The sequence below is a fragment of the Archangium gephyra genome (assembly GCF_049060025.1).
Classification (GTDB): Bacteria; Myxococcota; Myxococcia; order Myxococcales; family Myxococcaceae; genus Archangium; species Archangium gephyra_A.
This window is the reverse complement of record NZ_JBMEQQ010000002.1, coordinates 113,619-169,799: the sequence shown is the minus strand read 5'-3', so window position 1 is coordinate 169,799 and position 56,181 is coordinate 113,619. Positions and strand designations below refer to the sequence as shown.

Here is a 56,181-nt window from a genome sequence, read left to right as displayed (position 1 = left end):
CCGCCCGCGCAGGGTGCCCATCCGCTCGCGCAGCTCCAGCACCCGGCGCTCGGCCGCCTTGCGCAGCCGCAACGACTGCGTGGCCAGCGAGTACTCCAGGTCCTGCAGCACCGGGGCGAGCCGCTCCGCCGCCGCGCTGGGCGTGGGGGCGCGCCAGTCCGCCACGAAGTCGGAGATGGAGAAGTCGATCTCATGGCCGATGGCGGACACCACCGGCACCGGCGAGGCGAAGATGGCGCGCGCCACCCGCTCCTCGTTGAACGTCCAGAGATCCTCCTTCGAGCCGCCGCCGCGCGTGACGACGATGACGTCCACGTCCGTGCGGGCCAGGCGCTCGATGCCGCGGGCCACCTCCTCGGCGGAGCCCTCACCCTGCACGCGCGCGTCGCACAGCAGCACGGACAGGCGCGGGTGGCGCGAGTGCAGCACGCGCAGGAAGTCCTGCAGCGCCGCGCCGGTGCGGCTCGTCACCACGCCGATGCGCCGGGGCAGGAAGGGCAGCTCCCGGGGCGGGCGGATGCGGTTGTCGCCGATGAGGCCCTCGGCCGCGAGCCGTGCCTTGAGCTGCTCGAAGGCGAGCGCCAGCGCGCCCTCTCCTTCCGGCTCCAGCTTCTGGGCGATGAGGCTGTAGCGGCCGGCGGGCGCGTAGACGTCCACGCTGCCCTCGGCCACCACGGCCAGCCCGTCGCGCAGGGCGAAGCGCAGCCGCGCCGCCTGCGAGGCCCACATCTTCACCTCGAGCGAGGCCTCGGCGTCCTTGAGCGAGAAGTACAGGTGGCCCCGGGCGTTGGGGCCCCGGAAGCCGGACACCTCGCCGCGCACCAGCACGCGCGGGAAGCGCGATTCGATCGTCGCCTTGAGCTGCTGGGTGAGTTCGCCCACGGTGAGCACCATGCGCGCCGGGGGCGTCCGCGAGGGAGCCCCGGGCAGCGACGGCAGCGCCGCGGACACGTCCCCCAGCTCCGAGGGGAGCGGAGGCGCGGGAGGCGGCTCGGGGGGCGGCTTCGGGGCCGCCGCCACCGGGCGCTTGGGGGGCGCACCGAACGAGCCACCGAAGAGATCCCTCTGCCCGTCGGTGGCCTCCGGCGGGGTCTCTCCGGTGCCTCGCCGTTTCTTGTTCACTTGAGCTTCTCGACCCAGGACCTGGCCTTCTGGTGGTGCTCGTCTTCCGAGGGAGTCATGGCGATGACCTCGCGGAACTTGGACACGGCCTCCTCGGTATTGCTGTCCTTGAGGGAGTAGGCGAACAGGTAGAGCTCCTTCGCCTTCTGGCGCATCTCGTCGACGATGTTCCTGGCGCCGGTATGGCCGGGGTCGGCCTGGAGGGCGCGCTGGGCATTTTCCATGGCGCGGCCGTACTGGCCGGACGCCTTCGCGGCCGAGGCGGTCTTGAAAAAGATGTTGGCCGCGCGCGTGCCCGCGTTGCGCGACAGCTTGCTGCCCTGGCCCCGGGTGATCTTCTTGTCCAGGTCCAGCAGACGCGCCAGGCCCCTGGCGTCCAGGTCCTCCAGCTTCTTGTGGAGGTTGCCGAAGTCCGTCAACTGCTTCATGAGCACCTTGCACTGCGAGTGCTTGCCGGCGCAGGCATTGGCCATGGCCATCGCGCCATTGAGGTCTCCGTCGCGGAAGCGATCCACGGCCTGGTCCCAGGGCTTGGGCACCGCCTTGGGCGTGGGGGGCGGAGGCGGCCTGTCACGGATCTCGATGGCGCGCACCGCCTGCTCGTTGACCACCTTGGCGTCGCGGTGCTCCGGATCGGCCGCGAGCACGTCGTCGGTGATGGCCTTGGCCTCGTCGAGCTGCTTCTGATCCAGCAGCGCCAGCGCATCGCGCACGCGCTTGTCGGCCTTGTCCTTCAGGCTCGTGCGAAGCTGGCGCACCGTATCGAAGAGCTGGGTGTCCTTGCCCACCTTGGCCAGCGAGGCCGCCGCGGGGCCGAGCTGATTCTTGTCCAGCGCCGCCTTGGCCGCGTCGAGCGCCTGCTGGTTGGGGATCTCCTTCTCCACGCGCGCCAGGTAGTCCGGAAGCTGCACGTACTCGGGCTCCACCTCCTGGAGCTCGAGCAGCTTCGCCTTGGCATCCGCCCACTTGCCGTCGCGGATGAGGTTCTTGGCATCCTGGAAGAGCGCGTCGATCTCCGCGCGCCGCTGCTGGGCGAGCGCTGCCTTCCGGGCCTCGACCTCGGCGTTGCGCTGCTGCTGGACCTTCATGATGGCCAGCACGCCCACCAGCATCACGAAGACGGCCGCGGTGAGGATGAGCAGGCGCTTCTTGCGCTGCTGCGCCGCCGGATCCGCGGGCGTCACCGCCGCGCGGCCACGGGTGCTGCGCACGCGGGCGTCGGGCCGGGGCGGCGGGCGGCGCGGAGCCAGGGCTCCACCCTCCTCTCCCGCATCGGCGGCGGGAGCGGCGGCCGGAGCGGAGGACCGGGTGCTGCTACGGCCCGGCCGCGGCGGGGGCGCCGACGGCATGGGCATCATCATCGTGGCGTTGGAGTTGTCGTTGAACGTCAGCTCCGTGTCGCCCAGGGTGAGGGTGTCGCTGTGAGCCAGCGGCATCTCGGTGGTGAGGGGCTCCCCGTTGAGGAGCGTGCCGTTGCCGGAGCCCAGGTCGCTCACCTCCCAGCCGCCGCCCACACGGCGGATGAGCACGTGCTTGCGGGACACCGAGGTGTCCGGGATGCAGATGGGATTGTCGTTGGCGCGGCCGATGACGTACTCACCATCCTCCAGCGCGAACTCGTTACCCGCGGCCGGGCCCGCCGAGCACACCAGCTTCGTGCCCGTCACCGGCAGCGGGGGCTCGGCGCGCACGGCGGGCGCCGCGCCGGTGGCAGTCCTGCGCACCGCGGGGCGTTGACCGGTGGCGCCTCCCGAGGGAGTGCCACCCGAGGGGGAGCCCGTCGTCGGACGACGGCGTGCGGGAGGGGAACCGTTCGACATGGGAAGTCACCACTTCGTTGGGTGCACGGTCATGGGCCTCACAGCCCATGCTCGTTGGCTTTTTCGAGCGCCAGATTGTGGCAGCGATGCGCCGGTGTAGGGAAGCGCCGGGTGATCTCATCGACCATCCGCCTGGCCCGCTTCTTGTCCTTGAACTGGAGGTGGCGCTGGAATTCCAGCATGAGCTGGCCGCACTTGTGGTCCAGCTCCACCGCCACCTGCTCCATCATGTGACGGACGTCCTGGTACAGCTCGGGCTTCTCGTCCAGGGCCTCCAGGGTGATCCACGCCGAGCGGTAGTTCTCCCAGGCCAGCGAGAGGTTCTCCGCGCCGACGTCCTTGCGCTCGTAGAAGTTGCGCCCCCGGGCCACGTAGTTGCGCGCGGCCTCCAGCAGCTCCTCCGGGCGCAGGTCCGGCACGGGGATGACCTCCAGCCGCAGGTTCCACACCCGCCAGGTGTCCCGGCCCGGGGGATTGCGGACGTTGTCGAAGACGAACTGGTTGCGCTCGTTCCGCTTGAGCGCGGAAGGCGGGATGATCTTCTGGATCTCCCGCTCGGAGGAGGTGGCCGTGTCCGGAGGCACCGAGCCCAGGCTCATCGCGTTGACGGTGAGGGAGACCTCGTCCTTGGAGATACCGCTGGCCTGGTAGCGCAGGACGGCGACGGCGCGCGTGGGCGAGACGAACTCGAAGTCGAAGAGCTTCTGGTCCGGCTGCTCCCACGTCACGCCCTCGCCCAGGCCGAACGAGTCCGGCACCACCTGGAGGCCGAGCGACGTGGGCTCCGGGCCCCGGACCACGCCCTCCAGCGCGGGCCGGAAGACGACGGCGAGCCCGCCCACCGCCCCCGCCAGTAACAGGAGCGCCACGGTGGCCAGGGCGATCTTCCCGCCGCGGGACAACTCGAGCCACCACAGGACGAGCTGGCCGCCCAGGGTCTCGCTCAGCTCGCGGCGGCGCCGGGCCTTGTCGACGGCGGAAGGGCCCGTGGCGCCGGACGAGGCCCGCGCGGTGGAGGCGGGAGCGGCGGCAGCCCGGACGGGAGCCGCCCGGGGCTCCTGCCGGGACAGCGGGGCCGTGGTGGGAGGCTCCACGGCCACCATCTCCGCCCGCGTCTCCGAGCGGTCCAGCCCCGGGCGGGCCGAAGAGGCCGGCACGGGACGCAACACGGGCGGCGCCGAGGCTCCCGGCTCGTGGCGCGGAGTGGGACGGAAGGGAGCCGGCTCGGGGACGACGGGAGACAGCCCCGACAGGGGGGCCAGCATGTCCTGGTCCACGACGGTGGAAGGCTCGGCGGGCAGCGTGAGGGAGCGGCGGATGAGCCGGGTGGACTCGTCCTCCTCCTCCACCGGCATGAAGGGCCGGGTGGCGTCGTCCTCGTGGACGACCTCCTTGAAGATGAACTCCACCGGCCCCAGGGCGATGCGGTCCCCGTTCCGCAGCTCCCGCTCACCGGAGATGGGCGCGTCGTTGACGAGGGTGCCGTTGGCGCTGCCCAGGTCCTGCACGTAGAAGCGCCCGAGCCGGTCCGAGATGCGCACGTGCTTGCGCGACACACCCGCATCCTGCAGCACCACGTCGTTCTCCGTGGTGCGGCCGATGTGGACCTTGGCCTGCTCGAAGAGGAGTTCCTTCCCCTGTTGCAGGCCCTTGACGATGGTGAGTTGGAAACTCAGGGCCCTACCCCCCGACGTCTCCGAACATGAACTGGAACACGATGGGCCCGAAGAGGACCATGAACACCGTGGGGAAGATGCACGCGATGAGCGGGAAGAGCATCTTCACCGGGGCTTCACCGGCCAGCTTCTCGGCGCGCTGCGTCCGGTCGATTCGGAGCTGGGTGGACTGGATGCGCAGCACCTTGCCGAGGCTGGTGCCCATCTTGTCCGCCTGGATGAGCGCGGTGACGAAGGTGGTGAGCGGCGGCAGGTCCACGCGGAGGATCATCGCCTTGAGGGCCTCCTCGCGCGTCTTGCCCATCTTGAGCTGCTTGAGGACGATCTGCAGCTCCTCGCGCAGCGGGCCCGCCTTGCCCTTCTCCACCACCTTGGCCAGCGCGCCGGTGAAGTCCAGACCCGCCTCCACCGACAGCGTCAGCAGGTCCAGGCTGTAGGGCAGCGCCCGGGAAATCAGCAGGTGGCGCTTCTTCACCTGATCATTCACCCAGATGAGCGGGTAGTACATGCCGAACAGGCCGACGACGAGCGCCCAGGCCAGGTTCTCGTTGACCGCGTTGAACAGCACGAGGCCCGCCAGCAGGCCCACCACGGCGCTGATCTCCTGCAGCGCCATGATGTCCTCGGGCTTGAGGGCACTGGGCTCACCGGCCTTGATGAGCTTCTTGCGCATCTTGGTCTCGTAGCCCGGCCACATCAGCCGCCGGTTGAGCGCGCCGAGCTTGCGGATGGTGACCGCGCCCAGGCCCGACATACCGCCGGCGTCATCCCGCACTTCGTCGACGAATTGCGAGAAGTAGTTCTGGTACACGCCAAAGCCGAGGAAGCCCATCGACGCCGCGAACATCAGCGCAGAGCCCCCCATCAACGTATTGGTGAGGATGTCGCTCACGGCCACTCCTTAGATGTCGATGTTGACGATGCGCCGGATGATGAGCACGCCCAGCACTTCCATGATGGCGATGATCGTCACGAGCACATAACCGAACCAGTGGTCCATCATCGGGTCCATCAGGTCCGGCCGCATGTAGTTGAGCACCATGCCGAGGATGGCCGGCATGGCGGCCACCACCCAGCCCTGCAGCTTGCCCTGGGCGGTGAGGGCGTCGATCTTGCCCTCGAGCCGGAAGCGCTCGCGGATGACGCTCGAGATGGTCTCGAACATCTCCGCCATGTTGCCACCGAGCTGGCGGGCGATGTTGGTGGCCACCACGACGAGCTCCAGGTCGTCACTGCCCACCCGGCGGCCCATGTTGATGAGGGCCTCCTCCAGCGGCACGCCCAGCTTCACTTCCTTCACGAAGAGGCCGAACTCCTGGGCCAGGGGCGGCTGGGCCTCGCGCGCCACGTGCTCGATGGCCTGCGGGAACGTGAGACCGGCCTTGAAGGCGTTGGCCATGGCCTGCAGCGCATCCACGAGCTGCACGTTGAACTTCTTGATGCGCCGCTTGCGGTAGTGCTTCACCAGGATGATCGGCAGGAAGAAGCCGAAGATCGTGGAGATGACGCACAGGATGGGGTTGAAGATGATGTACGACAGGATGCCCAACAAACACATGCTGGCGATGTTGAGCACCAGCAGCTGACGGGCATCGATGAAGAGGAACATGTCGCTCAAGTCGTTCATCGACTTGACGACGTACCGCTCCTGGTACTGCTCGTAGGCCTTCGCCAGGACGGTGAAGATCACCAGGCTGAAGAAGAAGACCGACCCGGTGACGAGGAGTAGGACGATTCCGGCCAGCATGCGCGGGGACTTCCTTCAGCTGCGGGGGGAAGGGAAACGTGCCGGGGGGGAAAAGGACTACGGCGTACCGGAAGAGCCGACCGCGCTCTTCTCGGAGGCGCCGCCCTTGATGATCTGGATGATCTCGCGACGCTTCTGCTCGAGCACGCGGGTGCGCTCGCCGGAGAGCAGCGTGGAGATGGTGGCGCGGCCGCGCTCCTCGATCATGTCCACGTCCTCCTCGTTGCGCAGCGAGAGCGTGAGCTGGCCGAGCTCGCTGGCCAGCGTGAGGATCTCCGCCTCCTCCGGGATGACCATCAGCGTGATGTTGTTGTACTCGCGCTGGTGCTCGGGGATGAGGTTGACGTTGGTGGTGCCGGTGACCTTGCCGGTGGCGAGCACGATGACGTTCTGCAGCAGCGTCACGGCGACGTTCTCGTCCGTCTGGGGGTCGCGGAAGGTGCCAATCACGTCCACGTGATCGTTGGGGCGGATCCACCCGCCCACGGACGTGGTGGGCTTGGCCTCGATGGTGATGGCGCGGACCTTCTTCTGCACCTTGGTGGACAGGCGCTCGGCGGCCTTGGTGGTCTCGAACTGGCTCCACAGGAGCGGGTCACCCTGCTGCAGCGCCACGAGGACCTTCTGGCCCACCACGTAGGTGGCCGAGTCCGGCTTCACCACCGAGGACGTGACGAACTGCTCGGGGACCGAGCGCTGGTTGATCATGTCGAAGGTGATGACGGTGCCCTCGGGGATGTCCGCCGATGCCACGACGACCGGCACCAGGTTCCAACCGCGGCGCACGTCGGATTCCTTCTTCTTGATCGCGGACCACGCGATGATGCCGGCCAGCAGGCCGAGGCCCAGCGCGATAAAGAGCGGTGTCTTACCCTTCAGCATGTCTCGGAGACCTCCAAAGCGGGGAGCGCCCGGGGGGGGCGGAACTCGTAGGTGGCGCGGCTGCTTTGCAAAGCGGGGGCCCGGGGCACCAGCGGGTGGGATGTTATCCAGCGACCATGCAAAGTGTCAAAGTCACGATCTCCCGGCTGCCGGATTGTTCCGGACCGGAGAGTCCCCGTCCCCCTGGTGGAGGGGGGGTCTTCCCTCTGAGACGCCGCCCTGACGTCACCTCCGAGTGACGGAGGCGGTGGCACGGATGTCGCTCCAGGGCGGCGTCCATGAGTGAACATCCCCGAGCAGGCAGGCAGTCGGGCCAGGCGGCGGTCGAGTCGGCGCTGGTGCTGCCGCTGATGGTCTTCCTGGGCCTGGGCCTGGTGCAGCTCACGCTGATGCAGCAGGCGAAGTTGATGACGGAGTACGCGGCGTACTGCGCGGCGCGCTCGGGCATCGTGTGGAACGGCAACACCGAGCGGATGAGGGACGCGGCCCTCGTGGCGCTGCTGCCCACGCTGGGACGCACGGACGCGCTGCCGGACCTGGCCAGGACATGGACGCGGGCCCGTCTCCAGGACGAGACGTTGCGGCGGCTGCCGTGGCCCACGCGGGACTCGGTGGTCCCGGCGGCGGTGAATGGCGCGCCCCTGTTCGGACTGGTACGCGTCGATACGGTGAACCCGTCCTGGTACTCGCCGGTGCGGAGCGTGTGGAAGCTGCGCTCGGCCACGGCGTGGCGGGAGCTGGATTTCGACGGGCCGGATGGGTACCCGCAGGTGCCGGCGCTGGAGACGAAGCTGGCCCGGTTCTTCAACCTCGCGCTGCCGGACGACGCCGAGGAGGTGTACCGCAAGGCCACCGTGCTGAGCGTGCGGGTGCGCTACTGGTACGAGCTGCGCGTGCCCTTCGCCAATTGGGTCATCTTCACCGCGTGGTGGGCGGCCAACGCGGGCGTGACGCTGGGCGGAGCCATCCATCAGCCCACGAAGGTGACGGCGCCGGTGCGCGGGCTGGAGCACCAGCGGGGCTACGCCACGCTCTACCGGCAGGAGATGGGCGTGCTGTGGGGGCTGGCCGCGGGCAGGCGCTACTTCCTGCCGCTGACGGCCACCTACAGCCTGCGGATGCAGTCGAACTTCTATTTCAAGTGGCTGATGCACCTGAACCCGGACTGGGGCCTGTGAGCCATGGTGACCCGCTCTCTCCGACACAGCTTCAAGCGGCAGGAAGGCCAGGCGCTGGTGCTCGCGTGCCTGCTGATGCTCGTGCTGAGCATCGCGCTCATCACCACGGTGAACCTCGGGCACGGCGTGCACGAGCGGATCCGCCTGCAGAACACGGCGGACGCGGCGGCCTGGTCCACGGCGGCCATGGAGGCTCGCGCCTTCAACTTCTACGCGTTCACCAACCGCACGCAGGTGTCCCACTACGTGTCGGCCATGATGTGGCAGTCGCTGGACTCGTTCGTGTTCTCCGTCCAGGCCTTCCTGACGGACCTCTACGGGTTCATGCGCACCATCGGCCCGTGCTTCCCCCGCGACAGCCGGGACGGCCTCTTCTGGCAGAGCGTTTGCACCCTGCTCGACACCCTCCCCTCCCTCCACGCCATCATGCGGGGGCTGGACCTGGTCTTCACGGCACTCCGGGGGATGTTGCTCCTCATGAAGCCGGTGATGGAGCCCCTCGACCAGGTGATTGGCCGGGTGGTGATTCCCGGGCACCGGATGCTCAACGCGGTGATGGCGGGAGCGGCCACCGCGGTGATGCTCGCCACCTCCACGTACGTGATGGGCACGTCCCACGCCGTCATCGAGGCGAACGATCCGGACGTGGATCCGCTCGTCCCCCAGACGCTGGCGGGCCTCATCAACCAGTGCCTCTACAGCCGCACGCACGACAAGGCGGCCAACGGGACGCCCTTCAGCCCCGTCAATCCCTTCGAACCGTTGGATCCCACGAGACGCAACGAGACCGACAAGACCGCCCGGGCCAAACGGGTGATGGCGGGCATCACCAACGCCACGCGCTTCGCATGCGACGCGAAGGACGGCGCCTGCCCCGAGTCCCTCGTCACCGACCGGAAACTGGGGAACCTCATGCCCATTCCCCGGTGGCTCGCGCCGCTGGAGGGCGTGCTCGATGGCATTCCCAAGTGGGGCCAGACGCGCTTCCTCACCTACCGGCTCGGCGAGGGCGGCGGCAAGAGCGCCAGGGGCGGGAACAAGATCCGCGAGTCGAAGGACCTGCCCCACCTGCCCATGGGCATGCTCGCCCAGGGTGATGTCCTCGGAGCGGACGACCCCTACTTCATCAAGTTGCCGGGACCGGCTTCCGTCAACCTCGGGGGAACCCGGCTCCTCAACCCCTTCCGCTGCCCCAAGCAGCCCGGCCCGGGTGACACGCGGACCTGGCGCGACTGCTGGGGAGACCCGCGCGAGGACAAGAACGACACGCTGAAGCCGAGTGTGTGGGCCATGAGCGGCACGGACCTGCGCGAGAACGGCATCCACTGGCGCGTGGTGTTCCCGGGAGAGGCCTCGACGCAGGAGGACCGGAACGTGGGCCTCTACGAGTCCAGGACGTGCCTCGCGAGTGTCCCGGGCGCGTGCTTCTTCGAGATGTCCGTGTACGTGGCCAACGTCCGCGTCGATCCGAAGGACCGCAACCACCCGTGGCCGGGGCTCGTGCCCTTCCCCCACTTCGAACCGGGTGACTACGCGAAGGACTGCGCGGAGAGCCTCAACGAGACGCCCGGCATCGCGGACATGGCGGGGCGCCGGGACGACTTCAACCAGCCTTCCACCTGGGTGCTCCTCAACAAGAGCGCGGACGCATTCCGCCACACTCCGGGCCAGCTCAACTCCCAGGGGAAGCTCACCTTCGCCTTCGGCACGTCTCCCGGGACGCTGGACCTGAAGAACGGCCGCACGGCGGTGGGGCCCGGAGGCTCGCCGGGGATGAGCGTCATCTCCCGGGGCCAGACGTACTACCACCGGCCCGGCAACTGGACCGAGCAACCCAACTTCTTCAACCCGTACTGGCGGCCCCGGCTGGCGGCGGTCTGGCAGGGCAAGGACTCGCTGCCGCTCGTGGGGAAGCTGGCGGACGCACTGCCCGGCGACCTGAAGGACGCGCCCGCGCGGTTCATCACCCACTGAGGCCCCGCCATGTTCCACTCCCGTGTACAGCCGAAGTCCGTCCGGCGAGGCGCCGCCACCGTCGAGCTCGCACTCGTGGTGCCACTGCTGGTGTCCCTCCTGATGTTCAGCGTCTTCCTCAGCGAGGTCATCCGGGCCCGCCTCAAGCTTCAGGAGGCCAGCCGGTATGTCGCGTGGGAGATGACCAGCTACCCCTTGAGCGACTACGCCACGGCGAACCATGACAGGGCCTTCGACCTCGCCATGAAGGCCACGGTGAAGGAGGCCGCCGAGCGTTACGCGGACCTCGACTCCATCGAGCCCGAAGGCCGGTTCGGCACGATGCTGCGCGCCTCGCCGGTACAGGTGAGCCTGCGCAACCAGGATGTGGCGGGCGTCGACCTGAGCCGCGTCCTTCCCGACAGCGCAGGCGCCAAGGGCCCCGAGGCAGCCGCCGCGAGGGGCAAGACGCTCGGCGAATTGCTCGGACATTTCCGCTTCAACACCCGGGGACAGGTGGAGGTGGAGACCACCAGCACGCTCGCCAGCTACGTGTTGCCCCGGCGCTACCTCCAGAAGGAGCAGCACGGCTTCTTCGACGTGGACAACTGGGGCGGGAGGGACTTGAGCGACCTGCGGGTGAAGGAGCGCTACACCCTCATCGCCAACGGCTGGCACCTGCCCGATGGCGGGGATGCCCTGATGAAGCCCAAGCGGGCGGGTGTGCATGACGATGGCTCCCGGCACGGCCTCCACCTGCAGGTGGACCGGATGAAGTTCCTGGGCGTGGGCAGCTACCTGGACCAGGTGGAGTTGGACCGGCTCGGCGCGGTGGCCCGCTTCCTCCTGCCGGACTTCCAGGGCCCTTTCGTGGTGTCCCACAACTACGTGCCCGGGGAGCGCGGCCGCGGCTGCAACAAGAGCAAGCACGGCGCCCCCATGGGGCTCAACAACGTGAACGCGTACCCCGGCCTGGATGACCCGGCCCAGCGCTGCTTCGACACCGCCCCCTTCCGCGACACCCAGGTCTACGACCAGTCCCTCTACCGGAAGATGTTCATGGCCCGCGGAAGCAACTTCATGGGCTGCAAGAACGCCCAGGCCGACGCGCCCCACCTGCCTGGCCTGGACCCCGGTGCCGCCCATGACCAGAACGAACGGAAGATCCCATGCGAATGAGCGCCCTCCCCCTTCTCCTGCTGCTGTGGGCCGCTCCGTCGCGGGCAGAGCAGGAGGCTCGCGGTCTACCCCGGCACCGTGCACACGCGGATCGGTGAGGATCTGCTCATCGGCGGCCAGCACCACCGCCTCGCGTACTTCACCACCCCGGACTCCCTCGTGAAGGTGGCGAGGTACTTCCACGGCTTCTGGACGAAACAGGGCTACCCCGTCGTCGTGAATGGCGACCTGCAACGCGAGGCCGTGGTGTCGGCCTTCTTCACGCGCGAGGGACTCCAACGGGCCGTGGTGCTGCGCACCCACCTGGGAAAGACGGTGGGTTTCACCGTGCTGAAGGACCTGTGGTTGTACGAGAAGCCCGCGAGCGCCGGCAGCCACTTCATCCAGGTGGAGGGCGCGCTCTTCAGCGCGGACGTGGGCTCTCGCGACGCGGCCGGAGGCTCGCTGCATCGCACGCAGGTGGTGGAGCGAGGACTGGACACCGTGCGCCAGGAACTCGCCGCCCGGTTCACCGCCGCGGGTTACGTGCCCGTCCGCGAGTCCGGGAGCAGGTTGGATGGCCAGCGCACCCTCGTCCTCGAGTACGCGCGTGGAGCCGAGCAGCTACTCACCACCCTGGTGGAGCTGGCGCCCTCGCGGGTGGCCATCTCGCAGGCCTGGGTGGGGACGGACCGGCCCGATGGCATGCCCAACGCCGACGCCGTGCGCCAGGCTCGGGAGGGAACGCCATGAGCACGCTCGTCTGTGCCCTGTCGCTGCTCCTGCTGGGTGCCGCTCCGGCAGAGGTGTCGCGCGGACTGCTCTTCGAGGCCGCTCCCGGGCGGCTGGACGCGCGCGTGGGCGAGTGGGTGACGTACCAGATGGACGGAGGCCCCCAGCCCGGCTTCTTCCGGCTGGCCGCCGTCGCCGAGCAGAAGGACGCCCAGGGCCGGGATGCCGTGTGGGTGGAGCTGGAGTTCGGCCAGCACGCGGAGCTGAAGGCCCCGCTGGCGCAGTTCCTCCTGCTGGTGGCCCGCGACACCGGGTTGCGCGCGGAGGGCGTCTCCCGGCTGTTCGTCACCCAGGGCTTCGAAAAGCTCCAGGAGGTGGACACCGCCGCCCTGCCCTTCTTCCTCGGCACGCCCGGTCCACCCCCCTCGGCGCGGCTGGCCGTGGGACAGGGTTCCACCGTGAGCCGGGGCGCCCCCACCCGCCTCATGACGTTCGCGGGCACCGTGACGGCCGAACCCCTGGAGGTCCGCTACCGCCAGCTCGTCCTCAAGCGCTACTGGGTCAGCCGGGAGCTCCCCATCCTCCACCTGGCGAAAATCGAGTTCCCCCCCATCCGCTACTCCCTGGAGGTGCGCGACTACGGCCTGGACGCCCGGCCCCGCCTCGTGCCTCCCGCCCCCAGTGACAAGAAGATCACCCTGGAACCGGCCAGCAGTCTTCCCCCCCACTTCCAACCCATGTCACACTCTGATACCGATCCGGGTCCGCAGGAGGACACCCGCCCATGAAGACCCACACGCCTCGCCCCCAACTCTGCCGCCGCCGTCACCGCCGCGGACAGGCCATGGTGGAGTACTCCTTCGTCAACTGGATCCTCGTGCTCGGCCTCATCGTGATGATGACCGTCGACATCGGGGGTGCCGGGCAGCAGAAGATGAACGTCATCGACGCCTTCCTGCGCGCGTACCAGATCTATTACGACTCGTTCTACTTCGTGCTGAACCTGCCGTTCCCGTGAAGCCGTCCCCCGCCGCGCGGCAGCCCTCCCCGCTTCCGCTCCGCATCCTCCACGGGCTCGTCTTCGGGGGATTGACCGCCATGTGCCTCGCGGCGGGCTCCCCCGAGCTGGTGCACCTCGTCCACACCCAGCTCCAGCCCTTCCACTCCGGGCCCCCGCCCCGTCTGGAGCTGCTGCTGCCCATGCTCGCGGCCCTGGTGGGCCTGACCGCCGTGCTCGTGCAGAGCGTGCGCGGACGCAGCGCCCGGCTGCATTGGTCCCTGCTCATCCTCGGAGCCCTCGTGCTCACCCTCTGGGGCCAGCGCGATGGGCTCGTCGCCGGACGGACCTCCGATTCCGCCAATCTGAAGATCCTCGAGGTGGCGAGGAAGCTCCACGAAGAGACCGTCCACTCGCTGCGGACCAAGGAGGCCGTCTCCGAGGATGTCGGCTCCTGGCAGGCGGCGCTGGAGCAGGCCTCCCAGGAAATGCCCTCGCCGGTGCGCACCCGCTCGTTCGCGCCGCTGCCCTTCCGCATCCAGAAGGTGGACTCGCCGGAGATGCCGCCCTCGGATGCGCCTCCCGGCACGCTGCTCCTCTACGTCATGGAGGGCGGCGTGGCCTATGCGCTCCACCCCGTGGGGCTGTCTCCTACGGGCGAGCCCTGGCCTCTTCGCGCTCCCGATGGAGAGGCCCTCGTGTTCCGAGGGGCCGTCAATCCGTGAGCCATTTTCACTTCTTGGCGGGGGTGGAGGACTCGAGCTCGCTCTCCAGACGGCGCTGCGCCATGCGAGCCTCGCTCGAACCCGGCGCCTCCGCCACCACGCCCTTGCAGACCTGGACGGCGATCTGCCGGCGGCCCAGCGCGAACTCCGCCTCACACAGCCGGGACATCACTTCCAATCGCTGCGAGCCCCGGACTCCGGCGGATAGCGCCGCGCGCAGGAAGGCCACCTCCTGCGCCCAGTCTCCCGAGCGGTTGGCCACCTCCGCCTGAGTCATCAGTTCCGCGGGCGAGGGAGAGAGTCTCGCGGCGGGCTTCTGCGCCGCCTCGTTCTTCATGACCTCCGCCCGCGCCACCGGTCCGGCCGCACCCGCGGCAGGCTGGTACTGCGCGGGGGCGGCAGGCGGTGGCGGCGGCGGCGAGGCAGTGGCCACCTGGGCACGCCCGGGGGCCTGCTGCGCGTACGCGTCATCCTGCGCGAAGTCCTTGCCCGCCATCGCGGCCGGACGCGAGGCCGAGCCACGGATGATCTGTTGCGGCTCGGGCGGTGCGGCCTGCGCGACCTCGAGCTCGGCGCCACGGGCATATTCGGCGGGCGCTTCCTCGGCGGGCTCGGCACTCCGCACCGGAGACACGGAGGGCAGAGCCGTCCCACCTATCGCGTCGCGCTTGCGCTTCGACTCCTTGCTGGCGAGCACATCGAGGCCACCCGCCTCTTCGTCGCTGTTCAGCGCGAGCTTCTTGTCCGGGAAACCGCCAGCACTGCCAGCTCCCAAGTTGGACCAGTCTTCCCTCAGGGAGCCGCGCATCGAGCCCTTCTTCGGGGCTGCCTTCGCCGGCATGCGCGTGGCGGGCGTCGCGGCCCGCATCTCCTCGTCCATCTCCGCCTGCACCTTGCCGATATCGGCGGGCACCGGAATGGAGGCCTCCGGGGGCATCGGAGCGGGAGCGGGTGCGGCCGCGGCGTCCGCGACCCTCTCCGCCGGCTCTTCGCGGCTTCGCGTCTTCTCCCGCGGAGACTCCTTTTGCTGGACGAGCGCGGGGCTGAGGTCCACCTCGCGATTCACCTGGATGACCACGACGCCAAAGACGCTCAGGGCCGCCAGGCTCAACACGGGCGCCAGCAGGCGGCGCCACCAGCGCGGCGCGGGCTCGGGACCCGCGGCGGCCCGGCGCGCGGACTGCTGCGCGTACGCCAGCAGCGACTCCAACCCCGCGTCCGGCGCGGACTCCAGCGGCAACCGGGACATCGTGGTGCGCACACCCCGGATTCCCGCCAGCGTCTCCGAGCAGCGTGAGCAGCCCTGCACGTGCTGCTCCACCAACCGGGCCTCGGTCGGCGGGAGCTCGTCATAGGCGAAGTCCAGCAGCCGATCCTCGTGTGCGTGGGTTCCCTGGGTCTTCATCCCGCCACCGTCCTTCCGTCCTCGACCAGGTCACCGTCTACCCCGAGCTCGGCCAGGCGCCGACGCAGGCCCTCGAGGGCATAACGCATCCGGCTCTTCACCGTATTCTCGGACACCGCCGTCACCTCGGCGATCTCCTTGAAGGGGATGCCGCTGTACTCGCGCAGGACGAACACCTCGCGCTGCTCCTCCGGGAGGCTGGCCAGCGCGCGCTCCAGCAACGGCCGCACGCGGGCGTTGTAGGCACCGCGCTCGGGGCTCGCGCCCTCGTCGGGGAGGGCCTCACCCAGGGGACGGCCCTCATCGCCCTCGGCACCCGCGGTGGGCGCCTCCAGCGAGGCCGCCTGCCGGTAGCTCTCTTTGCGCGCGCTGTCCACGCAGAGGTTCCTCGCAATCGTGTAGACCCAGGTGGTGAACTTCGCCTTCGCCTCGTACTCCGGCGCGCTGCGCACCACTTTCAGCCACGTCTCCTGAAGCACGTCTTCCGCCCGCGCACGGTGGCCGGTGAAACGGAGGATGAAGTTGAACACCGGCGTCCGGTGCCTGCGCACCAGCACCTCGAACGCACGGGCATCCCCCGCCCGGAAGGCGAGCATCAGCCGTTCGTCTGAGGTCTCCGGTCCCAACACTCCCCCGTTTCCAGGGCCCTATGCCTGTCCTCACCCCTCCCGCCCGATTAACGGGCGAAGGGGGATTCGGGTCTACCCGATTTTGGCCCTGCGTAAGTGGCGAGAATGACAGGGAGCACGGGCGCTGTCACCAGGACAGGCTCGCCCGCCCGTCCCTCCAGGAGGGCTTCGGCCGGGCTCGCCGAGGGCGAGCGGCCGAGCATGCGCAAGGTCCCACCAGGGAGCGCATGAGGGCCCGGTACAGGCGCCAGAACGGACCCTGTCCGAGGCCGGACTTCGGCGGAAACGCCCGCGTGTCCATGTCCGGCAGGAACGCCGCGCCCCGGCCGCTGGCGAACTGCCAGACGGGGATGGAGAGCAGTTCCATGGCGGAACCTCGTCGGAGTGCATGCGGGCGAACCACGTGACCGCGTCCGGAGGGAGCTCCGGCACCCGGGGGGCGACCTGGGCGATCCGCTTCCACCCGAGCGAGGCGCTCTCCTCCGCGTCCACCTGGAGCGCGCAATACTCCCGGAGCGTGAGCCGCCGGAGCCTGTGGCGCATGGGCCTCGGCACCTTGCCGCCCTGTAGCCGGAATTGTCAGCCCCGCCCGCGCCAACCGTAAAGTAGAGCCGCCATGCACTCCCAACGGAAACCCATCACGGTGGCCAATGCCTCTCGCCTCGAGCGCGTACGGCAGTTCGGCCCTCCCAGCTCCATCAGGAGCCGGGGACACCACCTCGCCTTCGACAGCCGGAGCACCCTCCTGGTGGCCCAGGCGCAGGGACAGCCGGAGAGGATCCGCTGGTGGGACGTCCGCGGTGAATCCGGCCTGCCCGTGTGCTCGCCGGAGCTTCCCCTCGGACCCATGTTCTGCGTGTTGCCCGGGAGAGAGCTCGTGGTGGCGGTGGGCGAGCCTGACGTGACGGCTCCCGCGGCTTGGAAGAAGCGGCTCGTGGCCCTGTCCACCCGGGACGGTTCGCTCCGGAACGAGGCGCCCTTTCCCCACTACCTCTCTGGAATGAGCGCCTCCGCCGACGGCTCCTTGTTGGCGATGACGGTGGATGATGGGAAGGGGCTGCTGTGGGACGTGGAGCGCTGGCGCCCTCTGCGCGAGATGGAGGCGCCGCCCAAGAACTTCTACTCCCAGGGTTGTGCCATCTCACCCGATGGGCGCTTCATCGCGGCGGCGCAGAGCCACAACAACTTCCCCGACGAAGGCTCCGGCACCCTTCAACTCTGGGATGCCACCACGGGCGCGACGCTGTGCCTGCTGAGCGGGAACGATCCCTATGTCTGGGACGTGGCGTTCCATCCCACCGAGCCGCTGCTCGCCGCGGGGACGAACGGTCATGGCATCCATGTGGTGGACCTCGAGCAGCGGCGCATCGTGCGCACGATGGATTGTCCCAGAGCCTGGCGTCTGAGCTTCAGCCCCGACGGCTCACTGCTGGCGGTGGCGCTCGATGGACCCTCCTTCAGCGTCTACCGCTTCGACACGGGAGAGCATCTCTTCAGCCATGAGGACAACAACGACGAGCAGACGAGCACCGCCTGTTTCTCACCCGATGGGACGTACGTGGCCTGGGGCCAGGGCGACTACACCCTTGGACTGTGGGCCGTAGCGGACTGAGGCCACGGCCGCGGTCCCGGGCCTACCTGTCTCCCTGCCCTCTATAGGTCATGAGCAGGACGGGAAGCGCGACCACGGCCACCAGGGCGGCCTGCCACACCAGCACCTGTGGCAGGGGCCTCTGGAAGTGGACGAACAACGAGCGGCCCAGGGCCACGCCCAGCAGCACGCCGGTGAGGGTGCGCACGGCGTTGGAGCCACCGCGCGGACGGAAGCGGCCCACCGCCCAGTCCACGAGCGCCGGCAGGGTGAGGCCGAGCACCACCGGCACGTCCCACTCCCACGACAGAGGGGCTCGCACCTTGAAGAGGCCCACCATCACGGCCAGCAGCACCGGGTACGTCCCCAGGCAGCGCGCGCACACCCGCACGCCACCGAGCACGTACGTGCGGTTGTACTCCTCCTCGTGGTGGTGACGGAGCCAGAACACCCTACCCTCCCACGTTCTGGGGCGCGCCCGCGTCCGGCCCGGCTGGAGTCGTCTTCCGCGCCTCATCCTCCACCAGGAAGCACGCGGCGGTGTGCCCGTTGTCCAGGGCGTACAGGGGCGGCGTCTCGCGCCGGCAGCGCTCCATGGCGTACGGGCAGCGCGGGTGGAACGGGCACCCGGGCGGCGGCGCGAGCGGAGACGGCACATCCCCCTGGAGGATGATGCGCGAGCGCTTGCGCTCGGGGTCCGGCACCGGCACCGCCGACAGCAGCGCCTGCGTGTACGGGTGGCGAGGCTTCCGGTAGAGGTCCGCCGCGTCCGCCAGCTCCACGATGCGGCCCAGGTACATCACCGCCACGCGCGTGGACACGTACTCGACGATCTTCAGGTCGTGCGCGATGAAGATGTACGTCAGTCCCAGCTCGCGCTGCAGGTCCACCAGCAGGTTGACGATCTGCGCCTGGATGGAGACGTCCAGCGCGCTGATGGGCTCGTCGGCGACGACCAGGTCCGGCCGCAGGGCGATGGCCCGGGCGATACCAATCCGCTGGCGCTGCCCTCCCGAGAACTCACTCGGGTAGCGGCCCAGCGCGTCGCGCGGCAGGCCCATCAAATCCAGCAGCTCGGCCACCTTCGCCTCGCGCTCACGGCCGCGCTCCAGCCCGTGGATGGCGAAGGGCTCGCCCAGGATGTCCCGCACCGTCATGCGCGGGTTGAGCGAGGCGTACGGATCCTGGAAGACGAGCTGCATCCGCCGCCGCAGGGGGCGCAGCTCGCCCTGGGAGAGGCCCGTCAGCTCCCGGCCCTCGAAGCGGATGGAGCCCGCCGTCGGTTCCACCAGCCGCAGCAGCGTGCGCCCCAGGGTGCTCTTGCCGCAGCCGCTCTCGCCCACCAGACCGAGCGTCTCGCCGCGCCGCACGTCGAAGCCCACCCCGTCCACCGCCTTCACCGTGCCCCGCACGCGCCCCAGCACTCCCCCTCGCACCGGGAAGTGCGTCTTCACGTCGCGCACCTGCAGCAGGGGCTCGGTCATGGCGCGGGCACCGGGTTGTGGCACGCGGCCTCCTGGCCCTCGCGCTTGGTTTCCAGCGCCGGCTCCACCCGCGCGCAGATGTCCTGGGCGCGCTCGCACCGGTCCCGGAAGCGGCATCCCCCGGGCAAACGGCGGAGGCTCGGCACCATGCCGGGGATCGTCTTCAACCGGGGGCGCTCCCCTGCCCCACCCGTCTCCTGGAGGGCCGGAATGGAGCGCAGCAGTCCCGCCGTGTACGGGTGCGCCGGCTGGCGGAAGAGTGCCTTCACCGGGGCCCGCTCCACCACCCGGCCCGCGTACATCACCACCACCGCGTCACAGCTCTCGGCCACCACGCCCAGGTCATGGGTGATGAGCATCACCGCCATGTGGCGCTCCGCCTGCAGCCGCTTCAGCAGCTCCAGAATCTGCGCCTGGACGGTGACATCCAGCGCCGTGGTGGGCTCGTCCGCGATGAGCAGCTCCGGCCCGCACGCGAGCGCCATGGCGATCATCACCCGCTGGCGCATGCCGCCGGAGAGCTGGTGCGGGTAGCCGTCCACGCGCTGCTCGGGAGCGGGAATGCCCACCCGGCGCAACATCTCCACCGAGTGCTCGCGCGCGGCGGCCTTCGACAGCCCCTGGTGCAGCCGCACCCCCTCGGCGATCTGCTCGCCCACCGTGTAGACGGGGTTGAGCGAGGTCATCGGCTCCTGGAACACCATGGAGAGGTGGCGCCCCCGCATGCGGCGCATCTTCTCCTCGGGGAGCGAGAGCAGGTCCTCGCCCCGGAAGCGGATCCGCCCGCCCACCACCCGGCCGGGCGGCTCGGGCACCAGGCCCATCACCGAGAGCGCGGTGAGGCTCTTGCCACAGCCGCTCTCCCCCACCACGCCCAGCGTGCCGCCAGGCGGGATGGAGAAGGACACGTCGTCCACGGCCAGCACCGGGCCCTCCTCCAGGGAGAGCTGGGTCTTCAATCCACGGACGTCGAGGAGGGGCTCGGACATGGGGCTCACGGCCGGGCCTCAACACCCGGCCCGGGGCGTCACTTCCGGGACAGCTCCTCCAGGAACTCCTCCTCGCGGATGATGCGCTTGCGGATGAGGAGCCGGATGAGGCTGGCCACCATGCGCGCGGGCTTCACCTTCTCGGTGTGCAGCGTCGCCTCGGCGCCATCCGCCATCCGCTCGAGGTCCTCGAGCACCGCCAGGTCCTCATCCGTGATGTCCGGAGGCCGGGGCGCGGGAGGCGGCTGCGGCAGGCCCTTCGCGGCCCCACCGAAGACGACCACCGGCACGCCCTTCTGGCCCGGCGCGGCGGACGGCGGCTCGGGCTCGGGCTCGCCGAGCAGCTCATCCAGCACGTCCTCGCTCTCCTGCGGGGGTGGAGGAGGCGGCGGGCTCGCGGCGGCCCTGGCCCTGGGCGAGGCCTTGGGGGTGATGAGGGTGATGTCCTCGTCCTCATCATCGAATGGCGGCGGTGCCGGGGGCGACGGCGGCTTTGGATTCAAAGCGGACCTCGGGGTGATGAGGGTGGGGCCGATGTCATCATCGTCGGGGGGCGGAGGCGGCGCGGAGGGCACATCCCAGTCGAGCAGGGCCGAGACCGCGGCGGCCGCCGACGACGGCGTCTCGCTCACGGGCTCCAACACCGGCGGTCCGGGGGCGTCGTCTTCCGGAAGCAGCAGCCCCCGGCCACTCACGAGATCGAGCGAGCGATCGATGTCGTCCTCGGCGGCCACGTGCACCCGGATGGGCTTGTTGAGCTGGAAGCTCAGCTCGCCCACCACGGTCAGGTCCGAGGGGTCATCCACCGCCACGAGCAGCCGCTCGCCGCGCGCTTCCCGCTCGAGCCCGAACAGCACGAAGCGGTGCTCGGCCTGGAAGTCGAGCGAGACGAGCTCGCGCACCTTCGGAGGAATCACCTCCGGGAGCCGGACGAAGGGCAGATCGAACTGGCGCGCCAGGGCCTGGGCCACGGCGGTGGGTTCGGTGAAGCCGAGGGCGATGATGACCGAGCCCAGGCGCTGCCCCTGGCCGTAGGTCCGCTGCTGGCCGAGCGCCTTGCGGACCTGATCCGGGTTGAGCGCGCCGGACTCGATGAGCAGCTCGCCGATCTTCTTGCGCATGGAGGAACGGGGGGGCTGGACGGCTTACCGCTTGACCTTCGCCAGGTACTCGTCGCGAGTGAAGACACCCTTCTCGATGAGCAGCTCCACCATGGCCTTGAGGGCGGCCACTTCCTTGCGCTGCACCTCTTCCACGCTGCGCAGGAGCTCCACCGGGCTGCCGTTTCCGCCGCGCACCGGGGCCATCTCGCGCGAGGGCGCGTTGGGCATGGGGGCGGGGGCCGGAGTCCTGGCGGGGGCCGGGGCCGGAGGAGCGACCGGCGCGTTCATGTTCTTGACGACCGTGCGGCCCTGGGCGTCCACCACCTTGAAGTTGGTGTCCGCGTCGGCCAGCTCGCCCTGGTCATCGTAGAAGCGCGCCATGGACCGGGCGATGGCCGTCCGTCCGGCCACGTTGGGCACGATGCGGCACTTGGTGACGGCGCGCAGCTCGTCCAGTTGCCGCACGTTGAGCGGGTCCGAGATGGCCACCACCAGCGTCTTGCCGTCGTCGCGGAGCTGCAGCGGCAACACCGCGAAGTCCCGCGCCGTCTGCAGCGGAACCTTGTTGAGCACGTGCGGGGGGATCTCCTTCACCGCGTCCAGGTTCACCGCCGGAATGGCGAGCTGCTTGGACAACGCCCGTACCAGGATGTCCTCGGACACGAGGTTCATCCGCACCAGGATCTCTCCCAGCTTCCCGCCCCACTTCGCCTGCTCCGCGAGCGCCGCCTTGAGCTGGCTCTCCTGGAGCACGTTCGCCTTGATCAGCAGTTCACCAAGCTTGATCTGTGCCATGTCGCAGTCTTGGGGAGTCCGAACGGACCCGCCGGTCCGGTCAGTGTACCTGAAGTTCCAACCATTGCCGCATTATCGACGTTGCCCGCTCAAGAACCGGGCGAGGCGGGAGGCAGGGCGACGGGAGGCAGGGACTGGCCTCCCTCGTCCACCTCGACGACGGGGATGCCCTCGGGCGCGGTGAGATCGAAGAGGGTGAGGTCCGGGGACTCGTTGAGGGTGATGCCGGTGTAGCGCAGGCCCAGGGAGGTATCGGCGGTGGGGGCCTGGAGCTTCACCTCATGGGGGAAGACGAAGTCCCCCTGCTCCTTGAAGTTCTCGTACTCGAGGCCATAGGCCTGGATGCCGCGCACCTGGCTGCGCACCACCCGGAGGTGCTTGGGGTGGATGTGGAGCACCTGGGACACGGCTCCCCTGTGGAGCGTGAGGACGTACAGCCGCTCCTTCTCATCCAGGGCGAGCGTCATGCGCTCGGCGGGGATGAAGGGCACCTTGCCGAGCATCACGGAGACCAGCTCCTCGCTCGGCAGGGCCACGGGCAGGAAGCGCGAGAGGTTCCGGGGGGTCGCCGGCCCCTGGTAGTACTTGTTCTCCTGGAACTGGAGGAGGCCGAAGCGCTGGCCGTCGGTGACGAGCACGGCGATGGGCCGGTTGAAGAAGTCGAACATCTCCACGCGCAGCAGGCCCGGCCGGGAGGCGGCCAGGAAGGCGGAGACGGTCCCGGAGCCCTGGGGCGATTCCACCCGGAGCTTCCCGTCACCCTGGAGGGTGGCCACCCGGTCCTGGGCGGCGCTCGTCAGGCGGAAGAGCTCCTCGGCCTGGGTGATGGGGCCCTGGGGACCAAAATCGATGCGCTTGGGACAACCTGAACATATGAGAGCCAGGAAGATTGCTGCGGCTGCGCGGTTCATGGCTTTAGTCTCGCGCCAGGCCGACCTTTCTGGCCACCATTCATGAGCCTTTCCGACCTCCTCCACTACCTGCGCATCGGCGGCGTCACCCTCGCCTCCCTCCTTCTCGCCTCCGTGGTGGCCATGGGTGTGGCCATCGAGCGGCTGATCGCCCTGTGGGGGGTGAGCGAGCGTTCCCGGGCCCTCGGCGACACCGTCCAGAAGCACCTGCTGCGCGGGGATCTGGCCGCCGCCCGCACCGCCACCGAGCGCTCGGATGCCGCCGTGGCCGACATCTTCCTGGCGGGTTTCGACCGTTTCGAGCGGACCCGGGGGAGCGGTGACGGGGTGGAGTCCGCCGTGGAGCGCGAGCGCGCCCAGGTGGGCCTGCGGCTGCGCCGCAACCTGTGGCTCCTGGCCACCATCGGCTCGCTGACGCCGTTCGTGGGCCTGTTCGGCACGGTGGCCGGCATCATGCGCTCCTTCAAGGACCTGGGCCTGGACGTGCAGGCGGGCGGCTCCGGCGGCAGCGCGACGGTGATGATGGGCATCTCCGAGGCGCTGGTGGCCACGGCGGTGGGCATCCTCGTGGCCGTGCAGGCCATGGCCTTCTACAACTACTTCCAGGCGCGGCTGTCGCGGGTGCTCGTGGAGCTGCGGCTCATGGGTGACGAGTTCGCCGAGCTGCTGCGCGAGCGTCCGGTGAACAGCGCCCCGGCTTCCGCCGCCTCCCCCACTGCTCCGGCCCCGGTGGACGCCCCGCGTTCCCAGCCGGAAGCCTGAGGTCCACACCTATGGCGATGGGCAAGACTCCGGGGGACTCCGAGGGCAACGGCGAGGACGTCGGCTTCGCGGAGATCAACATCACCCCGCTGACGGACATCTTCCTGGTGCTCCTCATCATCTTCATGGTGACGAGCTCGGTCATCGTGCAGCAGTCCCCGGGCGGTGCGCAGGCGGGCCTCAAGGTGAACCTGCCCAAGGGCGGCACCACGGACGTGACAGCGCGTGCCACCGACTTGTCCGTGGCGGTGCTCACGGACGGGCGCTTCGTCCTGGGCGGCAACGTGGTCAGCGAGGACGAGCTCAAGCAGGCCTTCGCCAAGGCCCAGCAGGAGAACCCGGACACCGTCGTCATCGTCCAGGCCGACGAGGGCGTCTCCCACGGCACCGTGGTGCAGGTGATGGAGCTGGCCAAGAGCGTCGGGCTGGGCCAGCTCGCCATCGGCGTGCGCGACTCGCAGTAGGGTCCGCCCGCGCGCGCTTGTCACGGGTGCGCACCGGGCTGACGGTGATTCCCTGTTTTACCCAGATGTGGTACTGGCTCGTCAGGAGCCAGTGCCGAGCACCTCGCTCGCGGCTCCAACTGGTGGAGGCACCGTGAACGTCGTCTCTCGTCGGGTTGTCGGGTTGCTGTCTCTCTCGTTGGGACTGCTGGGCACCGTGGGGTGCGGAGGAGAGGAGACGGGAGCGGAAGGGCCCGGGCTCGCCCGGCAGGAGCAGGCGCTCATCTCCGGAGCGCCCTACGTGTGCCTCGAGACGACCTGTGCCGTGCCGGGCGCGGCCTATATCAGCCATTTCAGCTGGCCCAACTGCGGCGGCAACGAGTACTACTACACGCCCTACTTCTCCGGGACGGGCAACCCCAACCCGGACGGCATCATGCGCCCCTGGGACGGCCTGGGCCTGGCGGGCACGGTGCACCACACCGTCACGGTGTACTCGTACCGGGACGCGAGCGGGACCTGCCACAACGCGTGGTCCCAGGGAAACACGCTGGCCAACTTCGTGCGCATCTACCGAAAGGCCAACAACGGCACCTTGTGCGGCGAGAAACACTGCAGCTACCCGCAGGGCCGGGATATCAGCCGGTTTTCGGGGCTCAACTGCGGCGGCAAGGAGTACCACAAGCCGGGCATCATGGGGGACGGCCTCATGCGCACATGGGACGGGCTCGGCATCGTCGGACAATCGCTCGGCTCCATGACCTTGTCCTCGTACCGGAACCCGAGCGGGGAGTGCGTCAACTACAAGTGGTCCGACACCCATTCCGGCCTGGCGAACGTCTACCGGCCCTAGCCGGAGGGAGCGCGCGGCTGGATGCCCAGGCGCTCCATCACCTGCTGGAAGACGCCGTACTCCTGCGCCCCCTGCAGGGCGAAGCGGTCACCGAGCACGAAGGTGGGCACCGCCTGGATGCCCATCTCCTGCGCCTCGCGGATGGCGTCCTCTACGACCTGGCGGTAGCGGCCCTCTTCCACCGCCCGCTGCATCGCCTCGGGCTCCAGACCGGCCTCCTGCGCCGCGCCTCGGAGCGTGTCCCACTGCCACAGGTCCTGCCCCTCGCTCCAGTAGCGCCGCAGCAGCGCCGCCTGGAAGGGCTCGAGCCTTCCCTGCTCCCGCGCGAACTCCGCCGCCTGATGCGCGCGCCGCGTCGAGGGGATGACCTCGCGCTCCACCATCTTCAACCCGGCCTCGGCGGCCCGGCGTTTGAGGGGATTGTTCGGATCCTTCATCCGCTCGCGCACGTAGGCCGGGAGGGGCAACCCCTCTGGCGGCGTCTCCGGGCGCAGGAAGAACGGACGCCAGTCCACCTGGACGTCATATTCCTTCTTCAGCTTCTCGACCTCCACGAGGCCGACGTAGCACCACGGTCAAACGAAGTCCGACCACACCCTGATCGTCACGAGCTCGCTCATGAGGCACACCTAACACCGCCCGAGGGCGCCTGCCACTCCCGCCCGTGGAGGGAGGGGCAGGCGCCGGGCCGCTCAGAGGATGCGGCGCGAGCGCGGGTAGCTGCCCAGGACGATGAGCTCGCGGCAGTGGGTCTGGGCCTGCTCGATGGCGGCGACCATGGCCGCATCTTCCCGGTGGCCGAGCGCGTCCACGAAGAACGTATAGGTCCACCGCTCGCGCCCCTGCGGCCGCTTGTCGATGTGCGAGAGGTTGATGCCGGCGGACTGGAAGACGCCGAGCACCGACACCAGCGCGCCGGGCTTGTCGTCGGTGGTGAACATGATGGACGTCTTGTCATCGCCGGTCGGCCGGGCGTTCTGCCGGGCGATGATGCCGAAGCGGGTGATGTTGTTCGGGTCGTCCTCGATGCGCGGGAAGAGGACGTTGAGCCCGTAGAGCTGTCCGGCGAGCGCCGTGCCGATGGCGGCCGATCCGGGCTCGGCGCCGATCTCCAGGGCCTTGCGGCACTCGTCGGCGGCGATCTGCGCGGCGCGCGAGCTGCTGGCCGCGGGCATGAGCTCGACGCCGGGGTACTGGGTGCTCAGCCAGTTGCGGCACTGCTGGAAAATCTCCGGCTTGGAGTGGATGCGCCGGACCTGGCTGGGCTGGCAGTTGGCGAGCAGCGCATGGTGCACGGTGATCTGCACCTCGCCGTAGATGGAGATCTGCTGGGCGTTGGCCTTGAAGGCATCGAGCGTCTCGACGATGCCGCCGCCCAGCGAGTTCTCGATGGGCACGAGCCCGTAGTTGACGTGCCCGCGGCGCACCTCGGTGAAGACGCCGCCAATCTCCCGCAGGTCCTCGTAGTCCACCGAGGAGCCGAACTGCTTCACGGCGGCGGCGTGCGAGTTGGAGCCGGGCGGGCCCAGGTATCCGATGCGCAGCGGCTGCTCGAGCGCGAACGAGCCGCTCATCAGCTCGCGGTAGACGCCCTCCACGGCCCGATCGCTCAGGGGTCCCTTGTTGGAGGACAGGACCTTGCGAAGCACCTCGGCCTCACGGTGCGGGGCATAGATGGGGGTGCCATCGGCGCGCTTGGCCTTGCCCACCTCGACGACGAGACTCGCCCGCTCATTCAGGAGCCGGACCAGGCGCTGATCCACGGCATCGATCTTCCGGCGCAGCTCCAGGAGCCGGGCCGAGTCCTTGGGCCGGGCGGGGGGAGGTGCCGCGGCGCCGGGCGCCTGGGCGGGAGGACTGCTCTTCTTTCGGGTCTTCCGGATGGCCATCGGTCTCCAGTGCGCGGTTGAGCACGGGGACGCGATTCTCTCTCAGAAAGCCCCCAAGGGCGCACAGGAAGTGATCAACCCGGGGTTCCCGATACCCTCCCCCCGACCCTCTCCGGCGGGAGAGGGGGCGAGGGGTGGGCGTGAGGGCCGGACGGGGACGTCCGGCCCTGGGCGTCAGATGCTGCCGAAGGCGGTGTTGGAGATCTCCACCGAGGAGGTGTCCTCGGTGGCCATCATCCGGGCCGCCTGCTCCACGTTGGGCAGCACGTTGCGCGCGTACCACAGCGCGCTCCACTTCTTGCCCTCGTAGAAGGCCTTCTCGTCGCCCGTGGCCTTCTCGCCCACGCGCTCGGAGATGACGGCCGCGTCCAGCAGCAGCCAGCCCACCGCCAGCTCGGACATCATGTTCAGGAAGCGGTTGGCCGACAGCGGGATGAGCGTCATCTTCGCCGGATCCTGCGACCAGCCCAGCACGGCCATGGCGCTCGCCATCACGCCTTCCTGCGCCGCCGCGAGCTGCTTCACCGCCTCGCCGTACACCTTGTGCTCGCGGTTGGCCTCGATGAAGCCGCCCACGTCGGCCATGAACTGCTGGAAGTTCGCCCCGCCCGACTGCCCCATCTTCCGGCCCACCAGATCCATCGCCTGGATGTGGTTGGTGCCCTCGTAGATGGAGAAGATCTTCGAGTCGCGCGTGTACTGCTCCACCGGGTAGTCCTGGCAGTAGCCGGCGCCGCCGTACACCTGGATGGCCTGCGCGCACAGCCGGAACGCCTGGTCCGACGAGTACGCCTTCACCAGCGGCGTGAGCAGCTCCACCTGCCCGCGGTGGTAGGCGGCCTGGTCATCGTCCTTGCCCGACAGCATCTGCGCCTTGTCCGTGTGCATGGCCAGCTTGACGATGAGCGCGCGGATGCCCTCCACGTGCGCCTTCATCTCCAGCAGCATGCGGCGCACGTCCGGGTGCTCGATGATGGCCACGCGCGGCGCCGACGGATCCTTCCACTTGCTCAGGTGCGCGCCCTGCTTGCGGTCCTTCGCGTACTCCAGCGCGTTGAAGTACGCCGCGCTCGCCAGCGCCACGCCCTGGATGCCCACCGCGATGCGCGCGCCGTTCATCATCTTGAACATCTGGCTCATGCCGACGTTCTCGACGCCACCCACCAGCTCGCCCACGCAGGCGTCGTTCTCGCCGAAGTTCAGCACGCACGTGGCCGACGCCTTGATGCCCATCTTGTGCTCGATGGAGCCCACGGACACGTCGTTGCCACCCGCCAGGCTGCCGTCCGCGTTCACGCGGAGCTTCGGCACGATGAAGAGCGAGAGGCCCTTGGTGCCCGGCGCCGCGCCCTCGATGCGCGCCAGCACCAGGTGCACGACGTTCTCCGCCAGATCGTGGTCACCGCCCGAGATGAAGATCTTCGTGCCGCGGATGCTGTAGGTACCGTCCGCGTTCTTGCGCGCGGTGGACTTGGCCGCGCCCACGTCCGAGCCGGCGTTCGGCTCGGTGAGGCACATGGTGCCACCCCAGGTGCCGTTGAGCATGCGCTCCACGTACAGCTTCTTCTGCTCCGGCGTGCCGCACTCGGCGATCAGCTCCGCGGCGCCGAAGGCCAGGCCCGGGTACATGTTGAAGGCCGAGTTGGCGCCCGAGAGGATCTCCTCGATGAGCACCTGGAGCATGATGGGGCCGCCCTGGCCGCCATGATCCGGGCTCACCGCCACCGTCTTGAAGCCCTGCTCGTAGAGCTTCGTCCAGGCGTCCTTGAAGCCCTTGGGGGTGATGACGGCGCCGTTCTCCAGCCGGCAGCCCTCGCGATCACCCGAGGAGTTGAGGGGCCCGAGCACGTCCTTGGCGAAGCGGTACGTCTCCTGGAGGACCGCCTTCGCCTCATCCGGGCCCCAGGCGTCGAAGGGAGCCTGCCCGGCGACCTGGCCGAAGCCGAACTGCTCGAACAGCGTGAAGAAGATTTCCCGAAGGTCGGTCTTGTAGGTGTTGATGCCGGCGGACATGAGCCCCTCCCGTACGTTGGTGGGGCTCACGGCCTCCAGAATCGGCGGTCCGCGGCCCCCATTGGGACACGCAAAGGTTACGTCGGTTGATTCGAGAGTCAATCCCGATTGACTCCAGAATCAATCAAAAGTGACGCCTTGCGTTGGAGCGGCGAGGGGTGCTCGCCGCCCGAGGGAGGGATGAGGGAGGAAGACCTACTTCTTCGTCGCCTTCTTGGCAGCCGCGGGGGCGTGGGCGGCGGCGGGCGCGGTGGCCGTCTTGGCGGCCGGCTTGGAGCCGGTCGTCTTCTTGCCGGACATGCTGCCCGTCCTGCGCTCGTCATCCTCCTCGGTGTCTCCGGCCGCCTGGGCGGCGGAGGCCTGGAGGAGGCTCTCGCGCGGCACCTCCACGACGATGGGGGACTGGCCGGCGCGCTGCCGGTTCTCGTCCTCCAGCGAGTAGAAGAGCTGGATGGTGGAGTTGCCCTTCATCACCAGCTCACCGCGCTGGTTCTCCGCCCACAGCTCCACCTCGACGAAGTAGCGGCCGCCCTCGCCGTGCCGGTCGCTCACGCGGCCCTTGCAGACGACGGTGTCACCGGGCCACACCATCTTGATGAAGCGCACGTGGTAGCGGCGGAGCTGGCCACCGCGGGCCCAGTCGCTGATGAGCTGGCCCAGCATGCCCATGACGAGCATGCCCGGGGCATACACGGAGGGCATGCCCACGCTCTTGGCGTACACCTCGTCCACGTGGACGGGGTTGAAGTCCCCCGAGGCGCCGGCGTAGCGCGAGAGCTGCACGCGGTCGATGGGGGCCTTGGCCAGCGCCGGCAGCTCGTCGCCGACGCGGATGCCTTCGAAATAGAGCTTGCGCGCGGGCATCACTGATTCTCCTTGGCGGCGCGGACGATCAGCGTCCGGCGGGCGCGGAACACGAGGTTGCCCTCCTCGTCCCGGCCTTCATCCTCGATGACGGCGACATCCATCTTGCCCGCGGGGCCGGTGCGCTCGAGCACGTCGGCGACCCGGGTGGCGACGAAGATGCGGTCACCGGCGAAGATGGGGCGCTCGTACTCGAAGGACTGCTCGGCGTGCAGCAGGCTCTTGATGCCCACCCCCAACAGCTCGCGCAGATCCGCCGCCGAGCTGAAGGACGCGGGGAAGGTCGGCGGGGCCACCACGGTGGGGTAACCCGAGGCCCGCGCGTACTCCTCGTCGTAATAGATGGGGTTGTAATCGCCGAGGGACTCGGCGAAGCGCCGGATGGCGCCCTTCTCCACCTCGTTCAGGAACGGCGGGGAGGCCCGGCCGATCGCGTTCTTGTCCAGCATGTCCCTCTCCCTTTAACCCTTTAACCCGTCAACGACCGGCTGGTAGCTCGAGCACGGTCAAGAGGCCGGCCTCAGCGGCCGTTACGCGCGGGGCGGCGTTCACCAGCGTGTGGGCGGTGGCCCGGTCACCGGGCACGCCCCCGCGAATCTCCAGCACCAGCTTCGGGTCCGCCTCAATCTCGATGCGATCCCCCGGATTGTCAGCCCCCACCGCGATGGTGAGCTCCAACCGAACCCGCTCCTGCCCTTCATCCAGACCCACGGCGGACTGGAAGATTCCCGCCACCCGGCCCTTCTTCACCGGGAAGGCCCCATCCAGGATGTCCTCCTCGGCGAAGACGGGGACGATCTCCTCCTCGAAGTCGTCGCAGTCCAGGCCGAGCCCCAGCGCGCACAGGGCCGCGCTCTCCACCAGGCCCACGTGCCCCATCTGATCCTTGTCCACCAGGGCGAAGAACTCGTCCTCGGACAGGCCGGCGCCCACCTTGCGCTGCAGCGCGTCCCGGCGGGTGCGCGCATCCACCACGCGCGTCACCGTGGCATGGCGCACCGGGCCGCACGCCTGGCCCGCCACCGCCACCAGCCGGTCCATCACGAAGCCCGGGTTGACGCCGGTGCCGAGCACCGCCACCCCGGCGGCTTGCGCCGCGCGCTCCAGCTTCTCGGCCAGCTCGGGATATTTGAGGAAGGGGAAGGCCAGCTCCTCACAGGTGGAGACGATGGGCAGCCCGAGCTTGAGCGCGTCGAGCAGCTGATCCATCACCTGTTCGAGCCGCGAGCCGGTGGCATGCAGCAGCACGGCGCCCTTGCGCCGTCCCACGGCCGCCTCCAGCGTGCCAGCGATCTTCACCTTCAGTGCGGGGCCCCCGAGCACATCCGACAGGGGACGCCCCACCAACTGGGGGTTGGCGTCCACGGCACCGATCAACTCCACCTCAGGTGAGAGCTGGGCCGCCCTGGCGATCTCCTGCCCGATGACTCCCAACCCCATGACCACCACCGGGACCGGCCCTGCGGAGGCTCTAGGCATCGGAGAACTCTCCAAAAATCAAGGAGTTACACCACAATGCAACACTGCGCGCACCATAGACCACCCCCAGCCGGACAGGCAAGCGGCTCGTGAGACCGGTAGTCCCCCCCCTCCCAGAAAGAACAGAGGTTACGAGGGGTTGTAAAGCGAGCAAGAGTGCGAGCCCACACCGAGCGGTTGTGACCTTTCGGCACAAAGCCGTGTATAACGGCCGGGTTTCTACGATGTCCGTCCCTATTTCGAAGGGTTGGGAGGCTGTGTACATGGACCGCATCCTGGTGGTGGATGACGATCCCCTCATTCTCGCCGCGCTGTCGCGGATCCTCCAGTCGGAGGGTTACGAGGTCGTCACCCACACGGATCCTGCCCAGGCCGCCAAGGAAGAGGGTTTCCAGGTGGTGCTGACGGACTTCATGATGCCGTTGCTCAACGGCGTGGAGCTCCTGAGGACCCTGCGCGAGAAGAATCCGCGTGCGGTGCGCTTGATGCTCACGGCGGCGGCTGACTTCCGTACGGCGTCCGAGGCGGTCAACCGGGGAGAGGTGTTCCGTCTGTTGGGCAAGCCGTGGTCGCTCAGTGAGCTGACCAGTGCCGTACGGCAGGCCTTCGAGCATTTCCGGCTGGTGGAGTCCAACGAGCGGCTCACGCGGGAGGTGGCGGAGAAGAACGCGGAGCTGACGACGATCAACCGCGACCTCGAGCGAATGGTGGTGGAGCGCACCAACGGCCTGCTGGACGGCCTGATCAGCGCGCTCGACTACCGTGACACCGAGACGCAGTGGCACTCGCGCCGCGTGTCGCTCTACTCGCGCCGCATCGGCGAGGAGATCGGCCTGACGCCCACGCAGCTCGAGGTGGTGGAGCAGGGAGCCCTGCTGCACGACATCGGGAAGATCGGCGTGAGCGACACGATCCTGCTCAAGCCCGGCCCGCTCTCGCCCGAGGAATGGGTGGAGATGCGCAAGCATCCCGAGTACGGGTACAAGATCCTCGCGAAGATGCCCTACCTGCACGAGGCCTCGCTGATCGTGCTGCACCACCAGGAGCGGTGGGACGGCAAGGGCTATCCGCAGGGGCTCAAGAGCAAGGACATCGTGATCGGGGCGCGCATCTTCGCCATCGCGGACACGGTGGACGCCATCACCTCGGACCGTCCGTACCGCAAGGGCCGGCCGATGTCCGTGGCGCGCGATGAGATCAAGCGCTGCTCGGGTACGCAGTTCGACCCGGAGCTGGCCGAGGCCTTCCTGCGCATTCCGGATGCGGAGTGGCAGCGCATCCGCAAGAAGGTCGAGGACATGGAGAACGCGGAGAACGCGCTCTGGGCCGGCTTCACGCCGGGCAAGGTGCCCAACCGCGTCGCGAGCTGATCGCGTCTCTCAAGGGAACGCGCCCTTGCCCATGAGGGCGCGCAGCCAGGTCACCTCGCTGCGCGCCCGTGATTCCAGCAGTTGCTCCGCGAGTGAGCGCAGCGGCCACCGGTCGAGCGCGGCCCGGAGCGAGTTCATGACGGCCGCGTGCATCTCGTCCTCACGCGCGAAGGCCTCCCGCTGATCCCGGCCGTGCCGCAGGCTGCCGGCCCCGGATGCCATGAGCAGGGTCCCCACCGTGTGCTCCAGGAGCGAGGACTGCTCGGGCATCTGGCCGGACGTACTCTAGGATGGGAGGGCCGTGCCGTTGAGACTGTCCGAAAGCTCCGCGCACCGCTTCATGGAAGTGGCACGAGCGTTGGAGCAACTGCTCGTGAAGACCTTTGAAGATTCCTTCGAGGAGTTGGAACCCAAGTTCAAGGCGCTGGAGAGCAGGCTGCTGCGTTCCGTGGTGAAGACGAAATACGAGCGCCAGGAGGTACGGCGGCGGATTGCCGAGACGATTTTCACCGAAGCATACGGACGCAATTGTCCATGGCATGTATTCGGTCCCACGCTGCGGCGCATTCATCGCCTGGGCTACTCGAACGTCGAGCGCCGCTACCATGTCGCTTGTCTGTATGCACGATGGTGCCAGCGGCACCCGCAGCACGACAACCGCGAGGCCCGGCGCATGCTGGACGAGACCGAACGAAGCATTCTCCGTCTGCCCCACGAGAACAACCTTCGTCAGTGGCTGCTGCGTGCACTGTCGGAAGCTCCGCGCCCAGACAGGATTCCAGGCGGGTGCAACACCCATCCGGTGAGGAGCTCTCACCTCAATGCGACACCACCACCTCCCGGATGGTGTCGCCCTCCAGGAGGCGGTCCACCACCTCCATGCCGCGCGTCACCTCGCCGAAGGCCGTGTAGCGGCCATCCAGGTGCGGCTGCGGCGAGTGGGTGAAGAAGAACTGGCTGCCTCCCGTGTCCTTGCCCGATAGCGCCATCCCGAGCACCGCCCGGCGATAGGGCCGGCGGGTGATCTCACAGCGGATGGAGTAGCCCGGACCGCCCTCCCCGTCTCCGCGCGGGTCTCCACCCTGCGCGACGAAGTCCGGCACCACCCGGTGGAAGGTGATGCCACGGAAGTAGCCCTTGCGCGCGAGCGCCACGAGGTTGCCCGACGTCAGCGGCGCCTCCGCGTCCAGCGCCACCGTGAAGTCCCCCTTGTTCGTGCGGAACGTGAGCGTGCTCCCCGCTGGAGCGGGCTCGGGACGGCGCGCGTTCTCCGGCAGCTCCACGTGCTCGGCCCGCACGGGTTGCCCGGTGAGGCCCGAGAGGGACTCCGCCGCCACACGGCGCACGTTGGCGTGCGGGTGCCCCAGCCAACTCCGCAACACCGGCTCCGCGTCCTTCCCCGCCAGTTCCACCAGCCCCCCCGCCACCGGCGCGATGAGGTCCGGCTCCTGGGCCACGCGCTCCGCGAGCGTTCGTACCCGCGGCAGTGCCTCCATGTCCTTCAGCTTCCCGGCCGTGCTCGCCGCCGCCCCGGCCTCCACCAGGTCCTCCCCGCCAATGAGCGCTCGCACGGGCCCCGCGGCCTCGGGCACCGGACGGGCCGACACCGCATCGAGCGCCGCCAGCCTCACCCGCGAGTCCGGATGCGACAGGTACTGCACCGCGCCGCTCGCGCCTCCCCTCCCCTTCGACTGCGCCACCTCGCGCAGGCCGAGTGCCAGCCGCCGCGCCTCCGGCACCTGGCCCCCTCCACAGCGCAGCACCTCGTCGAGCGCTCCCGTCTGCCGGTCGAGCGCCGCCGCCAGCCGGCAATCGAGGTTCATCAGGTCACCCGCGGCCACCTTGGACGCCGCACCCGGCAGTGCCTCCTGGAGTGAGGACCGCAGTGCCACCAGCACCGGACGCCCCGCCTCGGGCAAACCCTGCTGTGCCAGGGCGAGCAGCGCATGGCCCGCCGCCGAGTCTCCTCGCGCCACGTGCCCGGCCCGGGACGCCAGCGCCCGGAGCTCGTCCATCGGCGTGCACTCCCCGCTGCAGCGCGCGGCCAGCTTCGCGAGCGCCCGCGACGCCTCGGCCGCCACGCGTGGCACCTCGTCCCCCAACAGCAGGCCCACCACGGCCGCGTCCTCCGGGCCCCCCACATCCCCGATGCCCTTCGCGCACAGCGCCCGCACATCCGGGGCCGCGTCCCCGAGACACCGCCTCAACCATTCCAGCCCCTCGGGACGCTTCGCGCTCGCCAGCAGGTAGGCCCCGCCGAAACGAGACTCCTCGGGCTGACCGGACTGGAGCAGCACCGCCACCCGCTCCAGGGGCACCTCCGCCAACGACGCGCCCCGCCGCGCCGCCACCCCGAGCGCCACCGCCGCCCGGCCCGCGGTCTCCGGACGCCCCTCCGAAAGCCGCTCCGTGAGGCGACTCACCGCGCCCGGCGTGGCCAGCTTCCCCAGGGACTCGAGCAACGTGCGCCGCACGCCCTCGTCCTTCTCCGCGCCCTCGGCGGCGAGCAGCGCCTCCGTCATCCGCGCCTTCTCCGCGTCCGTGAGCGGCTCCCACGCGAGCGCCAGCACTCCGGCCGCGAAGGCCGCCTCGTCACGCACGGGCACCTCGGCGGCACCCAACCCGGCCAGCACCGCCTCCGCCGTGGACGGCGCCTGGATGCGGGCGAGCGCGCGCAGGGCCCGGACACGCACCGGCACGGAGCCCTTCGCCGCCAGCTCCACCAGCCTCCCCTCCGCCAGCGAGCGGCGATCCTCCCAGACGGCGAGCTCCCCCTCCTCCCGCCTCCGTCGCGGACGGCACGGAGCGGACACAACCCGACAGCACGAGCCCCCACAGCAGGCAGGCGGGCACGGCGGCGCGCAGAGAATCCATGGGGCCCGCCTAGGCCAATTCCCCGCGAAAATCCAGGGGTTAGCCCGTAAGCCGTTTGACTTGGGCCACCGGGCACCAGAAGATGAGCGGTGCTTCCCAGACTCAAGGAGCGCCGGTCCTGAACTGCCCTGGCTGTGGCACCAAGGTCGCGGATGGCACCTCCATCTGCCCTTCGTGCGACTACATCATCGACGCCTCGTTCATCTCGACGGACGCCCCCCAGGACTCCGGCGATGACGCGGAGGCCGCTCCGCCCCCGCCTCGCAAGCAGACCGGGTCCCGTCCATCCGTGCGCACCAACCCGGGCTCGCGGGGGACCTCCGGCTCCCGTCCCGCGGCCCGCACCGCCTCCAGCACCACCTCGCGTCCCCGCGCCCCCACTTCTCCGGGGGCCCGCCCCTCCGCTCCGGCGCCAGCCGTCGCCGACGAGGACGCCACCAGCATCCGGCCCTTGCCGACCCTGGCCGCCGCCGACGCGGACGCCACCAACATCCGGCCCATGGAGGACATCCTCCGCAACGCGCCCCCGCGCTCCACCGGCGCTCGCGCCGCCACCGGCCCCCGTCCCGCCGCGCGCCCCGGTGGCACGGGCCCCCGTCCCGCGGCTCCCCCTCCCCGGCGCGCGCCGCAGCAGACCGAGCTCGACCCCGCCGACATCAACTACGTCCCCACCCGCGACCCCTACGGCACCAACTCCGGCACCGGGCAGATCGTCGCCCCCGAGCAGGTCATCGAGGACTTCCGCGACTTCATGGGCGTGCTGGGCCGCTCCGACAAGTTCGCCTTCGTGGGTGCCGCCACCATCCTCGTCTCGGCCTTCCTCCCCTGGAAGGAGACGGCCGCCGAGGGCGACATCCTTGGCCTCATGAGCCTGGGCCTCATCTCCGTCCTGGCCGCCATCGGCATCATCGGCTCCATCGCCGTGCGCGTGCGCCGGCTCATGCCCCACCTCAACGTGCTCGTCCCCTGGTTGGTGCAGCTCGGCCTGTCCATCTTCAGCGTCCTCTGGTGCATCGTCTTCATGAAGATCTCCTACGACGCCACCGAGGTGCCCTCGCCCATGGGCAACGCGACCATCATGAACTCCTCCCCCAGCTTCGGCGCGTTCCTCGGCCTGATGGGCGCGCTGACGAGCCTGGCCGGCACGCTGCTCGGCCTGAAGGAGAAGCCCACCTCATGACGCCGTCCCCCTCCGCCGCGGCCACCCCGGCCTCCGGAGGCCCGGCCCTGCGGCGCCTCCTCCAGGCCCTGGAGAACACGGTGCTCGGCCAGCCGCAGGTGGTGGCGGACCTCGTCACCGCGTTCCTCGCGCGCGGGCACGTGCTGCTGGAGGGCGTCCCCGGCGTCGCCAAGACGCTCACCGCGCGCAGCATGGCCTCCGCGCTCGGCCTCGGCTTCACCCGCGTCCAGTTCACCCCGGACCTGATGCCGAGCGACATCCTCGGCACCAACGTCTTCCGGCCCCAGGACAACGCCTTCCAACTGGTGAAGGGCCCCGTCTTCACCGAGGTGCTGGTCGCCGACGAAATCAACCGCACCCCGCCCAAGACGCAGGCCGCGCTGCTGGAGGCCATGGAGGAGCGGCAGGTCACCATCGACGGCACCACGCACCCGCTGCCGGCGCACTTCTTCGTGGTGGCCACGCAGAACCCGCTGGAGCTGGAGGGCACCTACCCGCTGCCCGAGGCCCAGTTGGACCGTTTCCTCATGCGCGTGCGCGTGGGTTACCCGCCGCCCGAGGCCGAGCTGGACATGGTGCGCGGCTTCCACCAGCGCGGGGGCAAGGCCGCCCAGGTGGAGCGGGCGCTGGACACCCCCACCCTGCTGGAGCTGCAGACGCGGGCCTCGAGCGTCGCCTGTGACGAGTCCGTGCTCGCCTACGCGGTGCGGCTCATCCGCGAGACGCGCGCCAACCCCCGCGTCCGACTGGGCGCCTCACCGCGCTCGGCCCAGGCGCTGCTGGCGGCGGCCAAGGCCCGCGCGGCCCTCAACGGCGGCGACTTCGTCACCCCGGACGACGTGAAGGCCGTGTGTCCCAGCGTCCTCAACCACCGCCTGCTCCTCAAGGCCGAGGCGGAGGTGGAGGGCCTCACCGCGGACGACGTGCTCCGCCAGACGTTGGAGCGCGTCCAGGTCCCCCGGTGAACCCCGGACGGCCCGTCCCCACGGGGCTCGCCGTGGCGCTCGTCGCGGCGGCCCTCGTGCCCGCGGCCCTGTCCGTGGCCGGCTCCGTCTTCCTGTGGCTCGCCGTCGCCCTGGACGCCGCCGTGCTGCTGCTGTGCGCCTTCGACTTCTTCTCCGCCCCGCGCGCCTCGGACGTGGAGGTGCGGCGCGCGGTGGAGCCCGTGCTCTCCTCGGGCAGCGCCAACCCGGTGCGCCTGGAGCTCAGCCTGCGCGGCCCCCGGCCCGTGCGCGGGCAGGTGCGTGACGAGGTGCCCCCGGGCGTGGACGTGCGCGGCCACCAGCAGCCCTTCGCCCTTTCGCCGGATGCGCCCCACGCCACCGTCTCCTACGCCCTCACCCCGCCCGCGCGCGGAGACCTGCGCCTCGGGGACGTGCACCTGCGCCTGCTCGGGCCGCTGGGCCTGTGCGCTCGCCAGGTGCGGATGCCCGCGGCCCAGACGGTGAAGGTGTACCCGGACCTCACCGCCCTCACCCGCGAGGCGCTGACGCTCGCCATGGCCTCGGATGCCCCCGCCGAGCGCACCCTGCGCCGCTCCGCCGAGGGCCGTGAATTCGAGTCCCTGCGCGAATACCGCACCGGCGACGACTACCGCACCGTGGACTGGAAGGCCTCGGCGCGCCGGGCCCGCACCATGGTGCGCGTGTACCAGCCCGAGCGGAACCAGCCGGTGCTGCTGCTGCTCGACTGCGGACGCCACATGGCGGGCCGGGTGGACGGCCGCCGCAAGCTGGACCACGCCGTGGACGCGGCGCTGCGCCTGGCCAAGGTGAGCCTGGACGCGGGCGACATGGTGGGCGTGCTCGCCTTCGCCAGCGGCGTGCGCGCCTACCTCCCGCCGCGCAAGGGCCACGAGCACCTGCGCCTGCTCACCGAGTCCCTCTACCGCGCCGAGGCCGCCCTCGAGGAGAGCGACTACGGCCGCGCCTACGACTTCGCCTTCGCCCGCTCCTCGCGCCGCTCGCTGGTGGTGCTCTTCACGGACCTGGTGGACCCGGACGCCTCGGGCACCCTGCTGGCCCGCACCCTGGCCCTGCGCCCCCGTCACCTGCCCGTGGTGGCCTCGCTCCTGGACCCCGACCTCCAGGCCGCCGCCACCGCCATCCCCGCCTCCGAGCAGGACGCCTACGCGCGCCAGGCCGCCGCCCGCCTCGAGGAGGACTACCAGCGCACCGCTCTCACACTTCGAGACTCGGGCGCACTCGTGGTGCGCGCTCCCGCGAAGGGCTTCGGCGCCGCCGCCGTCAATACCTATCTGCACGTCAAGGCGCGCGGCCTGCTGTAACAGCCACCTGCCTTCACGAGGCTGCACTGAGAAAGAAGACGAAATGAACGGCCACGACATGGGGCGGGCTCAACGCGGTACGTCCGCCTTCCCGAGGACTCTGATCCAGTGGATGTCCCTGCTCCTATTGGTTGCTGGGCTCTCGGCCATACCGTCCTTCGCGCAGCCATCCATGGGCGCAGGAACAGGAGTAGCTCGAATCGCAGAAGCCACTGCGCTCGAGCCTCTCGCACAAGAGGTTCCGCCCGTTGACTCCGTAGCCATCGCGGCAGGCAAGAAAAGTGGGAAACCGCCTCAAAAAGGCACTGCGAATGGCGAGCGCGCGTACATGCGCTTCACGCCGAAGGGCAAGAAGGACGTCAAGGATGAGAACGCCCAAAAACACGATGGCGACAAGCGCTGTGAGAGCTGTGGTGTCACGACCGTTGATGCCCAGAAGAGCCAGAAAGGGGTCACTCCACCGAGTCATGAGGCCCAGGTGGATCACGTCATTCCGAGAGCGAAGGGCGGAGACGGAGCGCCCTCGAACGGACCGGTGCTATGCAGGGAGTGCAACAACGAGAAGAGCGACAAGCTCTGACCCTGGAGCACGGTCTCATGCCGGATGAGTACGTGAAGGTCCTGTTCAAGCTCGAGAAGGAGGACGAGGACTACCCCCCCGTGGAGTATGAGCGGCTCTGGGCCAGACCCCTGGGGGAGGGCTTGTTCGAGCTCGACAACGTCCCCTTCTTCGTCCGGGGTATCAGTGCGGGCGATGTGGTCGCCGCGCAGCAGGGAGCGGGAGAAGTTGTGTTCTCCGCGCTGGTTCGTGAGTCGGGCAGCAGCACGCTGCGTGTCATCGTCTTCGACGAAACACGCGTGGAGGATGTCCGCCGCCGACTCCAGGAGTTCGGCTGCTCCACGGAGCTGAACGTCTCGAAGATGCTGGGCGTGGATGTGCCTCCCCAGGTCGACTTGCATGCAGTGCGCGCATGGCTCATGGACGAGCAGTCCGCGGGCGCCTTGGAGTTCGAGGACGCCAGCATCCGCCATGATGGCCGTCCTTGATGTAGCCCCCACGGCACGCGGACTGCTGGAGTCCGGTCGCGGCCGTCAAGACCCTCCTGCACTTCCCCTCTCCCACGCGCCCCCCGCGTGACGCTCCCCAAAAAAAAGCGTGCCAATCGCTCCGGAGCCGATTTTTCGGCCTCGGAGAAGACCCCCTTTACACATCGATCGCACTTCCCAAAATGGGCCCCCTTTCGTGCTACACGCCTGTGCGAGCACGTTTCGTACGGTACGGAGACAGGGTCTTGCCGGAGGTCGCGAGGGAATTCAGGGAGCTGCGGGTGGCGGTGGATGCGGCGGCGGCGGTGTCGGGGACGGAGGTCCGCGCGGGCGCTGAGCAGCAGTCACGGCCGTTGACGCCCTTCCACGAGCGTCTGCTCGCCGAGGAGCTCACCATCAAGAGCTCGGACTCGCGCGAGCGGCTCGCGGGAGCGCTCGCCGAGGCCAAGGTCGATCTCAACCCCCACCAGCTCGAGGCCGCGTGCTTCGCGCTGGACTCGCTCTCGCGCGGCGGCTGCATGCTCGCGGACGAGGTGGGGCTCGGGAAGACGATCGAGGCGGGCATGGTCCTCGCCCAGCTCATGGCCGAGGGGAAGACGCGCATCCTCATCCTCGCCCCGGCCGTGCTGCGGGCGCAGTGGAACAGCGAGCTGCGCGAGAAGTTCGACCTCGAGTCGGTGATGGTGGATGGCCGCACGGTGCGCGCCACGGGCAACTGCTTCGATCAGCCCTTCCCCGTCATCTGCTCGCACCCCTTCGCCGCCAACAAGGCGCAGCTCGTGGCCGAGATTCCCTGGGACGTCGTCATCATCGACGAGGCCCACCGCCTGCGGAACGCCTACCGCGCGGGCCACAAGACGGGCCAGGCGCTCCGCTCCGCCCTCAGCGGCCGTCCCAAGCTGCTGCTCACCGCCACCCCGCTGCAGAACGACCTGATGGAGCTGTTCGGGCTGGTGACGCTCCTGGACGAGCAGATCCTCGGCCCCGAGCACGCCTTCCGCAGCCGCTACCGGCTGGAGGCGGAAACGGGCGGGCTGCAGACGGACGCCGTCAACGAGCTCAAGGAGCGGCTGGCCCCCGTGGTGCAGCGCACCCTGCGCCGCCAGGTGCGCGAGTACGTCCGCTACACCAACCGCCGCTCCATCGTGGAGGACTTCGCGCCCTCGCCCGAGGAGCAGGACCTCTACGAGAAGGTGAGCGAGTACCTGCGGCGCTCCGAGGTCGCGGCCATCGAGCCGGGCAAGAAGACGCTGCTCACGCTCTGCTACCGCAAGCTGCTGGCCTCCTCCACGTACGCCATCGCCCCCACCCTGCGGCGGCTCGCGGACAACCTCGCCAAGCGTCTGGAGGCGGCCAGGCTGGGCCAGCAGGCCCTGGCGCTCTTCGAGCCGGAAGAGGCGAAGCAGTACGTCGAGGAGGGCGAGGAGTGGGCGGACGACCCCGCCAAGCCCGTCAGCATCCGCACGCTCGAGAACGAGCAGTGGGAGCTGAAGCAGTACGCGGACCTGGCCGACTCCATCAAGGTGAACGCCAAGGGCGAGGCCCTCAACCGCGCGCTGGATCGCACCTTCAAGGTGATGAAGGGCCAGGGCTGGCCGGAGAAGGCGCTCATCTTCACCGAGTCCAAGCGCACGCAGCAGTACCTCTTCAACCTGCTGTCGGCCAACGGCTACGCGGGGAAGATCTCCCTGCTCTCCGGTGACTCGGGCGGCGGGCCCGAGGAGCGCCGCGCGCTGGTGAACGAGTTCCGCGAGAAGACGCAGATCCTCATCTGCACCGAGGCGGGCGCCGAGGGACTCAACCTCCAGTTCTGCAACCTGGTGGTGAACTACGACCTGCCCTGGAACCCGCAGCGCGTGGAGCAGCGCATCGGCCGCTGCCACCGCTACGGCCAGCAGCGCGACGTGCTCGTCATCAACTTCCTCAACCGGCAGAACGCCGCGGACGCGCGGCTGTACGAGCTGCTGGAGAAGAAGCTGAACCTCTTCGACGGCGTGTTCGGCGCGTCGGATGAGATTCTCGGCGCGCTGGAGAGCGGCGTGGACTTCGAGCGCCGCATCCTGGACATCTACCAGTCCTGCCGCCACCCGGATGACATCAACAAGGCCTTCGACAAGCTGCGCTCGGACATGGAGGGGCGCATCAGCGCGCGGATGACGGAAGCGCGCTCGACGCTGATGGAGCGCTTCGACGGCGACGTGCGGCGGCGGCTGCGCATGGCCGGGGCGGTGACGAAGGAGGCGCTGGAGAAGCGCCAGCAGGGCGCCAAGGCGCTGACGGGCTCGGTGCTGGGCAACACCAGCGCCTCGGGCCGGCTCCAGGTGGCCAAGGCGGCCTACGCGGTGCGCGACCGCACGCACGACGCCATCAACTACCTGCAGCTCAGCGCGGCGGAGCTGCCGGCACGGCTGGCGCGCCTGGCGGGCAGCGAGGGCTGGTGGTTCGTCTACAAGTTCGAGACGACGGGCCTGAAGGCCGAAGAGAAGATGGTGCACCTGGTGCTGGTGCTGGACCGGGACGGCAAGAGCTTCCGGGCCCTGCCGCTCACGGACGGCGAGCACTTCGTGAAGCTGGCGGCGAAGGAGGAGCGGCGCCGGCAGCCGCCTCCGGTGTCGGTGTCGCTGATGCAGGAGCAGGCGCTGATGGCGGCCAAGGAGGAGATCCTCCGGGCGGCGGAGCGGCGCAACGCGCTGGAGATGGACCTGGCGCGGGAGCGGGCGGACCGGTACGCGGAGGACTGCCTGCTGGAGTCGCGCGAGCAGGTGGAGAAGGCGCGCGAGGCCTGGCAGGAGGCGCGCAAGGTGGTGTGCGCGCAGGAAGACCCGTCCGAGCGGGTGAAGGCGCGCGGGCACGCGGAGCGGCTGGAGCGCGAGTACCGCAAGAAGCTGGCCTCGCTGCGCAACGAGGAGGAAAAGCGTTACGCGGCGAAGGACCGGCAGGTGGCGGACCTAGCCAACAAGTCCAAGGTGGCCGAGAAGCGTTCCCTCATCGCCTCCGCCTACTTCTGGCTGTCGTAGCCCCAGCCCCAAGGCCCCCCCGGTTGCTCACGGGAGCAGGCGTGCGTCCAGGCACTCGTCTTGTACGTCCCGACGGAGCAAGCATTCCTGCTCCCGAGTGGCAGAAAAGTCGTCCTCGGGCCCCGGCCGGGCACAGATTGTGCCCGGAAGGATGCGTGGCCGGTGGTGCACGGAGGAGCGAGCCGATGAGCAACAGGGAAAAGGGGGAAACGGGCCGGCAGGACGAGTCCTGGCGTTCCGCCCGGTCAGGGCGTCTGCGGGCGCACCCGGGCACCCCGCGGACCGAGGGGGGCCCGGGCATGCATCCCCTCGGCGTGAGCCTCGGACACGATGCCATCCTCTACGTGCCCCCCAGCTACCAGCCGGACCAGCCCGCGCCGCTCGCGGTGATGTTCCATGGAGCGGGAGGCTCGGCCCGGCACGGATTGGAACTGCTCCAGCCCCTGGCCGATGACTCGAACCTGCTCCTCCTCGCGCCGGGCTCGCAGGGCCCCACCTGGGATGTGATCGTGGAGGACTTCGGGCCGGACGTGCACGCACTCGACGCGGCGCTCGCGCACACCTTCGAGCGCTACGCGGTGGACCCCTCGCGGGTGGCCATCGGCGGCTTCTCGGACGGGGCGTCGTACGCGCTCTCGCTCGGGCTCGGCAACGGAGACCTGTTCCGGCACGTCATCGCCTTCTCCCCGGGCTTCGCCGTGCCGCCCCGGCAACTGGGCACACCGCGCATCTTCATGAGCCACGGAACCCAGGACCGGGTGCTCCCCATCGACCGGTGCAGCCGGCGGCTGATGCGCGTCTTCGAGCGCGCCGGCTACGACGTGAACTACCGCGAGTTCGAGGGGCCCCACGTCGTCCCCGAGGAGATGATGCGCGAGGCGGTGCACTGGTGGTTGGAGGGGACGGTCCACTAACCGGGTTCCAGCGGCTTCAACCGGACCCAGGTGGCGCCCCACCCGCCATCACTCTCGGAGGCGGAGCGGAACGACTCCACTTCGGGCAGTTTCGGGAGAAGCGACTGCACGGTGCGCCGCAGCGCGCCCGAGCCCTTGCCGTGGATGATGCGCACGTCGAGTACACCCTTCTGACGGCAGGCCCAGAGGTACTCGGTGACGACGTCCTTGACGTCGCGGGGGTGGAACGGGTGCAGGTCGAGGTTCCCATCCAGGGGAAGCTCGACGGGTGCTTCGGGATCGAAATCGGCGTCCGGGTCCTGCTCAGCGGCCACGGCGCTCGCGCTCCAGCTCCTGCTGCCGACGCTGCGCGGCGAGCTTGTGACGCGCCTCGGCGTCTCGGAACTCGGACTCCAGCGTGGAAATCTCGTTACGCAGGGTGGAGAAATGTTTACGCACGTCTTCCCAGGTGTCACCGGCTTGCTGGCGTCGCGCTTCTTCCTCGACACCAGCGCCCGCCCCTCCGGCCGCTGTCATGCGTGCCACGAGCGCTGCAACCAGGACCGATCTCATGACCGCCCTTCCAAGCAAGCTGCGTGCTCAGTCCAACGGGGTGTTTTTGATCCTACTTCTCCCACCATAGACACACACCTGGAGGGATCAAGAGTCCACATTCGGGAGGTTTCGTGTACGTGACATGACGCTTCGCGCCAGAAGCACGGCGGAAAGGGGTGCGCTCCCCTCCGCTTTGTTGTTGAGCGTGACGAAGACGGGCCGGCCGGAGCGCAGCGCGGCGGTGCTGGCGCGGGCGATGGCCTCGCGGGTGCGCACGTCCTCGTCCACGAGCTTGTCGAAGGGGAAGTAGCGCTTGCGGGCCTCCTCGTAGTCGAGGTGGGGCGGCAGCATCCAGCGCACCACGAGGGCCGGGGCCTGCAGGGCGCGCAGGCGCAGGGCCTGACGCTCCACGGGGGGCATGTTCTTCCAGACGGCGAGCACGGGGCAGGCCCCCACATCCGCGAGCGCCTGGGCCATGGCCTCCGTCAGCAGCGACTCGTTGCGGAGCTCGACGGCGTAGAGGGGGCCCCGGGGCAGCGCGGAGAGGAAGGCGTGCAGCCGCTCCACGAAGGGCCCGGCCCCACCGAGGTCCTGCGGATCCTGCGGCGGGAGCTGGAAGACGAGCGGCCCGGCCTTCTCGCCCAGCCCCTCGACGAAGGGCGCCACCACGAGATCGCGCGCGTAGGCGGCATCGAGGAAGCGGTCGTTGGGTTGACCTCGCAGGTCGCCATAGCGCTGGTGCACGGGCCAGCGCGAGAGGGTGCAGGCCTCGTGCGCCTTCACGAGGAAGCGGAAGCCGGGAGGCACCTGGGCGGCGTACTCGGCGAAGGCGGAGGCGGGAATGGGGGCGTAGAAGGTCCGGTCCACCCCCACGGTGCGCAGCACGGGGTGCTGGGCGTAGGCGGCGAGCCCCTCGCGGGAGAGGCGCGCCGGGGTGGCCTCGCGGTCGTAGACGAGCCCCGGCCCCGTCCAGCCCGGGAAGGTCCAGGACGAGGTGCCCAGGTAGAGCCCCGGGACGAGCCCTTCCCCGAGCGCCCTCACCTCCTCGGGCTGCCCGGCGGGGCCCACGGGCTCGCCGGGGCCGCGGCGGCGCCCACGCGGCGGCGTGGGGCTGGGAGCCCCGGTGAAGAGATCGAGCTGGGAGGGGTCACGGTCTGGCATGGCGCGCTCCGGCGTACTCTATTCCGAGAGTAAGCCGTAACGGCCAGACTTCCAAGGTCAAGTCGAACGAACATGCCCGCCGGGCGGCCAGGCCGCCGCGGGGTTCATCCCGGCCCCTCAGCCGAAGCGGCGCTCCAGCCAATCCACCGCGAACGGGGTGATGGCGGCGGCCTCGACGAGCGTGCTCGGCGCCTCTCCGACGAGCCCCTGCACGCCCCGGCCCGTCGCGAGGAACTCGGTGACGATCGTGGCGAAGTAGTCGTCCGCGAGGCCCTCGACGATGGGCTCCCCGGTCTCGAACTCCTCGACCATGCGCCACTGCGTCCCCGAGGCGGTGGCGAAGGGCACCTCGCAGCGGCGGATGCGCTTGCCCCGAATGCGCGCCAGATGCTCGGCATGGTGGAGCAGGGTCATGGTGTCGAGCGGCGCCCCCACCATCAACACCTTGCCGCCAGCGGCCACCAGCTTCGCGAGGGGCGAGCCTTCGCCGTACCCGTAGTCCAGCGGATGATCCGCCGTCAGCCACTCCGCCCGCGCGCCGATCGCGGCCATGGATGCGCCCGGGCTGCCACTGCGCCGGGCGCCGGGCCAGGTGCGGATGAACTCGGCCAACGTGCCGTTGTCCCGGATGGCGCGCGAGGCCGCCGGATCAAAGGGCGGCACATGGGGGCGCCATTCATCGGGGACGCGTCCGTCCGCATCCAACAACTCGTCGTAGCGAGCGTCCCAATCGGTATAGGCGAGCACCGTCCCCCCCGGGCTCGACGCGTCGAGGAGCGCGCCAATCAATGCATCGGGCCCGTTCAACAAGCGTCCGACCCGGCTCATGGCCGCGTGGACCATGACGATGTCTCCGGAACGGACGCCCAGCTGCTCGACATCCCTGCGCAACGAGGCACGTGTACGAAAGAGGGCGGCGTCCGGCATGCGGGCCAGATTACAGCGGACAACCCATGGAGGGGAGGCATCATCCCGCCTCACATGGCTCGGGAGGGGCTACGGATCCCCCCCTGTGTTCGTGGTGGCCTTCGTGCGCAGGAACGCCGCCACGCGCTCGGACGCGTTGCGGCGGAGGCTCATGTAGAAGAGCTGGAACTCGACGGGATGGTAGTTGCCCTCGCCGAGCGTATGGTCGAGCAGCCGGCTCATGAAGTCGCGCGGCATGTCTCCGCCGATGAGGACCTCCAGCTTCCCGTCCTTGCATTGCGCCCCGGTGAGCCCCGGCCGCACCTGGGGCGGGTTCTCTTCGAGGAACACGGCCCCTTCGTTCCGCTCCGGCGGGGCCGGTGCCGTGTCGTGCCGCCAGGTCAGGGGATTCACGCAGAGGGAAGGGCTCGACGCGAACGCCGCGTCCGTCGCGAAATCCCGCACCTGGATTCGCTCCGTGTAGCCCGCGCCGCGTGCATTCCAACTGATGAGGCAGCCGGTCTGCTCCGGCGAAGCGCAGAAGGGAATGTCGGGAAGGGCCTGCTGGAGAGCGCCCTCCGCCATCGGAATCCCAATGAGATACGCGGCGACGAGCTGCTCCCGGACCGGCGTCCCGCTCACGGCCTCGCGCAGGAGGCGTCTGGCATAGACGGTCCCCTGGCTGTGAGCCACGAGGATGAAGGGCCGGCCACGGTTGTAGGTCTCCCGCCAGTAACGGAACGCCGCCGCGACGTCCTGGTAGGCGAGTTCCATCGCGGCCAATCCCTCGTCACTCCGCCCGGTGAGGGCGGTCATGTTCGCCTGCCGGTAGCGAGGCGCGTAGATGGCGCAACAGGCGTTGAAGGCACTCGCTTGAATGAGCGTCGCCACCCGGTCGGTGGCTTCGTTGAGCGTGGCGTCGTCGACGGGCCCGTTCCACTCGCCACCGACGTACGTGGTGGGGTGGAGGTAGAAGACGTCCACGGGTGCCCGGGATTGATCGAGAGCCGGGCTCGACGGCGGCACCGTGTCCGCGAGGTCTTGCAGTTCGGGCAGCGCGCTCCAGGCGGAGGGCCGCGTGTAATCGGGCGGAGCGGGAGGTGCCGCCTGGCTGAACGGGGTCCTGGGGGTGACCGACCACAGGAAGATGGACCCGAAGTTCATCCCCAGGAGCACCAGCAGCAGGGTGCACACCGCGAGCGTGACGAAGAGGACGCGCCGGAGCCTGTTCCGCATCGCGGGACGATAGGAAGGCCGGGCGTCACGTGTCAAAGCAGCGGCGCCCGCCTGCCCCACCCCTGGCCTCAGCAGGTGTCAAAGGCCCTTTGGCATCTCCAGGACGGCCGTGGGCTCCTCCTCGTCCCTGGGGGCCGTGAGGCCCGTGGTGCCGGGCACTTCACCGCGCGAGGCCACCTGCTCCGCCTTGAGCACCAGCGCCTCATGGACCAGCCGGGCCAGGGCCTGCTGTCCATGGGGATAGGGGGCGTGTGCTCCCGTCAGCCCACAGAGCTGCTCGCGAAGCCGCTGCCCTCGCGGGGTGCGCTCCTCGCTCCGCCACCGCAGCAGGTCCATGATGGCGGCATCCAGCACCGGGGGCACCTCCGGGCGGAAGGCCGAGGGCGGCAGGAGCGACGCGGGAGGCGTGAGCTTCAACCGCTCGGAGATGTCTTCCCCCTTGAAGAGGGGCTGGCCCGTGAGGGCCTCGTGCAGCGTGGCGCCGAGCGCGAAGAGATCCGCGCGCCCGTCGAAGGACTCGCCCCGGGCCTGCTCCGGTGACAGGTACCCCAGCTTGCCGCGCACCTGGTCCGCCTCGGTGAGGCGGACATGGATGCCCGCCCGCGCCACCCCGAAATCCCCCAGCTTCACCTCGCCAATGCGCGACAGGAGGATGTTGGGGGGATTGACGTCCCGGTGCACGAGCCGCAGCGGCACGCCATTGCTCGAGGTGCGCCGATGCACGTAGTCGAGCGCATCGCCCAGCTCGGCCCCGAGGTACGCCACCACCCCCGGAGGCAGGGGCCCGTGGAGCTTGAGCAGATCGCGCAGGGACATGCCCTCGATGTGCTCCATGGCCATGAAGTAGGTGTCGGCGAAGCGGCCCACGTCCAGCACCTGGATGATGTTGGGGTGGTTGAGCAGCGAGCCCAGCTCCGCCTCGCGGCGGAAGAGCGTCACGAAGGCCTCGTCCTCCGCGTAGGCCGGGAGGATGCGCTTGATGGCCACCACCTTCTCGAAACCACCCTCGGGGCTGTAGGTGGCGCGGAACACCTCGGCCATGCCCCCCACGCCCAGCCGCTCGTGGAGGAAGTACTTGCCCAGCAGGTCCTTCGCGCGGATGGCGTGCAGCGCCTCCTCCGCATTGCGCGCGATGTGGCCGGCTACCATGGCGGCCATGCCACCCGTGATGAAGTAGTAGACGGCGCGCTGCACCATGAGGGGCGGCGAGAACATCACCGGCACGGTCGGGGGCAGCCGGGGAAGGGCCACGAAGAAGTAGAGCAGCAACAGCTCGGTGGCCACGAGGCAGCCCGCGAAGATGGCCAACCGCTTGGAGCGCAGCGCCGCGAGCACGATGAGCGTGCTCCAGAGGACGGCCGCGGGGTTGGACAGCGCCTGCTCGGCATCCGCGAAGAGGATGTCGTAGGCGAAGAGCCACACGCCGGCGCCGGTCTCCAGGCAGACGTTGAACCAGCAGATGGCCGGATGGAACCACCCCCGCCGCAGCACCCGGGAGATCCACCCGTAATACACGGCATAGGCCGCGCAGCTGCCGATGATGGCGAAGGCCCGGGGCCACCCGATCTGCGAACCCAGGCCCACGGCGCACAGGAGGAAGAAGAAGGACACCCCGCTGTTGAACCAGGCCACGGAGGCTTCGCGAGCGGCGGCTTCCGCCCGGAAGTGCTCGGCGAGCATTTGGGTGCCGACCGGCGCCAGGGTGTCTGAACGAGGGGACGCACGCATATGCCCCCCCATTCTCCGGGAGCCGGGACGACAAGGCGAGTCCGTGACACGGCCTCCACGCGCCATCCACTGTGATTGGTGACACGCGGCGGAGGGCTCCGCCCCGGCACCTCGGCGATCCCTCACCCGCCGCCTGCCGTCTACCGCTGCCTCGCGCACCTGCCCGGCTCCGCCTCGCGCGCGGCATGACCGGACGGGGACGGACCGATTAACCTCGGCTCATGTCCCCTCGCCCCTACCGCATCCACGTCCCCGACGCCGTCCTCACCGACCTGCACCGCCGCCTCGATGCCACACGCTTCGCCGAGCCCCTCCCCGGGGCGCCCTGGCAGCATGGCGCGAGCGTGGCCTACGTGCGCGAGCTGTGCGACTACTGGCGCCACCGCTACGACTGGCGCCAGCACGAGGCCTCCCTCAATCAGCATCCCCAGTTCCTGTGCGAGGTGGATGGCGTGGACCTCCACTTCTGGCATGTCCGGGGCAAGGGGCCCTCGCCCATGCCGCTGCTGCTGATCCACGGCTGGCCCGGCTCCATCTACGAGTTCCACCACCTCATCGGCCCGCTGACGGACCCGGCCGCGCACGGAGGCAGGGCCGAGGACTCCTTCGACGTCGTCATCCCCGCGCTGCCCGGCTATGGCTTCGGGGGCAAGCCGCGCGAGGAGGGCTGGGACGCGGTGCGCATCGCCGCCGCCTTCGACCAGCTCATGGTCAAGCACCTCGGCTACCCGCGCTACGGCGCGCAGGGCGGGGATTGGGGAAGCCTCGTGGGCATGATGCTCGGGGTGGACCACGCCGAGCACCTGGTGGGCCTGCACCTCAACATGGCGGACGCCGCGCCCCCCAAGGGCCACGAGCAGAGCGAGGAAGCCCAGGCCATCGCCAGGGAGAAGGCCACCTTCCAGTACTTCGAGGGCGCCTACGGCCACCAGCAGGGAACCAAACCCCTGTCGCTCGCGCTCGCACAGGCGGACTCGCCCGCGGGCCTGGCCGGGTGGATCGTCGAGAAGTTCCGTGCCTGGAGCGACTGCGACGGGGACGTGGAGCGTTGCTTCTCCAAGGACTGGCTGCTGACGAACCTGATGTTCTACTGGGCACCCAACAGCATCGCGAGCGCCGCCAACCTCTACTACGAGGTGATGGGCGGCAAGCCCCAGCCGAAGATCTTCGCGCCCCTGCGCGCGCCCACCGCCGTGGCCGCCTTCCCCAAGGAGATCATCAAGGCCCCGCGCAGCTGGCTCGAGGCGCGCATGGACCTGCGGCGCTACACGGAGATGCCGCGCGGAGGCCACTTCGCCGCCGTGGAGCAGCCCGCGCTGCTCCTGGAAGACGTGCGCGCCTTCTTCCGCGAGCTGCGCTGAGGCGCGGGCCCGGGTGGCGCCTCCCATCAAACCTTGAGGCGGATGGCACCGGGCAGGATGGAGACGCGGCACGGCAGCTTGCCCGGCACCTCTCCATCCATCTCCAGGAGCACTTCCTGATCGCTCTCGGCTTCCAGGGTGCGGCACTGGAGGTAGCGCGTCTTGTTCCAGGTGATGTGGTCACCGTTGTAGACGCCCTTGGACTTGATGATGAAGTCGGACAGGCCGTAGTCGTGCCAGATGGTCAGGTCGAACATCCCATCGTGGGTGACGGCCTTGGGGGCCACGCACATGCCGCTGCCGAAATAGCGGCCGTTGGACGCGGCCACGACGGTGATGTCCAGCTCCTCGGGCGCGCCCCCGTCCACGCGCAGGCGCACCCGGCGATCCTTGTACTTCGCCATGGTCTTCACCGTGCCCCACAGGAAGCTCAGGTTGCCGCCGAGCGCCTTGCTGCCGATGTTGACCTCGTGGGCCACCGCCGCGCTCACGCCGAAGGAGGCGATGTTGGCGAAGTAGCGCGACTCCTTCTGCCCCTGGTGGTTGACGTACTCGACGAGCCCCACGTCGAAGGGCTCGGTCTTGTCGGTGCGCAGCCGCGTCAGGGCCGAGTCGAGATCCAGCTCCCAGCCGAAGGCGCGCCGGAAGTCGCCGCCGGTCCCCCGGGGAATGAGTCCCAGGGCCGCGTGGGGGTTGATGGCCTTGCCCTCGGCGAAGAAGCCGTTGACCACCTCGTTGATGGTGCCGTCGCCTCCCACGGCGGCGATGCACTCGTAACCGTCCGCGAGCGCATCGCGCGTCAGGCGCACCGCGTCCATCGCGCGCTCGGTGAACCCGAAGCCGAAGTCACCGATCGCCCGGGTCACCTGGCCCGAGATCTCCGCCCAGCGCTTGCCCGTCTCGCCACCGGCACTGCGCGGATTCACCACGAGGAACGTCTTCATCGAAAGGGATTCCAAATCCCTCTCCCCGAGGGGGGGGAGAGGGGAAGTTGATTACTTCTGGGGAGGCGGCACGGGGCGCACGTGCACCTCGCGCAGCTGCTTCTCGTCCACGTCGCCCGGGGCGCCCGTCATCGAGTCCGTGCCCGTCTTCGTCTTGGGGAACGGGATGACGTCACGCAGCGACTCGGCTCCGGTCAGCAGCATCACCAGGCGGTCCATGCCCAGCGCGATGCCACCGTGCGGCGGCGCGCCGAACTTCAGCGCGTCCAGCAGGAAGCCGAACTTCGCCCGCGCGTCCTCGTCCGAGATGCCCAGCGCCTTGAAGACCTCGGCCTGCACCTTCGGGTCATGCAGACGGATGGAGCCGCCGCCGATCTCGAAGCCGTTGAGCACCACGTCGTAGCGGTGGCACTTCACGCGGCCCGGATCCGTCAGCAGGTACTGCACGTCCTCGTCGTGCGGCCGGGTGAAGGCGTGGTGCGCGGCGGCCCACGTCTTGGTCTCCTCGTCGTACTCGAAGAGGGGCGGGTTCACCACCCAGAGGAACTTCCACACGCCGCCGCTGCCGTACTCGGGGATGAGGCCCAGCTTCTTGGCCACGTGCACGCGCAGGTTGGCCATCACCGTGTGCACCAGCGACTCGCGGCCGAACTGGAACAGGAGCAGATCGCCCGTCTTCGCGTTGCACGCCTGGTTGATGGCCTGGCGCAGCGCCGGGGTGATCGTCTTGGACAGCGGGGACTGCGTCCACTCACCGCCCTCGCCCACCTTGGCGCGGGCAAGGCCCTTGGCGCCGTTCTGCTTGGCGAACTCCTCCAGCTTGTCGCTCTCCGCGCGGCTCATCGGCTTCTCCGCGGGGACGACCATGGCCTTGACGATGCCGCCCTGCTCCACCGCCTCGAACATCATCGGCACGCCGCCCGCGGCGCCGTGCTGCTTGATGAGGTCCGTGAGCACGATGTGCTCCAGCCCGAAGCGCAGGTCCGGCTTGTCGTTGCCGTACTTCGCCATGGACTCGTAGAAGTCCATCCGCATGAAGGGCGTGGGCACGTCGATGCCGAGCACCTCGCCCCACAGCTTCTTGATGAGCCCCTCGATGATGGTGAAGATGTCGTCCTGGGTGACGAAGCTCATCTCCACGTCGATCTGCGTGAACTCGGGCTGCCGGTCCAGCCGCAGGTCCTCGTCGCGGAAGCACTTGACGATCTGGAAGTAGCGGTCGAAGCCCGCCACCATGAAGAGCTGCTTGTAGAGCTGGGGGCTCTCGGCCAGGGCGTAGAACTTGCCCGGGTTGAGGCGGCTGGGGACGAGGAAGTTGCGCGCGCCGCCCGGCGTGTACTTGCCCATGAAGGGCGTTTCCAGCTCGAGGAAGCGGTTGTCCACCATGTACGAGCGCGTGAGGGCGTTCATCTTGGAACGCGTCATCAGCGACTGCTGCAGCGGCTTCCGGCGCAGATCCAGGAAGCGGTAGGCCAGGCGCTTCTCCTCGGCCGTGTCGATGCTGTCCTCGACGAGGAAGGGCGTGGGCTCGGAGCGGTTGAAGATGGTGAGGTCCGAGGCCTTGATCTCGATCTCACCCGTCTTGAGCTTGGGGTTCACCTGGGAGCCGCGCGAGGCGACCTTGCCCTTGATGCCGATGCAGTACTCGAGCCGGAGCTGCCCGGCCAGCTCGTGGGCCTCCTTGGCGATGTCCGGCTCGAAGACCACCTGGGTGAGGCCCTCGCGGTCACGCAGGTCGATGAAGACAGCGCCACCGTGGTCTCGCCTGTTCTGAACCCAGCCGAAGAGGACGACCTCCTCACCGATATTGGCCTTGGTGAGCTGGCCGCAGGTATGAGTACGCTTGACCTCGGTAATGAACGGGACCGCCATGACACCGCCTGCACAGAGGGGGGGTTGGAAGGGCGGCACCATAGAGAGCGTGGAAACGGTGCGTCAAGGAATCCGAGAAGGAACCCCCGTGCCGTGCGTGAAGCGCCCGCGCCCTGCTTCTGACCGCCCCGGAGGCCCGGGCGGCGGGCTCGGTGATGGCACTCGCGGCGGCCGGTGACTCGGCTGGCTTCTCGGACAGGGAGTATGGGTTGGACCTGGGCCTGGGACTCACCAGGACGGCCGCGACGAGACCCTCCGCCCCCGGCTTCAGGTGGCCACCGGACCCGTAGTAAGAAGACCAACATGGTCCGAAAGCTGACAGCCGCCGCCGCGCTCGCGACGCTGACCGTGTCGTGCGCGCCGCCAACCCAGACGCCCATGAAGGTGCGCGCACTCGTGCTCTCCAGCAATGGCGAGTACGCACCGACGGAAGTGGAGCTCAAGACGATCACCGACATCGTGGCCATGGAAGGCACGGTGCTGAAGGTCATCGGGAGCGCCCACATCCGGATGGACTCGCAGGATCCCGAGGCCAACGCGGCCCAGACGGATGAGGCGTACCTGCGCGCGGTGCTGAAGGACACGGGCCGTCCCGTCACCGCCAGCTTCAACACCGACACGGCGGGCGTGCTGTGGCCGGCGGACTTCCACACGTGGAACCTCGTCACCACGTACTACAACCTCGAGCGCGCCTGGGAGTACTTCACCACCATCGCCGAGGTGAAGCAGGCGGACCTGCCGCAGACGATGGCCTACTACTTCCCCAGTTTCGTCATCGCCGACGAGAGCGACGAGCCGGTGAAGGACAACGCCCTCTTCTTCTCGCCGGTGAAGGGCTTCCTGTTGCTGCCCTTCGAGAAAATCCAGAAGGCGCCGATGGCGCTCAACGCCTCGATCCTCACCCACGAGTACGCGCACCTGGTCTTCAACCGCCGGGTGTACGGGGGGCGCGGCGTCCCCGACCCCATCCGCTACTGGTCGCTGGATGGGAACACGCCGGGCCTCAACGTCATGAAGTCGTTGGACGAGGGACTGGCGGACTTCCATGCCTACGTGGCCTCGTGCCAGACGAGCTACGGCTGCAATACGCGCGTGCTGGCCACCTCCGAGGAGGGAGAGCTGGAGGCGAGTCGCGATCTGTCGAAGAACTGGTGCATGAGCAGGGAGCTGTACAGCCAGCTGTACGGCGGCGGTTTCAACAGCACGTTCCGCGGCCGCGAGTACCAGGTGGGCACCATCCTGGCGAGCGCGCTCTACAGGGCCTCCACGTCGGCGGCCGATCGCCAGGTGCTGGCGCGCGCGGTGGTGGCGGCCTACTCGGATTCGGATCCGCTCAAGCCGGGCCTGGCCCAGCTCGCCAGCGCGTCCCTGGACAACCAGGCGAAGTTCACGCTGGGGGTGGCCGCCCGCTCCATCGTCCGGCACATCCCGCGCGGCAACGTCACGTTGAAGAACGCGGTGTGCACCAACTTCGCCACCTACCTGCAGATCCCCATCGCCGAGATGACCGGTACTGACGAGGACTCCTGCCCGGAAAGCACCACCACCACCTCCGCCTGCCCGTCGATCTACACCCCATGAAGACCGCCATCCCGCACTCCTGGCTCCTTCCCTGTCTCCTGGGGGGACTGACACTCGCCACGCCCACGTTCGCCCAGGACGAGGACGCGCCCTACGCCTACCCGGACGAGGAGCGGTCCGAGCAGAACAACAGCGCGCGCCGGCAGCGCCTCCAGCAGGACGAGGACTCGCCGTACGCCTACCCGGATGAGGACAAGCCCGAGCGGGCGCAGGAGCGCCAGCGCCGCTTCGAGGAGGACACGGCCGAGGACTTCCGCCGGGCCGCCGAGGGCGACGAGGAGGAGAAGGGCTTCGAGCGGATGGCGCGCCTGGACGACCCGAACACGGGCGTGGCCTTCGAGGTGATCGGCGGCGCGATGTTGCTGAGCAGTCCGCGCGGGCAGTTGCTGGGCGACCTCCTGCCGGCGGTGGGCGGGCGCTTCACGTGGGAGTACGGGCGGCTGTTGGGCTCGGAGGCGCTGCGCGAGGCGCTCTGGTTCGACGTGCGCTACACGTACGCCGGGGTGCGCGAGGGCACGGCGCTGATCGTCGGAGACACGAAGCTGCACTACGCGACGATCGCGCCGGCCTACGAGCTGACGTTCGGCGAGTCCTCGGACTACGGCGCCTACGCGCAGGTGGGCGGAGGCTTCGCGTACGAGATGACGACGGTAGAGATCGGCGGCAAGGTGACGCCGATGGACGGCATGAAGCTGCTCATCCAGTACGGGGTGGGCCTGCGGGGCCGGACGAAGCTGTCGATGGAGTCCAACGTGCGGTTGGCGTGGCGCGTGGAGCTGATGCGCTTCCGGCGCGGCTACCAGGACGACACGTTCGTGGGCGCCAGCCTCGGCACCGCGTTCTAAAATCGTGACCGGCTTTGGGCCTGCTCGTCGTCATCCTTCCAAACCAGCGGCCAGGGGGCACGGAGAGGTAGCCCCTCACTCGCTCTGCTTGAGCTCGAGCTTCTCCCGAGAAGATCTTCCCCAA

General features: G+C 69.3%; 52 protein-coding genes and 1 pseudogene (1 of these 53 cut by a window edge). 22 read left to right on the top strand and 31 right to left on the bottom strand.

Features of this window, described 5'->3' with window-relative positions; genetic code table 11:
• The 6 genes in view from xseA to cpaB are tightly spaced (at most 57 nt apart) and all read right to left on the bottom strand, a layout consistent with a single transcriptional unit that may run on beyond the window.
• Positions 1–1,122, bottom strand: partial view of an exodeoxyribonuclease VII large subunit gene (xseA, locus tag ACN28I_RS00865; RefSeq protein WP_420940292.1) — the 5' portion only. Its footprint begins 609 nt before the window's first position; only the first 1,122 of its 1,731 coding nucleotides appear in the window; it begins with the start codon at positions 1,120–1,122; its stop codon lies off the left edge, out of view.
• The gene (locus tag ACN28I_RS00860) at positions 1,119–2,942 is read right to left on the bottom strand and encodes an FHA domain-containing protein (RefSeq protein WP_420940291.1); all 1,824 of its coding nucleotides are present in this window, start codon (positions 2,940–2,942) and stop codon (positions 1,119–1,121) included. Before ACN28I_RS00860 ends, xseA begins: the two co-directional genes overlap by 4 nt.
• Before the next feature lie 38 nt (positions 2,943–2,980).
• Positions 2,981–4,588 (bottom strand): FHA domain-containing protein, encoded by a 1,608-nt coding sequence (locus tag ACN28I_RS00855; protein WP_420948537.1) that lies wholly within the window; start codon positions 4,586–4,588, stop codon positions 2,981–2,983.
• A gap of 34 nt (positions 4,589–4,622) precedes the next feature.
• A complete protein-coding gene (locus ACN28I_RS00850) occupies positions 4,623–5,510 on the bottom strand; it encodes a type II secretion system F family protein (protein ID WP_420940290.1) in 888 nt (295 codons plus the stop codon).
• A gap of 9 nt (positions 5,511–5,519) precedes the next feature.
• Entirely contained in the window at positions 5,520–6,365 is an 846-nt protein-coding gene (locus tag ACN28I_RS00845; protein WP_420940289.1) for a type II secretion system F family protein, read from the bottom strand.
• Positions 6,366–6,422: 57 nt separating this feature from the next.
• On the bottom strand, positions 6,423–7,247 hold the full coding sequence (cpaB, locus tag ACN28I_RS00840; protein ID WP_420940288.1) for a Flp pilus assembly protein CpaB: 825 nt from the start codon (positions 7,245–7,247) through the stop codon (positions 6,423–6,425).
• Positions 7,248–7,525: 278 nt separating this feature from the next.
• On the opposite strand from cpaB, the gene ACN28I_RS00835 reads away from it, so the two are divergent.
• The 7 genes from ACN28I_RS00835 (at position 7,526) to ACN28I_RS00805 (ending at position 13,990) form a co-directional block, all read left to right on the top strand.
• Positions 7,526–8,425 carry a TadE/TadG family type IV pilus assembly protein gene (locus ACN28I_RS00835; RefSeq protein WP_420940287.1) on the top strand — a complete coding sequence of 300 codons (900 nt, stop codon included), beginning with the start codon at positions 7,526–7,528 and terminating at the stop codon, positions 8,423–8,425.
• Positions 8,426–8,428: 3 nt separating this feature from the next.
• Positions 8,429–10,399, top strand: a complete 1,971-nt coding sequence (locus ACN28I_RS00830) for a pilus assembly protein TadG-related protein (RefSeq protein WP_420940286.1) — start codon at positions 8,429–8,431, stop codon at positions 10,397–10,399.
• A gap of 9 nt (positions 10,400–10,408) precedes the next feature.
• Positions 10,409–11,557, top strand: a complete 1,149-nt coding sequence (locus tag ACN28I_RS00825; RefSeq protein WP_420940285.1) for a TadE/TadG family type IV pilus assembly protein — start codon at positions 10,409–10,411, stop codon at positions 11,555–11,557.
• Between the two features lie 78 nt (positions 11,558–11,635).
• Positions 11,636–12,289, top strand: coding sequence for a hypothetical protein (locus ACN28I_RS00820; protein WP_420940284.1), 654 nt, complete (start codon positions 11,636–11,638; stop codon positions 12,287–12,289).
• Positions 12,286–13,056, top strand: a complete 771-nt coding sequence (locus ACN28I_RS00815) for a hypothetical protein (RefSeq protein ID WP_420940283.1) — start codon at positions 12,286–12,288, stop codon at positions 13,054–13,056. Before ACN28I_RS00820 ends, ACN28I_RS00815 begins: the two co-directional genes overlap by 4 nt.
• Entirely contained in the window at positions 13,053–13,286 is a 234-nt protein-coding gene (locus tag ACN28I_RS00810) for a TadE/TadG family type IV pilus assembly protein (protein WP_420940282.1), read from the top strand. The genes ACN28I_RS00815 and ACN28I_RS00810 overlap by 4 nt, the downstream gene beginning before the upstream one ends.
• Positions 13,283–13,990 (top strand): hypothetical protein, encoded by a 708-nt coding sequence (locus tag ACN28I_RS00805; RefSeq protein WP_420940281.1) that lies wholly within the window; start codon positions 13,283–13,285, stop codon positions 13,988–13,990. Before ACN28I_RS00810 ends, ACN28I_RS00805 begins: the two co-directional genes overlap by 4 nt.
• Positions 13,991–13,997: 7 nt before the next feature.
• Here ACN28I_RS00805 and ACN28I_RS00800 read toward each other — a convergent pair whose 3' ends face one another.
• The 3 genes from ACN28I_RS00800 to ACN28I_RS00790 all read right to left on the bottom strand — a co-directional run bounded on the left by ACN28I_RS00800 (position 13,998) and on the right by ACN28I_RS00790 (position 16,391).
• Positions 13,998–15,395: an anti-sigma factor family protein gene (locus ACN28I_RS00800; RefSeq protein WP_420940280.1), complete on the bottom strand. Its 1,398-nt coding sequence runs from the start codon at positions 15,393–15,395 to the stop codon at positions 13,998–14,000.
• The gene (locus ACN28I_RS00795) at positions 15,392–16,024 is read right to left on the bottom strand and encodes an RNA polymerase sigma factor (RefSeq protein ID WP_420940279.1); all 633 of its coding nucleotides are present in this window, start codon (positions 16,022–16,024) and stop codon (positions 15,392–15,394) included. The genes ACN28I_RS00800 and ACN28I_RS00795 overlap by 4 nt, the downstream gene beginning before the upstream one ends.
• A gap of 127 nt (positions 16,025–16,151) precedes the next feature.
• Positions 16,152–16,391, bottom strand: a complete 240-nt coding sequence (locus ACN28I_RS00790) for a hypothetical protein (protein WP_420940278.1) — start codon at positions 16,389–16,391, stop codon at positions 16,152–16,154.
• Between the two features lie 249 nt (positions 16,392–16,640).
• Between ACN28I_RS00790 and ACN28I_RS00785 the strand changes: the two genes are divergently transcribed.
• Complete coding sequence (locus ACN28I_RS00785) at positions 16,641–17,636, top strand: WD40 repeat domain-containing protein (protein ID WP_420940277.1); 996 nt, start codon at positions 16,641–16,643, stop codon at positions 17,634–17,636.
• 22 nt (positions 17,637–17,658) lie between these two features.
• Here the strand turns inward: ACN28I_RS00785 and ACN28I_RS00780 are convergent, their stop codons facing one another.
• From ACN28I_RS00780 to ACN28I_RS00755, 6 genes are all read right to left on the bottom strand, one after another.
• The gene (locus ACN28I_RS00780; RefSeq protein WP_420940276.1) at positions 17,659–18,066 is read right to left on the bottom strand and encodes a DUF2085 domain-containing protein; all 408 of its coding nucleotides are present in this window, start codon (positions 18,064–18,066) and stop codon (positions 17,659–17,661) included.
• Between the two features lies 1 nt (position 18,067).
• Complete coding sequence (locus ACN28I_RS00775; protein ID WP_420948536.1) at positions 18,068–19,099, bottom strand: ABC transporter ATP-binding protein; 1,032 nt, start codon at positions 19,097–19,099, stop codon at positions 18,068–18,070.
• Complete coding sequence (locus ACN28I_RS00770; RefSeq protein WP_420940275.1) at positions 19,096–20,088, bottom strand: ABC transporter ATP-binding protein; 993 nt, start codon at positions 20,086–20,088, stop codon at positions 19,096–19,098. The genes ACN28I_RS00775 and ACN28I_RS00770 overlap by 4 nt, the downstream gene beginning before the upstream one ends.
• 38 nt (positions 20,089–20,126) lie before the next feature.
• Entirely contained in the window at positions 20,127–21,209 is a 1,083-nt protein-coding gene (locus ACN28I_RS00765; RefSeq protein ID WP_420940274.1) for a hypothetical protein, read from the bottom strand.
• 24 nt (positions 21,210–21,233) lie between these two features.
• Positions 21,234–21,986: a hypothetical protein gene (locus tag ACN28I_RS00760; protein WP_420940273.1), complete on the bottom strand. Its 753-nt coding sequence runs from the start codon at positions 21,984–21,986 to the stop codon at positions 21,234–21,236.
• Between the two features lie 89 nt (positions 21,987–22,075).
• Entirely contained in the window at positions 22,076–22,897 is an 822-nt protein-coding gene (locus tag ACN28I_RS00755) for a DUF4292 domain-containing protein (RefSeq protein ID WP_420940272.1), read from the bottom strand.
• Between the two features lie 42 nt (positions 22,898–22,939).
• Here ACN28I_RS00755 and ACN28I_RS00750 point away from each other — a divergent pair, with 42 nt between their 5' ends.
• The 3 genes from ACN28I_RS00750 to ACN28I_RS00740 all read left to right on the top strand — a co-directional run bounded on the left by ACN28I_RS00750 (position 22,940) and on the right by ACN28I_RS00740 (position 24,955).
• Complete coding sequence (locus tag ACN28I_RS00750) at positions 22,940–23,659, top strand: MotA/TolQ/ExbB proton channel family protein (RefSeq protein ID WP_420940271.1); 720 nt, start codon at positions 22,940–22,942, stop codon at positions 23,657–23,659.
• A gap of 11 nt (positions 23,660–23,670) precedes the next feature.
• A complete protein-coding gene (locus ACN28I_RS00745; protein ID WP_420940270.1) occupies positions 23,671–24,123 on the top strand; it encodes an ExbD/TolR family protein in 453 nt (150 codons plus the stop codon).
• Between the two features lie 133 nt (positions 24,124–24,256).
• On the top strand, positions 24,257–24,955 hold the full coding sequence (locus tag ACN28I_RS00740; protein WP_420940269.1) for a hypothetical protein: 699 nt from the start codon (positions 24,257–24,259) through the stop codon (positions 24,953–24,955).
• Here the strand turns inward: ACN28I_RS00740 and ACN28I_RS00735 are convergent.
• From ACN28I_RS00735 to ACN28I_RS00710, 6 genes and pseudogenes are all read right to left on the bottom strand, one after another.
• Positions 24,952–25,518 (bottom strand): annotated as a pseudogene (locus ACN28I_RS00735) (DsbA family oxidoreductase); the annotation flags it as partial. The gene ACN28I_RS00740 and the pseudogene ACN28I_RS00735 overlap by 4 nt on opposite strands.
• Before the next feature lie 129 nt (positions 25,519–25,647).
• A complete protein-coding gene (gene pheA / locus ACN28I_RS00730) occupies positions 25,648–26,844 on the bottom strand; it encodes a chorismate mutase (protein ID WP_420940268.1) in 1,197 nt (398 codons plus the stop codon).
• A 174-nt stretch (positions 26,845–27,018) separates the two neighbouring features.
• Positions 27,019–28,857, bottom strand: a complete 1,839-nt coding sequence (locus ACN28I_RS00725; protein WP_420948535.1) for an acyl-CoA dehydrogenase — start codon at positions 28,855–28,857, stop codon at positions 27,019–27,021.
• Positions 28,858–29,052: 195 nt separating this feature from the next.
• Positions 29,053–29,721, bottom strand: coding sequence for a MaoC family dehydratase (locus tag ACN28I_RS00720; RefSeq protein WP_420940267.1), 669 nt, complete (start codon positions 29,719–29,721; stop codon positions 29,053–29,055).
• On the bottom strand, positions 29,721–30,170 hold the full coding sequence (locus tag ACN28I_RS00715; RefSeq protein WP_375772756.1) for a MaoC family dehydratase N-terminal domain-containing protein: 450 nt from the start codon (positions 30,168–30,170) through the stop codon (positions 29,721–29,723). Before ACN28I_RS00715 ends, ACN28I_RS00720 begins: the two co-directional genes overlap by 1 nt.
• 28 nt (positions 30,171–30,198) lie before the next feature.
• Positions 30,199–31,200: a dihydrodipicolinate reductase gene (locus ACN28I_RS00710; RefSeq protein ID WP_420940266.1), complete on the bottom strand. Its 1,002-nt coding sequence runs from the start codon at positions 31,198–31,200 to the stop codon at positions 30,199–30,201.
• 263 nt (positions 31,201–31,463) lie between these two features.
• Between ACN28I_RS00710 and ACN28I_RS00705 the strand changes: the two genes are divergently transcribed.
• A complete protein-coding gene (locus ACN28I_RS00705; protein WP_375772754.1) occupies positions 31,464–32,570 on the top strand; it encodes an HD domain-containing phosphohydrolase in 1,107 nt (368 codons plus the stop codon).
• 9 nt (positions 32,571–32,579) lie between these two features.
• On the opposite strand, the gene ACN28I_RS00700 is transcribed toward ACN28I_RS00705, so the two are convergent.
• Positions 32,580–32,840, bottom strand: coding sequence for a hypothetical protein (locus tag ACN28I_RS00700; protein WP_420940265.1), 261 nt, complete (start codon positions 32,838–32,840; stop codon positions 32,580–32,582).
• A gap of 548 nt (positions 32,841–33,388) precedes the next feature.
• Complete coding sequence (locus ACN28I_RS00695) at positions 33,389–35,293, bottom strand: peptidylprolyl isomerase (protein WP_420940264.1); 1,905 nt, start codon at positions 35,291–35,293, stop codon at positions 33,389–33,391.
• Positions 35,294–35,526: 233 nt separating this feature from the next.
• Here ACN28I_RS00695 and ACN28I_RS00690 point away from each other — a divergent pair, with 233 nt between their 5' ends.
• The 7 genes from ACN28I_RS00690 to ACN28I_RS00660 all read left to right on the top strand — a co-directional run bounded on the left by ACN28I_RS00690 (position 35,527) and on the right by ACN28I_RS00660 (position 43,889).
• Positions 35,527–36,624 (top strand): hypothetical protein, encoded by a 1,098-nt coding sequence (locus ACN28I_RS00690; protein WP_420940263.1) that lies wholly within the window; start codon positions 35,527–35,529, stop codon positions 36,622–36,624.
• Positions 36,621–37,589 (top strand): AAA family ATPase, encoded by a 969-nt coding sequence (locus ACN28I_RS00685; RefSeq protein ID WP_420940262.1) that lies wholly within the window; start codon positions 36,621–36,623, stop codon positions 37,587–37,589. Before ACN28I_RS00690 ends, ACN28I_RS00685 begins: the two co-directional genes overlap by 4 nt.
• Positions 37,586–38,911 carry a DUF58 domain-containing protein gene (locus tag ACN28I_RS00680; protein WP_420940261.1) on the top strand — a complete coding sequence of 442 codons (1,326 nt, stop codon included), beginning with the start codon at positions 37,586–37,588 and terminating at the stop codon, positions 38,909–38,911. The genes ACN28I_RS00685 and ACN28I_RS00680 overlap by 4 nt, the downstream gene beginning before the upstream one ends.
• Before the next feature lie 43 nt (positions 38,912–38,954).
• Complete coding sequence (locus ACN28I_RS00675) at positions 38,955–39,491, top strand: HNH endonuclease (RefSeq protein ID WP_420940260.1); 537 nt, start codon at positions 38,955–38,957, stop codon at positions 39,489–39,491.
• 17 nt (positions 39,492–39,508) lie between these two features.
• Complete coding sequence (locus ACN28I_RS00670; protein ID WP_420940259.1) at positions 39,509–39,958, top strand: DUF4265 domain-containing protein; 450 nt, start codon at positions 39,509–39,511, stop codon at positions 39,956–39,958.
• 182 nt (positions 39,959–40,140) lie between these two features.
• A complete protein-coding gene (locus ACN28I_RS00665) occupies positions 40,141–42,975 on the top strand; it encodes an SNF2-related protein (RefSeq protein WP_420940258.1) in 2,835 nt (944 codons plus the stop codon).
• A 299-nt stretch (positions 42,976–43,274) separates the two neighbouring features.
• A complete protein-coding gene (locus ACN28I_RS00660; protein WP_420940257.1) occupies positions 43,275–43,889 on the top strand; it encodes an alpha/beta hydrolase in 615 nt (204 codons plus the stop codon).
• On the opposite strand, the gene ACN28I_RS00655 is transcribed toward ACN28I_RS00660, so the two are convergent.
• From ACN28I_RS00655 to ACN28I_RS00630, 6 genes are all read right to left on the bottom strand, one after another.
• A complete protein-coding gene (locus tag ACN28I_RS00655) occupies positions 43,886–44,203 on the bottom strand; it encodes a Smr/MutS family protein (RefSeq protein WP_420940256.1) in 318 nt (105 codons plus the stop codon). The two genes, ACN28I_RS00660 and ACN28I_RS00655, sit on opposite strands and share 4 nt — an antisense overlap.
• On the bottom strand, positions 44,193–44,441 hold the full coding sequence (locus ACN28I_RS00650; RefSeq protein ID WP_420940255.1) for a hypothetical protein: 249 nt from the start codon (positions 44,439–44,441) through the stop codon (positions 44,193–44,195). The genes ACN28I_RS00655 and ACN28I_RS00650 overlap by 11 nt, the downstream gene beginning before the upstream one ends.
• A gap of 87 nt (positions 44,442–44,528) precedes the next feature.
• A complete protein-coding gene (locus ACN28I_RS00645; RefSeq protein ID WP_420940254.1) occupies positions 44,529–45,584 on the bottom strand; it encodes a DUF72 domain-containing protein in 1,056 nt (351 codons plus the stop codon).
• A gap of 117 nt (positions 45,585–45,701) precedes the next feature.
• Entirely contained in the window at positions 45,702–46,511 is an 810-nt protein-coding gene (gene aac(3), locus ACN28I_RS00640) for an aminoglycoside 3-N-acetyltransferase (RefSeq protein WP_420940253.1), read from the bottom strand.
• Positions 46,512–46,580: 69 nt separating this feature from the next.
• Positions 46,581–47,726 carry a DUF3089 domain-containing protein gene (locus ACN28I_RS00635; RefSeq protein WP_420940252.1) on the bottom strand — a complete coding sequence of 382 codons (1,146 nt, stop codon included), beginning with the start codon at positions 47,724–47,726 and terminating at the stop codon, positions 46,581–46,583.
• 78 nt (positions 47,727–47,804) lie between these two features.
• Positions 47,805–49,406, bottom strand: coding sequence for a serine/threonine-protein kinase (locus tag ACN28I_RS00630; protein ID WP_420940251.1), 1,602 nt, complete (start codon positions 49,404–49,406; stop codon positions 47,805–47,807).
• Between the two features lie 269 nt (positions 49,407–49,675).
• On the opposite strand from ACN28I_RS00630, the gene ACN28I_RS00625 reads away from it, so the two are divergent.
• Entirely contained in the window at positions 49,676–50,815 is a 1,140-nt protein-coding gene (locus tag ACN28I_RS00625; protein WP_420940250.1) for an epoxide hydrolase family protein, read from the top strand.
• Between the two features lie 26 nt (positions 50,816–50,841).
• On the opposite strand, the gene ACN28I_RS00620 is transcribed toward ACN28I_RS00625, so the two are convergent.
• Both ACN28I_RS00620 and aspS read right to left on the bottom strand, forming a co-directional pair.
• Positions 50,842–51,759, bottom strand: a complete 918-nt coding sequence (locus ACN28I_RS00620; RefSeq protein ID WP_420940249.1) for a diacylglycerol/lipid kinase family protein — start codon at positions 51,757–51,759, stop codon at positions 50,842–50,844.
• 51 nt (positions 51,760–51,810) lie between these two features.
• Positions 51,811–53,631 (bottom strand): aspartate--tRNA ligase, encoded by a 1,821-nt coding sequence (gene aspS, locus ACN28I_RS00615; protein WP_420940248.1) that lies wholly within the window; start codon positions 53,629–53,631, stop codon positions 51,811–51,813.
• Between the two features lie 303 nt (positions 53,632–53,934).
• On the opposite strand from aspS, the gene ACN28I_RS00610 reads away from it, so the two are divergent.
• Both ACN28I_RS00610 and ACN28I_RS00605 read left to right on the top strand, forming a co-directional pair.
• On the top strand, positions 53,935–55,212 hold the full coding sequence (locus tag ACN28I_RS00610; protein ID WP_420940247.1) for a hypothetical protein: 1,278 nt from the start codon (positions 53,935–53,937) through the stop codon (positions 55,210–55,212).
• On the top strand, positions 55,209–56,057 hold the full coding sequence (locus tag ACN28I_RS00605) for a hypothetical protein (RefSeq protein ID WP_420940246.1): 849 nt from the start codon (positions 55,209–55,211) through the stop codon (positions 56,055–56,057). The genes ACN28I_RS00610 and ACN28I_RS00605 overlap by 4 nt, the downstream gene beginning before the upstream one ends.
• Positions 56,058–56,181 lie beyond the last annotated feature (124 nt).

Bases quoted from the DNA above. Each gene is read 5' to 3' on its own strand.
- ACN28I_RS00860 (WP_420940291.1), bottom strand. From the start codon at position 2,942: ATGTCGAACGGTTCCCCTCCCGCACGCCGTCGTCCGACGACGGGCTCC.
- ACN28I_RS00845 (WP_420940289.1), bottom strand. From the start codon at position 6,365: ATGCTGGCCGGAATCGTCCTACTCCTCGTCACCGGGTCGGTCTTCTTC.
- cpaB (WP_420940288.1), bottom strand. From the start codon at position 7,247: ATGCTGAAGGGTAAGACACCGCTCTTTATCGCGCTGGGCCTCGGCCTG.
- ACN28I_RS00835 (WP_420940287.1), top strand. From the start codon at position 7,526: ATGAGTGAACATCCCCGAGCAGGCAGGCAGTCGGGCCAGGCGGCGGTC.
- ACN28I_RS00830 (WP_420940286.1), top strand. From the start codon at position 8,429: ATGGTGACCCGCTCTCTCCGACACAGCTTCAAGCGGCAGGAAGGCCAG.
- ACN28I_RS00825 (WP_420940285.1), top strand. From the start codon at position 10,409: ATGTTCCACTCCCGTGTACAGCCGAAGTCCGTCCGGCGAGGCGCCGCC.
- ACN28I_RS00815 (WP_420940283.1), top strand. From the start codon at position 12,286: ATGAGCACGCTCGTCTGTGCCCTGTCGCTGCTCCTGCTGGGTGCCGCT.
- ACN28I_RS00810 (WP_420940282.1), top strand. From the start codon at position 13,053: ATGAAGACCCACACGCCTCGCCCCCAACTCTGCCGCCGCCGTCACCGC.
- ACN28I_RS00800 (WP_420940280.1), bottom strand. From the start codon at position 15,395: ATGAAGACCCAGGGAACCCACGCACACGAGGATCGGCTGCTGGACTTC.
- ACN28I_RS00790 (WP_420940278.1), bottom strand. From the start codon at position 16,391: ATGGAACTGCTCTCCATCCCCGTCTGGCAGTTCGCCAGCGGCCGGGGC.
- ACN28I_RS00785 (WP_420940277.1), top strand. From the start codon at position 16,641: ATGCACTCCCAACGGAAACCCATCACGGTGGCCAATGCCTCTCGCCTC.
- ACN28I_RS00775 (WP_420948536.1), bottom strand. From the start codon at position 19,099: ATGACCGAGCCCCTGCTGCAGGTGCGCGACGTGAAGACGCACTTCCCG.
- ACN28I_RS00770 (WP_420940275.1), bottom strand. From the start codon at position 20,088: ATGTCCGAGCCCCTCCTCGACGTCCGTGGATTGAAGACCCAGCTCTCC.
- ACN28I_RS00765 (WP_420940274.1), bottom strand. From the start codon at position 21,209: ATGCGCAAGAAGATCGGCGAGCTGCTCATCGAGTCCGGCGCGCTCAAC.
- ACN28I_RS00760 (WP_420940273.1), bottom strand. From the start codon at position 21,986: ATGGCACAGATCAAGCTTGGTGAACTGCTGATCAAGGCGAACGTGCTC.
- ACN28I_RS00755 (WP_420940272.1), bottom strand. From the start codon at position 22,897: ATGAACCGCGCAGCCGCAGCAATCTTCCTGGCTCTCATATGTTCAGGT.
- ACN28I_RS00750 (WP_420940271.1), top strand. From the start codon at position 22,940: ATGAGCCTTTCCGACCTCCTCCACTACCTGCGCATCGGCGGCGTCACC.
- ACN28I_RS00745 (WP_420940270.1), top strand. From the start codon at position 23,671: ATGGCGATGGGCAAGACTCCGGGGGACTCCGAGGGCAACGGCGAGGAC.
- pheA (WP_420940268.1), bottom strand. From the start codon at position 26,844: ATGGCCATCCGGAAGACCCGAAAGAAGAGCAGTCCTCCCGCCCAGGCG.
- ACN28I_RS00725 (WP_420948535.1), bottom strand. From the start codon at position 28,857: ATGTCCGCCGGCATCAACACCTACAAGACCGACCTTCGGGAAATCTTC.
- ACN28I_RS00720 (WP_420940267.1), bottom strand. From the start codon at position 29,721: ATGCCCGCGCGCAAGCTCTATTTCGAAGGCATCCGCGTCGGCGACGAG.
- ACN28I_RS00715 (WP_375772756.1), bottom strand. From the start codon at position 30,170: ATGCTGGACAAGAACGCGATCGGCCGGGCCTCCCCGCCGTTCCTGAAC.
- ACN28I_RS00710 (WP_420940266.1), bottom strand. From the start codon at position 31,200: ATGCCTAGAGCCTCCGCAGGGCCGGTCCCGGTGGTGGTCATGGGGTTG.
- ACN28I_RS00705 (WP_375772754.1), top strand. From the start codon at position 31,464: ATGGACCGCATCCTGGTGGTGGATGACGATCCCCTCATTCTCGCCGCG.
- ACN28I_RS00700 (WP_420940265.1), bottom strand. From the start codon at position 32,840: ATGCCCGAGCAGTCCTCGCTCCTGGAGCACACGGTGGGGACCCTGCTC.
- ACN28I_RS00690 (WP_420940263.1), top strand. From the start codon at position 35,527: ATGAGCGGTGCTTCCCAGACTCAAGGAGCGCCGGTCCTGAACTGCCCT.
- ACN28I_RS00685 (WP_420940262.1), top strand. From the start codon at position 36,621: ATGACGCCGTCCCCCTCCGCCGCGGCCACCCCGGCCTCCGGAGGCCCG.
- ACN28I_RS00675 (WP_420940260.1), top strand. From the start codon at position 38,955: ATGAACGGCCACGACATGGGGCGGGCTCAACGCGGTACGTCCGCCTTC.
- ACN28I_RS00670 (WP_420940259.1), top strand. From the start codon at position 39,509: ATGCCGGATGAGTACGTGAAGGTCCTGTTCAAGCTCGAGAAGGAGGAC.
- ACN28I_RS00665 (WP_420940258.1), top strand. From the start codon at position 40,141: ATGGGCCCCCTTTCGTGCTACACGCCTGTGCGAGCACGTTTCGTACGG.
- ACN28I_RS00660 (WP_420940257.1), top strand. From the start codon at position 43,275: ATGCATCCCCTCGGCGTGAGCCTCGGACACGATGCCATCCTCTACGTG.
- ACN28I_RS00650 (WP_420940255.1), bottom strand. From the start codon at position 44,441: ATGAGATCGGTCCTGGTTGCAGCGCTCGTGGCACGCATGACAGCGGCC.
- ACN28I_RS00645 (WP_420940254.1), bottom strand. From the start codon at position 45,584: ATGCCAGACCGTGACCCCTCCCAGCTCGATCTCTTCACCGGGGCTCCC.
- ACN28I_RS00635 (WP_420940252.1), bottom strand. From the start codon at position 47,726: ATGCGGAACAGGCTCCGGCGCGTCCTCTTCGTCACGCTCGCGGTGTGC.
- ACN28I_RS00630 (WP_420940251.1), bottom strand. From the start codon at position 49,406: ATGCTCGCCGAGCACTTCCGGGCGGAAGCCGCCGCTCGCGAAGCCTCC.
- ACN28I_RS00625 (WP_420940250.1), top strand. From the start codon at position 49,676: ATGTCCCCTCGCCCCTACCGCATCCACGTCCCCGACGCCGTCCTCACC.
- ACN28I_RS00620 (WP_420940249.1), bottom strand. From the start codon at position 51,759: ATGAAGACGTTCCTCGTGGTGAATCCGCGCAGTGCCGGTGGCGAGACG.
- aspS (WP_420940248.1), bottom strand. From the start codon at position 53,631: ATGGCGGTCCCGTTCATTACCGAGGTCAAGCGTACTCATACCTGCGGC.
- ACN28I_RS00610 (WP_420940247.1), top strand. From the start codon at position 53,935: ATGGTCCGAAAGCTGACAGCCGCCGCCGCGCTCGCGACGCTGACCGTG.
- ACN28I_RS00605 (WP_420940246.1), top strand. From the start codon at position 55,209: ATGAAGACCGCCATCCCGCACTCCTGGCTCCTTCCCTGTCTCCTGGGG.